This is a genomic window from Variovorax sp. PAMC26660 (genome assembly GCF_014302995.1).
Classification (GTDB): Bacteria; Pseudomonadota; Gammaproteobacteria; order Burkholderiales; family Burkholderiaceae_C; genus Variovorax.
The window spans coordinates 2657501-2714443 of the sequence record NZ_CP060295.1 but is presented as its reverse complement, the minus strand read 5'-3'; the positions used below and the strand labels follow the sequence as shown (position 1 = coordinate 2714443).

Below are 56943 nucleotides of genomic sequence, written 5' to 3'. Positions count from 1 at the left end.
GCCGTACTTGGGGCCGTTCAGCCCCAGGTCGTTGCGCAGCAGGTGCAGCAGCGTCGCCTCGCGCGGCACACCGGCGATCGCGTGGGCCTGGCCGTTGACCCGCAGGTGCAGCGGCTCAGCGCCGCAACTGGCCGTCACGGGTGTACATCTCCAGGTCCACGAAGGTCGAGCCGTTGTGGTTCTTCGCGCTGTAGTCGACGGGGAAGTCGCCGAAGCGCGCGCTGCCGATGCTTTCGAGCCCGGCGATGAAACTGTCGCGCGTGAGCGTCTTGCCCGCGCGGCGCAGGCCCTCGACCATCACGCGCGCAACGATGTAGCCCTCGAGCGCGGTGTAGCTGTCGATCTTCTCGCCGAACTCGGCGCGGTCGCGCTGGTAGTCGGCCACGATGGGCACGCGCAGGCCCTGCGGCGGCGGCACGATGCTGGCCGTGACCAGCCCGGCGAGCTTGCCGTCGAGCCGCTTGGCGGAGCCGGCCGCGTCGGTGATGCCGACCGACAGTGTGTACAGCGGTGCAGCCACCGCATTGGCGCGGTAGTCGCGAATGAACACCTCGACCATGCGGCCCGCCATGATCATCACGACCGCACCGGGCTTGGCTTCGGCCAGGCTCGCGACGACGGACTTCGCGTCCTCCGCCGTGATGGCCAGCGGCAAGGTCTTGAGCACCTTGAGCTTGTAGTCGCCCGCCAGCTCCTCGCAGGTCGCGAGGTTCGACTTGCCGAAGGCGCTGTCCTGGTACACCACCGCAATCGACTGAATGCCCAGGGTCGAGAGGTGGCTGATGATCTTGCGCAATTCGAGGTCGTAGCCCGCGCGCACGTGGAACAGGTAGCGGTTGGTCTTGGTGCGGAACGACGTGGTGCCCACCAGCGGCGCGAACATCGGCACGCCGGCCTTTTCCGCGAGAGGCATCGCAGCCGCGAGGTTGCCGGTGGCGACATAGCCGGTGAGCGCGAAGACCTTGTCTTCATCGATCAACTTGGCCGTGTTGACGGCCGTCTTCGCGGGATCGTAGGCATCGTCGTACGTGACCAGTTCGATCTTGCGGCCGTTGACGCCGCCTGACTTGTTGACACGGTCGAAGCAGAGCTTGATGCCCGCGCGGTAGTCGACGCCGAAGTCCTTGGCCGGGCCGCTGAACACGGCCGACTGGCCGATGCGGATGGTGGTGTCGGTCACGCCGTTGTCCGCGCGTGCCTGCCGCAAAAGACCGGGGCCGAGCGCCAGCGCTGCGCCGCCCGCCACCATCGCGCGCCTGGAAATCGAAAGCTTCATGCGTCGTTTGTCTCGTTGTCTTTTGCGGTTGTTGCGGTCGCCGCAGGTTGCCGGCCCTGCGTGCCTCAGGCGGCCTGGATGTCGCCCGACTGGATGCGTTTGACGCCCTTGGCCGCCATCTGCTTCCACGCGGCGGCCAGCGAGCCGTTGAGGTCAATGCCGCGCGTGGCGTCTTCGATCACGTAGGCGTCGAAGCCAGCCTTGCGCGCATCCATCGCGGTCCAGGCCACGCAGAAGTCGGTGGCAAGACCTGTGACGAACACGGTCTTGATGCCGCGCGCCTTGAGGTAGCCAGCCAGGCCCGTCGCCGTCTTGTGATCGGCTTCCTCGAAGGCCGAGTAGCTGTCCATCTCCTTGTGGAAGCCCTTGCGGATGATGAGCTGCGCGGTCGGCACTTTCAGCTCCTTGCCGAGCGCCGCGTCTTCCGTGCCCTGCACGCAGTGGTCCGGCCACAGCACCTGCGTGCCGTAGCTGAGCTTGGTGGTCTCGAACGGCTTCTTGCCCGAGTAGGTGCTCGCGAAGGACGCATGGCCTGCGGTGTGCCAGTCTTGCGTGACGACGATGTTGTCGAACGCCGGCGCCAGTGCGTTGATGACCGGAATGACTTCGTTGCCGCCCTTGACCGCGAGCGTGCCGCCGTCGAGAAAGCAGTTCTGCACATCGACCACGATCAGCGCCGCCTTGCTGCCGGGCTTGATCTTGCCGGCCGCGAAAGCGCTGAGGCCGAAACTGCCGAGGCCGCTGACCAGACCGAGGGCGGCGGCGGATTTCACAAGGGTTCTGCGATGCATGGCGTGGACTCCGGTGGGTTGAGGAAATTCAGGTACTGAAAATCAAACGCTCAGGTAGGCACGACGCACTTCGTCGTTGGCGGCCAGCTCGGCCATCGTGGCGTGATAGCGGATCTGCCCCTTCTCCAGCACGTAGGCGCGATCGGACACGAGTTCGGCAAAGTGCATGTTCTGCTCCGACAGCAGGATGCTCACGCCCTGCGCCTTCAGCTCGAGGATCATGTTCGCCATCTGTTCGACGATCACCGGCGCCACGCCTTCGGAGGGTTCGTCGAGCAGCACGAGGTAAGGATTGCCCATGAGCGTGCGCGCCACGGTGAGCATTTGCTGCTCGCCACCGCTCATGCGACCGCCCGGACGGTTGGGCATTTCGCCGAGGTTGGGAAACAGCTTGAACAGGCGCTCGGGCGACCACAGCGGCGCGTCGGTGCCATCGGCCCAGCGGCGTGCGGGCTGCTTGCCGACTTCGAGGTTCTCCATCACCGTGAGGTCGGTGAACACGCGCCGGTCTTCCGGCACGAAGCCCAGGCCCAGGCGCGCCGCATGATGCGGCTCGCTCTTTGAAATGTCGTGGCCGAGAAAGCGCACCGCGCCGCGGCGCTTGGCGAGCATGCCGATCAGCGCTTTCAGCGTGGTGGACTTGCCTGCGCCGTTGCGGCCCATGAGCGCGACCACTTCGCCGCGGCGCACGTCAAGGTCCACGTCGTAAAGAATCTGCGCGGCGCCGTACCAGGCGCACAGGGCCTTGGCTTCCAGCAGGGGTTCGTGCGTGCTCATGCGACTGTCTCTCCAATGGCCGCAGCCTTTTCGGCGATTTTCTTCTCGAAGGTCTTGCCGGTGCCGAAGTAAACCTCCTGCACCTTGGGATGGTCGCGGATCTCCAGCGGCTTGCCCTGTGCGATGAGGCGCCCGCGCGCCAGCACGATCATGCGGTCGGCATAGGCGAACACCACGTCCATGCTGTGCTCCGTAAACAGCACGGCCATGCCGCGCTGGATTACGAGGTCCTTGGTCAAGGCCATCAGCGAGTTGCGCTCCTGGGGTGCCATGCCGGCGGTGGGCTCGTCCATCAGCAGCAGCTTGGGGCTGTTGGCCATCGCGATGGCGAGTTCGACGCGCTTCACGTCGCCGTAGGCCAGCACGCTGCAGGGCCGGTCGGCCTGCGACTTCATGCCGACCTGGTCGAGCAGCTCCAGCGCTTCGTCGCGCTTGTGGTCGGCCGCGCGGCGCCACATCGAGAACAGCTTGCCGTCGTGCGAGAGCAAGGCCATCTGCACGTTCTCGACCACGGTGAGCGAGGCAAAGGTCTCGGCGATCTGGAAGGTGCGGCCCACGCCCTTGCGCCAGATCTCGCGCGGCTTGCGGCCCACGAGTTCCTGGCCGTCGAGCGTGATCGAGCCCTGGTCCGCCTTGAGCTGGCCGTTGACCATGTTGAAAGTGGTGGACTTGCCGGCGCCGTTGGGGCCGATGAGTGCGAGCAGTTCGCCGGCCGGCAGCTCGAAACTGATGCCGTCCACGGCCTTGACGCCACCGAACGATTTACCGAGGTTGCTGACTTTGAGGAGACTCATGCCTTCACCTCCTTGAGCTTGGCTTCGGCATCCGCGTCGGGCTTGGGTGCACGCCAGCGATCGGCCAACTGCTTGATCGAACCCGCGATACCTTGCGGGAACAGCAGCACCAGGATCAGGATGATCGCACCGAGCATCGCTCGCCAGTAGTCGGTGTTGCGTGCCACGGTGTCGTGCAGCCAGGTGAAGGTGATGGCGCCGACCACCGGCCCCGCCAGCGTCTGGATGCCGCCGAGCAGCACCATCACGAGGCCGTCGACCGATTTGCCGACCGACAGGCTTTCAGGCGAGATGCTGCCCTTCGAGAAGGCATACAGCGCACCGGCCAGACCGGCCACCGTGCCCGCAATCACGAACGCGGCCCACTGCATGCGCTTGACGTCGATGCCGATGGCATCGGCGCGCAGCACCGAATCGCGGCCCGCGCGCAGCGCATAGCCGAAGGGCGAGAACAGCACGCGCCGCAACCACCACACGCCAGCGCCGACGAGCACCAGCGTGAGCCAGTAGTAGGCCTGCTTGTTGGAAAGCCACTCGGAAGGCCACACGCCGGTCAGGCCGTTGCTGCCGCCCGTGAAGCTGTCCCACTGGTAGGTGATGGCCCAGGTGATCTGCGCGAAGGCCAGCGTGAGCATCGCGAGGTACACGCCCGAGAGCCGCACCGCGAACCAGCCGTAGACCAGCGCGCCGAGCGCCGCCACGACAGGCGCGGCGATGAGCGCGACTTCCATCGGCAGGTGCAGCGCACGCACCAGCAGCGCAGCGCCGTAGGCACCGAGTCCGAAGTACGCCGCGTGGCCGAAGGAGTGCATGCCCGCCGGCCCCATGATGAAGTGCAGGCTGGTGGCGAAGAGCGCGGCGATCAGCAGGTCGATCATCAACACCAGCGTGTAGGGCGAGTTCACCGTCAGCAGCGGCAGCACGGCGAGCATCAGCGCGAGCACTGCGGCGGCGACAAGGTAGGCATTGCTCGGTCGGCGCAACGGCTCTTCCTGCATGCCCACGTAGCGGCTTGGCGCCTGCGGCCGGCCGAACAGGCCCCAGGGGCGCCACACCAGCACGATTGCCATCACCAGGAAGTCGACCATCAGCGTGAGCTTGGAGAAAGACACGTCGATGCCGAAGATCTGCACCACGCCCAGCCAGATGCACACGGCCTTGATCTCGGCAATGAGCAGCGCCGCCACGTAGGCGCCGGGCAACGAGCCCATGCCGCCCACCACGACCACCACGAAGGCGGCGCCGATGGTGTTCAGGTCCATCTCGAGCGTGGCGGGTTCGCGCGGCAACTGCAACGCGCCACCGAGGCCGGCGAGCAATGCGCCGAGCGCGAACACGGCCGTGAACAGCCAGGCCTGGTTGACGCCCAGCGCGCTGACCATTTCGCGGTCTTGCGTGGCGGCGCGCACCAGCGTGCCGAAGCGCGTGCGCGTCAGCAGCAGCCACACAAGCCCCAGCACCAGCGGGCCGACGACGATCAGGAACAGGTCGTAGGTCGGAAACTGCCGGCCCAGGATTTCGAGGGAGCCCTTGAGCCCCGGTGCACGCGGGCCGAGCAATTCGTCAGGGCCCCAGAGCCACAGCACCGCGTCCTTGATGACGAGCACGAGCGCGAAGGTTGCCAGGAGCTGGAACAACTCGGGCGCCTTGTAGATGCGGCGCAGCAGCAGCACTTCGATGAGCGCGCCGAGCACGCCGACCGACACCGCCGCGATCAGCAGCGCGGGCCAGAAGCCCAGGCTCGAACCCAGCTTGTCGACGAGCGTGTACGCGAGATAGATACCGACCATGAAGAACGAACCATGGGCGAAGTTGACGATGCGCGTCACGCCGAAGATCAACGAAAGACCGGCCGCCACGAAGAAGAGCGAGGACGCGCCGGCCAACCCGTTGAGCAACTGAACAACGAAGCCTGAAAAGCTCATGAGGGACCCTGAGGAAACTGGAGACATCCGCGCCGGCCGCCATCAATCAGCGGCGGCTGGCGCGTTGCAGGAGCCGTGCGGTCAGTCCGCAGGGCGCATCTTTTTCACTTCGTCGTCGGACGGCTGGAACTTGGCGCCGTCGAGGTAGACGTAGTCGACCATCACGCCCTTGCCGCCGTCGTTCTTGGTCTTGCCGACGTACGCGCCCATGGTGGACTGGTTGTCCTGCGCGCGGTAGTTGATCTTGCCGAAGGGCGTGTCGACCTGCAGGCCCTTGAAGGCCGCGACGAGCTTTTCGGTGTCGGTGCTGCCAGCCTTCTTGATACCGGCCGCGATCGAGTGGATGGCGCTGTAGCCCACTACCGAACCCAGGCGCGGGTAGTCCTTGAACTTGGCCTGGTAGGCATCGAGGAAGGCCTTGTGCTCGGGCGTCTTGACGCCGTTCCACGGGTAGCCGGTCACGATCCAGCCGTTGGGCGCTTCGTCCTTCAGCGGGTCGAGGTACTCGGGCTCGCCGGTCAGCACGCTGACGACTTCACGGTCCTTGAACAGGCCACGCGTGTTGCCTTCGCGCACGAACTTGGAGAGGTCGGCGCCGAACAGCACGTTGAAGATCGCGTCGGGCTTGGCATCGGCCAGGGCCTGTACCACGCTGCCGGTGTCGACCTTGCCCAGCGGCGGCGCCTGCTCGGTGACGAACTCGACGTCGGGCTGCGCGGCCTTCAGCAAGGTCTTGAAGGTGGCGGCCGACGACTGGCCGTATTCGTAGTTGGGGTACACGATGGCCCAGCGCTTTTTCTTGAGCTTGGCGGCCTCTGGCACCAGCATCGCGACCTGCATGTAGGTCGAGGGGCGCAGGCGGTAGGTGTACTTGTTGCCGTTGCTCCAGACGATCTTGTCGGTGAGCGGTTCGGCGGCCAGGTAGAAGAATTTCTTTTGCTTGGCGAAGTCGGTCAGCGCCAGGCCGGTGTTCGACAGGAAGGCGCCGGCCAGCACGTCGACTTTTTCGCGCGAGATGAGTTCTTCGGCCACGCGCACGGCGTCGCCGGGGTTGGCGTTGTCGTCGCGGCTGATGAGTTCGATCTTCTTGCCGTTGATGCCACCCTTGGCATTGATCTCGTCGACCGCCAGTTCCATGCCCTTCTTGTAGGGCTCCAGGAAGGCGGGCTGCGCCTTGTAGCTGTTGATTTCACCGATCTTGATCACGCCCTGCGCATGCGCGGGGACAAGGGCCGCTGTGGCCAGCGTGACGACGGAAGCGGCGCAGAAAACATGGCGCAATGGAATCATCGGGAAGCTCCTTGGGTTCGAACAGAAAACACGATGCTGTGATGGTGAGAAGACGGGTCAACGCAGACCGTCTTCGCCCTTGATTTCGCTGACTTGCAGGCCGCCGATGCGGGGCAGCGGACGACCGCTGTCGGTGACGGCCACGGCGACCACGATTTCGTTGGCGCGCGGTGCGTCGGACACGCGGGCTTCGATGGCGTCGAAGTGGCTGCGCACGAAGGCGGCGTCTTTGTGGCCGAGCGGCACGTCGATGGCGGTGCCCAGCGTGCCTTGCTTCTTGGCCGAGGGCACGAGCGCCGCGCCCTTCTCGACCGCCAGCCGCAGCGGCGCACCGAGCTTGGGGTGCAGGATGGCGGCCGCATGTTCGAGTTCGCCGTTCTCGCCGACGATGGCAGCCTTGCCGTAGCTCTGCGCCTGGCCGGGCTCGATGCCAAGCGCCTTCACAGCCTTCTGGCCCAGCAGCGCGCCGAGTTCTTCGCCGATGGCGATGAGTTCGTCGAGGTTCTCGTTGTAGCGGCCAGCGTAGGGGTTCTCGATCACGGCAATGGCGACGGCACGGCGCGTGGGCGGTGAAACGTCGCGGCCCATTTCCCTGCGGGTTTCATCGACCTGGATGACGAGCTTGCGGATGTTGGCGGTCATGTTCTCTTGATTCCTTGTCTCTGGTGCTGCGGCTTGTTAGCGGTGTGTGCGCGGTCAAGGTGCTTTGTGTTCGGTGGGCTTTTGTCGCGGTGCTGCTGTTCGGAGCGGGTTCGGGTTCGTTCGGGGCGAGTGCGAATGACACCGGGTGCTCCCCTCCGCGAATGTCCCCCGCTTCGCTCCTCCTTTATTTCGCTGCGGGGAGCACCCGGTGTCATTCGCACATGGACACGCTGCTGATGTACCGCTGATCAACGACTGCTCTGTCCAACGCTCGCGCCGATACGGGGCTCTTTTTCGCGAAATAAAGGAGGAGCGAAGCGGGGGACATTCGCGAAAAAGAGCACCGTGTCGGCGTGAGTGTCGCCCTGAACGACACACGCCAAACACAGCGCGACGAACAGAAAAGCAAGGCGTCATCTCAAACCATCCCACTTGCTGATGTCCTTGGCAAGCAGGCCGCCAACGCGAGCGTGCACCCGGTAACCAGTGCTCATCGCAAGGATGAAGACGATCTCGTCCGCAGCCGGCGCACCCGGTACGCGCACTTCGATGGCGTCGAACTGGCCACGCACGTAGCTGGCATTGATGTTGGTGAGCGGCACGTCGAGCGTGGCGCCGGGCGGACCGACCTTCTTGGTCGAAGGCACGATGGAAAGTGCATTGGCAGGCTGGCCGGATTTCTCTTCGGCCTTGCCCGCTGTGTAGGCCACGCGACTGCCCTTCCAGCCGAGCAGTTCGCGCATCGCATAACCGCCGGGCACATGCCAGAGCGCGCCGTGTTCCAGCTCGCCATCGGCGCCGACGATGGCGCCCTTGCCGTAGGTGGCGATCTGGTCGAGCGGCACGTCCATCGCGGCGTGCAGCTTGTGCGCCATGTCGACGCCCACGGGATCGAGCAGCGCCATCATCGGAAGGATGTCGGGCTCGTAGCGGCCGGCGAAAGGATTGGTCAGCACGACGCCGATGGCACCACGCACCAACGGGGTGTCGGCACGCGGTCCGAACTCGTGGTGGATGTGCTCGACATGGGTGAAGACGCGACGAATTTCGATCATGAAAAAGAACCTTGCTTTTCGTTAAGCAAATACTGAACCAACTGTCTTTGGCAGCTCTGCCTTGAGCGCCTTCGAGCATAAGGGCTCGACAAGTCGCCACTGCCCCTGACAAACGAGTAGAACGGCCCACACGAGCCCGCCTTTTTGCAGCACCTTCGCGCAGATCACGCCCGTATCGAGTGCGCTCTTGACCTGCGAAGGTGCAAGCGTCGGCACATCGACAGTGACGAGGGTGTCGCCCAGGTCGCTGTTGTCCTTGCATTCGCTGGCGGGGCGACGGCGGATGGCGTCGTCATCGACATCGACTGCGTTGGCGATCACGGTGGCGGCGGCGTCGGCCTGCGCCGCTGTGGCGGCCAGCACCGTCACGCTGTCGGCGATGCCCAGCGAGAAGCTGCGGCCGCGCCAGCCGCTGGTGGCCACGCCGCGCACGGGCTGCTCTTCGCGCAGCTCGAACTGGCCGTCGGTGGTCAGCAGGCCGCTGTTCTCGCGCCAGTCGAAGCGCGCGATGTCGGCGAACACACCGACGCGCGCACTCTGGCCGGGGGCGAGGTGCAGCGCAATGTCGCCGCCGTTGTTGATCCACGCGCGTTCGATGCCGGGGCGCTCGTAGAAAGGCATCAGCTCTTGCGCCACGGCACCCGCGACCGCCGCCATCGGCGTGATGAACATGGGCGAGAACGCAGCGCAGGCGTCCCACATGCGGCGCGCGACGACGCCGCGCGGACGCATCTTGTCGGTCACGGGCAGACGCAGCAGCGGCAGTTCTTGCACCAGCTCTTCGAGCACGTAAGTAAAGCGCGCCCAGGCCGCGTCGTGCGCAGCCGCGACGGCATACGGGTCGCCGTGCGCCTCGGCCACGATGTCGATCGGGCCATGGTTGAAGTGCCAACGGTCGTTGTCGAGCGCTGTGCGTTGGGCGGTCATGGCTCGCCCCCAGGCTGCGCGCATTTCTCCCTCCCCTTCCGGGGGAGGGTCGGTGTGGAGGCACGCGGCGCATCCATCAGGCGCTCTGCCCGCCCCCATCCCAGCCTTCCCCCAGCGGGGGAAGGGGCAAGAGCCACGGCGCACGTTGACGCGAGCATTTTTCAACCCAGCATCGGAGCGTGGCCGAGCGGCCACGGATTGGCCTCGTCCACGATGAGCCATTGGCGCGCGATCGGTGCGCCGTCTTCCTGCCATGCACCGCGCGCGAGCGCCTGTTCGAGCGAGAAGATGTGGCCCATGTGGCCGCCGAGCGCTTCGTAGTCGTCGCGCCGCATGCTGAACTCGATGGGCGCCACGATGGCCGGGGTGGGCACGGTGCCGAAGCTGTTGTCGGGCATGCGCATGACATCGGCCATCACGGTGATGCCGCCGCCAGGCCACACATAGGCCGGCGCACCGCCGCAGGTGACGTTGACCAGCGCGCGCTTGATGGCGCGCGTCAGCAGCACAGGGTTTTCGGTGACGCCCGCGCGCAGGCTGCCGCCGGCGCCGCCGAGGAACAGCACGGTGCACAGCGAAGGCTCGCAGTTCTCGCCGATGCGATCGACGATGCGCTTCACTTCGGCGGGCATGTCCTGCTCGATGGGCTTGAGCGCTTCGTCGAGCACGTACCACTGCGCGTGCTCACCGGTGGTCGATGTCATCAACAGGCGCAGGCCCGGGCGCGCAACGCCCTCTTCCCAGCCTTCGATGATCGACAGTGGATCGGCGATGTCGGTGCCACCCCAGCCGTTGCCTGGGTTCGCCACCTGGAAGTAGCGCCCCGGCGTCGATTTGCGGCCCAGCATCTGGATGCCCGAGGGCGCCATGTCGAGGCAGCGGCCGGCCTGGTGTTCGGTGAGCACGCCGGTGATGTGATCATCGACCACCACCACCTCGTCGGCCACGCCCGCGAACTGGCGCGCGAAGATGCCGACCGCCGCCGAGCCGCAGCCCACGCGCATGCGCTGCTCTTCGACGCCATTGACGATGGGCGCCTTGCCGGCCTGGATGACGAGGGTGGAGCCGCCGTCGATGGTGCACTCCACCGCCTTCTTGTTGCCCAGCAGCTGCATCAGCTCGGCCGTCATGCGGCCTTCCTTCTTGCTGCCGCCGGTGAGGTGGTGCACGCCGCCCAGCGAGAGCATCTGCGAGCCGTACTCGGCCGTGGTGACGTGGCCCACCACTTCGCCGCGGTAGCGCACGTTGGCCTGCTCGGAGCCGAGGAAGCGGTCGGTGTCGATCTTCACCTTGAAGCTGCAGTAGCTGAAGATGCCTTCGGTGACGACGGTGACCATGTCGACGCCACGGGCCTTGGAGGCCACGATGAAGGGGGCGGGCTTGTAGTCGGGGTAGGTGGTGGAAGAGCCCACGCCGGTGACGAAGACTTCGTCGGCGTGCAGCAGGTCGCCGTTCCAGTCGGGTGCGGCTGCTGAGTCGGCGGCTTCGGCTGCCGGGGCTTCAGTGGTGCGATTGAACGACACCAGCGCAGGCGCATCGGCTGCGATCGTGCGGCGCAGCAGCACCACGGGGTCGACACGCACCAGCACGCCCTCTTTGTTGGCATAGCGATCGCAGGCACCGGTGCGGCCATCGGAGATCTGGCACAGCACGGGGCATGCGTTGCACTCGACCTTGGCTGTGCTCATGCGCTCGTTGCGTGGCGCAGCCTTGCCGAAGGCGCTGCTGCCGGCTTCGGCGACCACCGGCATGTCCATGCCGGGCAATCCGTCTGTCTTGGTGTGTTCTGTCATCGGGGCGATCTCGTGGGCGTGTGTCGGGCAATACCGTTCGGCGAGGGTTGCAACAAACGTGCCGTCTGCCCGCTTGTGCGGCGGCTGCCGTTTGTGTAGCATTCCCTACACTTTCATGTTGCGTTCACTACATTCGAGATCAATGTAGCAAACGGGCCCGATGCTTGCAATGGTGTTTTCTCTCGGGGTTTTTGCCGACCAACGACAATTGGCGGGCTGGAGCCGGTTGACGGCCGCCGCCCTGCTGGCGAGCATTCCGGCTCCGTATTTTTCTGTTTCCAACCAACTGAGTTCCGTATGAGTGCATTCAGCGAAGAACGCGTCCTGAGCGTCCACCACTGGACCGACCGCCTGTTCACCTTCACCACCACGCGCGACCCGGCGCTGCGCTTCTCGAACGGTCATTTCACGATGATCGGCCTGAAGGTCAACAACAAGCCCCTGCTGCGCGCGTACAGCATCGTGAGCCCGAACTACGAGGAGCATCTCGAGTTCCTGAGCATCAAGGTCGAAGAAGGCCCGCTCACCTCGAAGCTGCAGCACATCCAGGTGGGCGACACCGTGATCGTGGGCCGCAAGCCCACCGGCACGCTGCTGATCGACTACACGCTGCCGGCCAAGCGCCTGTACCTGTTCGGCACGGGCACCGGTCTTGCACCGTTCATGAGCATCATCCGCGACCCGGACACCTACGAGAAGTTCGAGCAGGTCATCCTGGTGCATGGCGTGCGCCAGGTCGACGAACTGGCCTACCACGACCTCGTGACCGACCACCTGCCCAAGCACGAGATCCTGGGCGAGATGATCGAAAAGCAGTTGCTCTACTACCCCACGGTCACGCGCGAAGAGTTCCGCAACCAGGGCCGCATCACCGACCTGATCGAGACCAACAAGCTCACCGACGACCTGGGCCTGCCCCCGCTGAACGTCGAGGAAGACCGCGTCATGCTGTGCGGCAGCCCTGGCCTGCTGGTGGACCTGAAGCACATCCTGGAGGCGCGTGGCTTCAAGGAAGGCAACACGAGCACGCCGGGCGACTTCGTCGTCGAGCGCGCCTTCGCAGAGAAGTAAGACAAGAGACGCTGCGCGCACGATGGCCGAAAGCCGCTCCACAGCCAAGCCCAAGCCTCAGCGCCGCACCGGTGTGCGCGAGGCCGCGGCGCAGGCCACTCGCGACAGCATCCTGAAGTCGGCGACCAAGGTGTTCGCCAAGTACGGCTACGACGGTGGCAGCGTGGAGAAGATCTCCAAGGCCGCCAAGTCGTACGACCGGATGATTTACTACTACTTCGGCAGCAAAGAGGGGCTGTTCATCGCGGTGCTCGAAGGCATCTACCAGCGCATGGACGATGCCGAAGCCGCCATTGCGCTCGACGCTTCGCGCCCGGTGGAAGCGCTCACCGAAGTCATCCGCTTCGTGCTGGGCTACTACCGCAAGAACCCCGAGTTCGTGACGCTTTTGAACACCGAGAACCTGCACAAGGGCCGGCATATTTCCAAGTCGCTGCGGGCGCGCGAGTATTCGTCGCGGGCGGTGGCGATCATTTCCGAGATCCTTGCCAGCGGCTCGGAGCAGGGCCTGTTCCGCAAGGACTTGGTGGCGCGCGACATCTATCTGCTGATCGCATCCACCGGCTACTTCTACACCTCCAACCGGCACACGCTGACCGCCTTCCTCGGCGAGCCGCTGGAGTCGCCCGAGGCGATCACGCACTGGGAAGACTTCGTGATCGAGACCGTGCTGCGCACCGTGCGCGCGGACGACATACAAGACAACAACACCCCACCCCACGACGAGGACACCACGAAATGGCAGAAATCGCAGCCGGCGCAAAGTCGGGCAAGGTCGTCATCAAGAACATAGGGCTGCTGCTCTCGGGCGACATCGACAAGCCCATCCTCGACGCAGACACCATCGTGGTGAACGACGGCCTGATCGTCGCGGTCGGCAAGGAGAAAGACTGCGACCTCGAAGGCGCGCAGACCGTCATCGACGCGCGCAAGACCTGCGTGGCGCCCGGCCTGATCGACAGCCACGTGCACCCGGTGTTCGGCGACTGGACGCCGCGCCAGGGCCAGATCGGCTGGATCGACTCGACCATGCACGGCGGCGTGACGACGATGATTTCGGCGGGCGAAGTGCACCTGCCGGGTCGCCCCAAGGACATCGTCGGACTGAAGGCGCTGGCCATCACCGCGCAGCGCGCCTTCGACAACTTCCGGCCCGGTGGCGTGAAGGTGCTGGCCGGCGCGCCGATCATCGAGAAGGGCATGGTCGAGAGCGACTTCAAGGAACTCGCCGAAGCCGGCGTGACCTTGCTCGGCGAAGTGGGCCTGGGCTCGGTGAAGGCCGGCTACGAGGCCAAGGAGATGGTGGCCTGGGCGCGCAAGTACGGCATCCAGAGCACGATCCACACGGGCGGCCCGTCGATCCCGGGCTCGGGCCTGATCGACAAGGACGTGGTGCTCGAAGCCGACGCCGACATCATCGGCCACATCAACGGCGGCCACACCTCGCTGCCCGAGGCGCATGTGTGCGAGCTGTGCGAGAAGTCGTCGCGCGCCATCGAGATCGTGCACAACGGCAACGAGAAGGTCGCCATTGCGGCGGCCAAGGCCGCGCTGGAACTCAAGTGCCCGCACCGCGTGATCCTGGGCACCGACGGGCCTGCCGGCTCGGGCGTGCAGCCGCTGGGCATCCTGCGCATGGTGGCGATGCTGTCGTCCATCGCGAACATCCCGGCCGAGCTGGTGTTCTGCTTCGCCACCGGCAACACCGCGAAGATCCGCAAGCTCAACTGCGGTCTGATCGAAGTGGGCCGCGATGCCGACTTCGTGTTCATGGACCGCGCGCAGCATTCGCCCGCACCGGGCCTGCTCGAAAGCGTGCAGCTCGGCGACATTCCGGGCGTGGGCATGGTGATGATCGACGGCCTCGTGCGCTGCGGCCGCAGCCGCAACACGCCGCCTGCGACCGAGATTCCGGTGGTGGTGTCGGGCGCGCACTGAGCGCGCGCCACGCCTTCGTCTACTTCGAGCGGAACACAAGGAAGCGCGCCGACAGGAAGTTGGCGCCCATCCCCGCAACGCTGCCTACCGCCACCCCCAGCGCGGCGGCCCAGCGGCCTTCCACCCAGTGCAGCGTCAGCACATAGGCGCCGTAGTTCAGCACGGCCCCCACGACCATGGTCGCCAGGTAGCTGAAGTACTCGCGCCAGATCGAGCCCTCCGCCGAGACGCGCGCGGCAAAGGTGTAGCGGCGATTGAAGGCCCAGGTCGTGCTCGCGGCCGCCAGGAACGAGATCACCCGCGCCACGTACCAGCCGAGCATCGGCGCCAGCAGGTACAGCAGCACCACATCGACCACGAGGCCGATCACGCCGACCACGGCGAACGAGAGGAACTCTCGCCCGATCTTCATTGCGCGGTGCGGTCGCGCACGCCCGGAATGGACAAGTAGCATAAGCGTTTGGCCTCTTGCCGGCCGAGCGTGACGGTGTGCATCACGATGCCGCATACGAAGGACAGCATCGCGGCCAGCATCGAGCCGGTGGACAGCACCGCCGTGGGGAGCCGGGGCACCAGCCCGGTGTGCATGTAGGTCATGAGCAGCGGCACGGCCAGCGCGACCGATGCCAGCACGAGCACCGCCGCGATGATCGAGAAGAACTGCAGCGGCCGCTCGCTCACGAAGAGCTTGCAGATGGCCTTGAGGATGCGCCAGCCGTCGCGGTAGGTCGAGAGCTTGCTGTGCGAACCCTCGGGCCGCGTGCTGTAGGCGGTGCTTTCCTCGGCGTAGGGCATGCGCAGTTCGAGCGCATGCACCGTGAGTTCGGTCTCGATCTCGAAGCCCCGCGACAGCGCCGGGAACGACTTCGCATAGCGCCGCGAGAACACGCGGTAGCCCGAGAGCATGTCGGTCAGGCCGCCGCCGAAGAGCTGCACCACCGCGCCGGTGAGCAGGCGGTTGCCGAAGCGATGGCCCTTGCGGTAGGTCAGCGCGTCCTGGCCGTCGTCGACCCGGTTGCCGACCACCATGTCGAGGTTGCCTTCGACCAGCCGGTCGATCAGGCGGCGTGCGGCGCCGGTGTCGTAGGTGGCGTCGCCGTCGACCATGACGTACACGTCGGCTTCGACGTCGGCGAACATGCGCCGCACCACGTTGCCCTTGCCGGGCGAGGCCACGTGCGTGACGATGGCGCCCGCCGCGCGCGCGACGGCGGCCGTGTCATCGCTCGAGTTGTTGTCGAAGACGTGGATCTCGGCTTCGGGCAATGCCGCGCGAAAGCCCTCGATCACCTGCGCAATGGCCAGCGCTTCGTTGAAGCACGGAATGACCGCGGCAATGCGCAGTGCGGCACCGCTGCGGCTTCGGCTCACGGAAGGTTCGGCGTCGGTCATGGTGCTGCGCTCGGAAGGATGCTGTAGGCCCGGCTGCCGTCTTTGTCGAGCAGCAGGTGGAAGTGGGTGTCGAAGCCGGGTCGCGTGGTGAAGATCGGCACCATTTCCGGCGACATGACGATGGCGGCGAAGCCCTGCTGGGCCAGCTTGCGCGCCATGTCGGCGGGCGGCAGCAAAAGAAAATCGGCATAACGCCAGGGGCCGAGCGTGTCGCCCCAGACCGGATTCGGGCCGTAGTAGATCGCCTCGCTCAGCGCGATCTGGTAGACGCGGCCGGTGGCGTTGCGGCGCATGTAGTCCATGACGGCATAGCCCGGCACGTTCTTGCGCAGGAAGGCTTCGCGCGCTTCGGGCTCGGGCGAGATCATCGACACCTTGAGAGCAGTCTGACGCACCGACACGGCGGCCAGCACGGCCAGCAGCAACACGGCCACCCAGTCGCCAACACGCGCGCCGGAACGCGCGGTGTTGCGGCTCAGGGCGCCGGTCGACGCGGTGTTGGCGTCGGTGGTTGGCGTGCGCTTCGCGCCGAACACGCGGCGCACACCCGCTGCGATCCATCCGAACAGCACCTGCCAGCCCACCGCTGCCGTCATCGCGAGCAGCGGGAACGAGGCCATGAGGTAGCGCGGATAACGCGAGGTCACAGCCCAGACAACCACCGAGTAAAGGCAGAACCAGCCCGCCGCGCGCACCGCGCCGGAGCGCTTCCAGAACACGCTGAAAGGCGCCAGCACCACGAACCAGATCAGCGGGTTCGGCATGGCCGCATGGGCGCGCACGTCGTCGACCTGCCGCACGTAGTCGTCGGGCACCCACTCGGTGAAGCCGAACACCCGGGCACCGATGGGAATGAAGGGGTCGCCCGTCATGATGGCGTTGCGCGCATACCAGTACACGCACGGAATCACGAAGCACAGCAGCGCGAGCGCCCAGACCTTGGGCCTGCGCTCGTGCCGGACGACGAACAGCGCGACCAGCGGCAGGAAGACCAGTGCCTGGTACTTCGAGCCGGCCGCCAGCCCCAGGAAGAACGCAGCCAGCGCCAGCCATCGCACGCCGCTGTGCACGGGCTCGGATTCGCGCCACCACCACAGCGACACGCAGGCCGTCAGCACAAAGAGCGCCACGCCCATGTCGATCAGCGCGTTCGAGTAGTCGCCGAGCCCCAGCCAGATCGCGGCGCCGACGAGGCCGGTGAGCCGGCTGGCATGCAGCGTGCCCAGACGCAGGACCATCACCACCGACAGCGCACCCGCCAGAGCGTTCAGGAAGTGCGGCAACACGTCGTCGCCCACCTGCAGCGCGGCGGCGTAGAGCAGGTTGAAGTTGTACGGGAACCAGGGATAGCGCAGCCACGCGTGGATGCCCAGCGAGCCGTTCTGCGCGACCTCGCGCGCATAGGGCAGGTGGTACATCAGCTCGTCGAAGGCAGCGGGCGGTGCGAGCGGCGCGACGAGCGCGGGCAAGGCGACGAGTGCCAGTGCGACCATCGCGACGCGGTCGAACCATGTCCACGGTGCGACGACGGTGCCAGCGCGCAGCACGCGCCGCTCGCGCAGCCATGCGGGCAGTTGCAGCGCGGCGGCCACGACGCCGACCGCGACCAGCGCGAGCGTAGCCTCGACCTTGAAGACACCGAAGATGGCCAGCGCCTGGAATGCGCAGATGAAAAGGCCGACACCCAGGGCCACCGCCACGGCGGCTTCGAGCCACGCGTCGCGGCGCGGCGGTGGCGCCAGGCGGGCGAGCACGGTGCGACCGGCACCCCAGCAGCTGACAACGAAAACCACCAGTGCCGCGTAGTGCGCGGCTGCAAACATCAGCTTCTGAATAACAACTCCCGGTGCCGGTCGGCCGAGCCGGCCGGCAGGTTCAAAGGACGCTCAAAGATTGGGCGCCAGCAGACGCTCGAGATCGGACTCGCTCTCCTTGCGCCGCACGGCCTGGTCCTGCAACTGGTCGTGCCCGATCTTGCCGACGTTGAAGTAGGTCGAATCGGGGTGGCTCAGGTAGAAACCGCTCACGCTGGCGGCGGGCATCATAGCGAGGCTTTCCGTCAGGGTCATGCCAATGTCCGCGCAAGCCAGAAGGTCGAACATCGGACCCTTCACGCTGTGGTCGGGGCAAGCTGGGTAGCCGGGCGCGGGGCGGATACCCCGGTATTTCTCGCCGATCATGTCCTCGTTGCTCAGGCCTTCTTCGGGCGCGTAGCCCCAGAAGTCCGTGCGCGCGCGATGGTGCAGTGCCTCGGCGAAGGCCTCGGCCAGTCGGTCGGCCAGGGCCTTGAGCATGATGGCGGAGTAGTCGTCGAGGTCGTCGATGAAGTACTTCTCTTTCTTCTCGACGCCCAGGCCGGCGGTGACCGCGAACACGCCCACGTAGTCCTTCAGGCCGCTGTCCTTCGGTGCGACGAAGTCGGACAGGCAGCGGCTGGGACGCATCACGCCGTCGATCACCTGCTTCTCGGTCTGCTGGCGCATGCCATACCAGGTGAGCGCGACTTCGCTGCGCGTCTCGTCGGTGTACAGCTCGATGTCGTCGTCGTTCACCGTGTTGGCGGGCCAGAAGCCGACGATGCCGCTGGCGCTGAGCCAGCGACCTTCGATCAGCCGCTTGAGCATGCGCTGGCCGTCGGCGTACACGCGTACGGCCTCGGTGCCGACGATCTCGTCCTTCAGGATGGCGGGGAACGGGCCGGCCAGGTCCCAGGTCTGGAAGAACGGGCCCCAGTCGATGTACTTGGCCAGCTCGGTGAGGTCGAAGTTCTTGAACACGCGGCGGCCGATGAACTTGGGCACCGGCGGCGTGTAGTTCGCCCAGTCGATCGGCGTCTTGTTGGCGCGCACCTTGGCCAGCGGCCACATCGGCACCTGCTTCTTGTTGGCGTGCTGGTGGCGCACCTTCTCGTAGTCGGCGTTGATCTCGTCGATGTACGCGGTGGCCTGATCGCTCAGCAGCGACTGCGCCACGCTCACGCTGCGCGAGGCATCGGGCACGTAGACCACGGGGCCTTCGTAGTGCGGCGCGATCTTCACGGCGGTGTGCACGCGGCTGGTGGTGGCGCCGCCGATCATCAGCGGGATCTTCTTGATGCGGAAATGGTCGTCGCGCTGCATCTCGCCGGCCACGTACTGCATCTCTTCGAGGCTCGGCGTGATCAGGCCCGACAGGCCCACGATGTCCGCGCCCTCGACCTTGGCACGCGCCAGGATTTCGTGGCACGGGACCATCACGCCCATGTTCACCACCTCGAAGTTGTTGCACTGAAGCACGACGGTGACGATGTTCTTGCCGATGTCGTGCACGTCGCCCTTGACGGTGGCGATGATGATCTTGCCCTTGGTGCGCACGTCGCGGCCGGCGGCCTCGTCGCGCAGCTTTTCTTCCTCGATGTAGGGCAGCAGATGGGCCACGGCGGACTTCATCACGCGCGCCGACTTCACCACCTGCGGCAGGAACATCTTGCCGGCGCCGAACAGGTCGCCCACGATGTTCATGCCGTCCATGAGCGGGCCTTCGATCACGTGCAGCGGGCGGCCGCCCTTGGCCAGGATCTGCTGGTAGGCCTCTTCGGTGTCTTCGACGATGAAGTCGGTGATGCCGTGCACCATGGCGTGCGACAGCCGCTGGTTGACGTGCACCGGGGTCTCGGGCGTGCCGCGCCATTCGAGGCGCTTGCTTTCGTCCTTGGCGCCGCTCTTGGCGGTTTCGGCCACTTCGACCAGGCGTTCGCCGGCGTCGGGGCGGCGGTTGAGCACCACGTCTTCCACGCGCTCGCGCAGCGTGGGCTCCAGGTCGTCGTACACGCCGACCATGCCGGCGTTGACGATGCCCATGTCCATGCCCGCCTGGATCGCGTGGTACAGGAACACGGTGTGGATGGCTTCGCGCATCGGGTCGTTGCCGCGGAAGCTGAAGCTCACGTTCGACACGCCGCCCGACACCTTGGCGCCCGGCAGGTTCTGCTTGATCCAGCGCACGGCGTTGATGAAGTCGACCGCGTAGTTGTCGTGCTCCTCGATGCCCGTGGCAATGGCGAAGATGTTCGGGTCGAAGATGATGTCTTCCGGCGGGAAGCCCACCTCGTCGACCAGGATGCGGTAGGCCCGCTCGCAGATCTCGACCTTGCGCGCATAGGTGTCGGCCTGGCCCTTCTCGTCGAAGGCCATGACCACGGCGGCGGCGCCGTAGCGGCGCACCAGCTTGGCCTCGTGCTTGAACTTGTCGACGCCCTCCTTCATGGAGATGGAGTTGACGATGCCCTTGCCCTGGATGCAGCGCAGCCCGGCCTCGATCACCTCCCACTTGGAGCTGTCGACCATCACCGGCACGCGCGCGATGTCGGGCTCGCTGGCAATGAGGTTCAGGAAGCGGACCATGGCGACCTTGCTGTCGAGCATGGCCTCGTCCATGTTGATGTCGATGACCTGGGCGCCGTTCTCGACCTGCTGGCGCGCAACGGCCAGGGCCTCTTCGAACTGGCCGTTCAGGATCATCCGCGCGAAGGCCTTGGAGCCGGTGACATTGGTGCGCTCGCCGATGTTGACGAACAGCGTGCCCGCGCCGATGGCGACCGGTTCGAGACCGGACAGCTTCATGGGAGGGGGAACAAAAACGGAAGAGGGAGCGGGAATCTGGGACATGGCCTCACCTGCGGAAAAGTCAAACAGGCGAGCGTCGTTGTCGCCCCAAGCCTGACGGTTTGCCTCTGTGGCAAGCCGCTGCAACGCTCCTTGGGAAGTCGCGCATTTTAGGTCGATTCGACCAGCCCCGGGGAAAACCCCAGTTTCCATTTCGGCGTCGATCCACAGAATGCGGCCACCGTTTCCGAACGAACGTTCGTGTTTTTCAACCAACGTAAGGGAGAGCGCCGAATGGCCAAGAAGTGGAATGTCCGGCTGCAGCATGCAGCCCATCCGATGCGCGCCGTGGCGCTTTGCTGCGGCCTCATGGTCGCTGCGGCCCTGGCGCACAACGCCCACGCCGCAGCCAGCGGCACCTCGACGCTGGTGCAGGCCCGCGCGACATCCGACGAGGCGAAGACCAAGTACCCGATCGTGCTGGTCCACGGCCTGCTGGGCTTCGACAACCTGCTCGGTGTCGACTACTTCTACGGCATTCCCGGCAAGCTGGCCGGCGCAGGCGCCAAGGTCTACGTGGCCCAGGTGTCGGGCACCAACACCTCCGAAATCCGCGGCGAACAGTTGCTGCAGGAGCTCAAGACCATCCGCGTGCTGGAGAAGAACCCCACGCTCAAGTTCAACCTGATCGGCCATTCGCAGGGCGCCCCCACGGTGCGCTACGTCGCGGCGGTGGCGCCGGACATGATCGCCTCGGTCACCTCGGTGGGCGGTGCGAACGGCGGCTCGAAGGTGGCGGACCTGCTGGCCACGCTGCCCGATGGAAGCATCGCGCAAGGCCTGGCCGTGACCGCCATCGGACTGCTGACGAACGTGATCGGCTTCCTGTCGGGCAAGGACCCGAGCCAGCTGCCCGAAGTGCCGCTGAACGCCCTCGCCTCGCTGACCACCGCAGGCGGCGCGGCCTTCGACAAGAAATTCCCGCAGGGGCGGCCCGTTGCGGGCTCCTCGTGCGACGTCAAGAGCGGCGCGGCCTTGGTCAACGGCGTGCGCTACTACTCGTGGTCAGGCGTCTCGACCAGCTTGAGCCTGTTCGACCCGAGCGATGCGGCCCTGTCGGCGCTGGGCACCCTCTTCTTCTTCGGCGAAGCCAACGACGGCCTGCTCGCGACCTGCACCACCCGCCTTGGCACGCATCTGGGCGACTACCGCCAGAACCACCTGGACGAGGTCAACCAGGTGCTGGGCAACACCTACGGCAGCCAGTTCCCGTACTACGAGAAGAAGCCGCCTGATCTCTTCAAGGACCAGGCCGCGCGGTTGAAGAGCGCGGGCCTCTGAGGGCGCGGGCATGCGCAAGCAGTGGGGCTTCTGGGCGGCCGGCGGGGCGCTGCTGATCGCCGTGGGCGGCGGCTGGTTCGCCGCCGGTCCCGAAGCGATCGACGCGCCGCCAGCGCCCGGCCGCGACGCAGTGGCCGCCGCCATCACGCCAAGTCCCGAGGCTCGCTCGGCAGAGGCACCCGCAGCCCCCGACGCGTTGCTGACCAGCGACCTGATCTCCGTCTTCGACAAGGTGCTCACCGAAGCACAGGCCGACAGCAAGGCCACCCTGATGGCCAGGGCGCCCGCCCTGCTCGCCAAATACCTGCGCGAGGACTGGCGCGTGCGCGCGCTGGGCCTGCTCGAGCGCTATATCGACCTGCAGGAAGCCTTGCAGGCGATGCAGCCGCCCACGCCCGGCAACCCCGCCAACCTGCGCCGAAGCCTGCAGGCGCGCGAAGCGCTGCGCCGGCAGTACTTCGCGCCCGAGGAAATCGAAGGCCTGTTCGGCGAGCAGATCCGGCAGGACAGCTTCATGGTGGAAAAAATGGAGCTGCTCGCCAACGCCGCCCTGACGCCCGAGCAGCGGGCCGCGGCGCTCGCGCAAAGCGAGCAGGCCTGGCTGTCGCCTGAACAGCGCGAGGTGCGCAAGGAATCGGTGGCGCACGTCGACGTGATGCGCCAGACCGAAGCGCTGGACGCACGCGGCGCCAGCCCCCAGGAGCGCTTTGCCGCACGCAGCGAGGCCTACGGCTATGAAGTGGCACGCGGCCTCGCAACGCTCGACCAGGAAACCCAGGAGTGGAACGCCCGGCTCGACCGCTACGCCAGCGCGTCCGAGACCGAGCAGGCCCAGTTGCGCGAGACGCTCTTCAACGACACCGAGCGCCTTCGCCTGAGCGGGGCTCTGGCAATGCGCTCGGCTGCCGCGTCCAAGCCGGCGCGGCAGGGTGGATAAGTAAGCGCAGGCTTACGCGGGCTGCGCTTCGCCCATGGCCGAAGCCGGCAGACCGAACACGCGGTCAAAGGCCCAATTGAAGATGAAGGTGTAGACCAGGAAGAACACCACCAGGCCCAGGTCCATCACCAGCGCCTGCCAGAGCGAGACGCCCAGGCCCCACGCGAACATCGGCACCAGGAAAGCAATCAGCCCGCCTTCAAAGCCGATGGCATGGGCGATCCGGCGGCGCACGCTGCGCCCGCGCACGGCCTGGCGTGATTCCCAGCGCTCGAACATGGCGTTGAAGGCCAGGTTCCAGATCACCGCGATGACCGATGCACCCACCGCCAGCATGCCGGAATGGCCGAGGCCGGCGTCCGTCATCAGTGCGAGGCCGGCACTGGCTGCCACGATGGCGATCCCTTCGTAAAGGGAGATGTAAACGATCCGACGCTGAATGCCCTGCATGACTTTTCTCTGAGTTTGTGACTGCGATGGATGGACTTTATTTGCTATTTGCTGATATAAAAAGTTAACTTATTTCAGTTTTATTGATAGATCGGCGCCATGGCCTTCTCCAGCGACAACGTCGAAGTCTTCCTGGCCGTGATCGACCACGGCTCTTTTTCAGCCGCCGCGCGGGCCCTGCGCAGGGTACCGTCGGCCGTCAGCATGGCCATTGCCAACCTCGAGGCGGAACTCGATCTGCGGCTGTTCGACCGCAGCGGCCGCGAGCCCCAGCCGACCGCTGCCGCCCGCTCGCTCGAACCACAGGCGCGGCTGTTGGCCGCCCAGCTCAAGCAGTTGCAGGTGCAGGCGCTGGCGCTCACACAGGGGCTGGAAGACCGGCTCACGCTGGCCATCGCGCCCGAACTGCTTGCCGCCCCCTGGAGCGGTCCGCTGGCCGAACTGGCGCAGGAATACCCGCTGCTGCAGGTGGAGGTGCTGGCAGCGCCGCAGGCCGATGCGCTGGACCTGCTGCACAGCGGACGCGCACAACTGGCGCTGGTGTTCGAGCGCCCCAGCCTCGACGGCCGCGAGGGCTTTCAGGAGGTCGGCAGCGACACCATGGTCGCCGTGATGGCGCCCGACCACCCGGTGCTGCTCGCGGCCCACGGCGAGCGCCTGCGCGAAGAGCACCTGACGAACACCCGGCAGATCGTCGTCGCCGGGCGCGACCTCGCCACCAGCGACCCACGCTTTGTGTTCGCGCGCCATGTCTGGCGCACCGACAACGCACTGGCCGCGCTGAGCCTGATCACCGCCGGACTCGGCTGGGGCTGGCTGCCACGCAACTTCGCGCGGCCGCATGTGGCGGCGGGCGCGCTGGTCGAGATTCCGTTCGAGAACCTGAGCAACGGGCTCGACCTGTGGGTCGACGTCGTGTGGTCGAGGGAGCGGCCGCTGGGACTGGGCGCCCAGCGCTTCGTGGCGCTGATCGCACGCGACCGTCAGGCGAGCATCGGCGTCAAGCCCAAGGCCGAATAGCCGAACTGCCCTGCGGCCTGTTCAGGGCCGATGCCCGCCCGGCCCACCGCCACCGTGCGGATGCCCGCCCCCGCCGCCGGGCCGACCGCCTCCCGGGTGCGGATGCGGCATGCCGGGCGGCGGCCCGGGTCGAAAGCCCGGCTGCGGCCGGGGCGGCCTGAAGCCGGGGTCCACAGGCGGACGCGGGCCCGGCCCCGGACGAAAGCCCGGCCCCGGTGGACGGAACCCAGGGCCCGGCTGCCACGGGCGTGGCTGCCACCCCGGCCGCACGGGCGGCGGTGGCCGCCAGCCCGCCATTGGCGGCGGCGGTCGGTTGCCCCACCAGCGCCTGTCGCCGTACCAGGGCCGGTCACGGTAGTAGTTCGCCCAATAGTTGCCGATCACGAAGCTGACGATGGGCACGCCGATCACCGCGCCATAGGCGGCCAGCGGCACGCGCTGCTCCTGGTAGGCGTAGTCGAGGCTCTTCGCCCAGACCCAGCCGCGCCCGCCATCGGGCAGCACCACGTCGCACCAGCCGTAGCCGCTGGTGCAGCCGACGACATCGAGCGACTGCCCCGGCGCGAGCCGCGCCACCAACGGGTAATCGCCAGACGGGCCAGCCCTCAGATTGACCGTGCCGCGCGTGAAGGCTTGTTGCGCCGAGGCCGCGAGCGGCAGGACCAGGGCAAGCGCGCCGATGCCGATCCAGCGCGGGACGAGTGTGGGGTTCATGGCTGACTCCTGTGCAGGCCAGCGTAGGCCGCAGGCCAAGAGCATGTCAATCAGCCGCCAACCCAACTGCGCAGCTTTACGGGCGGCCATCCCCTTCGTGAAGCACCGAGGAACCGGCTTCGCCGGGCCCCGGGTGTTGCCCCCGGCAGGGGGAAGGCGCGCGCAACACGAAGTGCGCGCAGCCTGGGGGCGAGCTCAGCTACGCGGCTTCGCGGTAGAAGCCGGCGTTGTTGCTGCCCAATGCCCGGCCCGCAACCGGCGCCACCGCACGGCCGATGGCCGCGATGTGGTCGGGCGTGGTGCCACAGCAGCCGCCCACGATGTTCACCAGCCCCTCGGCCGCGAACTCGTGCAGCAGGCGCGAGGTGACGTCGGGCGTCTCGTCGAAGCCGGTGTCGCTCATCGGGTTGGGCAGGCCGGCGTTCGGGTAGCAACTGATGAAGGTGTCGCCGGCCACGCGCGCCAGTTCCTGGATGTACGGGCGCATCAGCGCCGCGCCCAGCGCGCAGTTCAGGCCGATGGCCAGCGGCTGTGCATGGCGCACGCTATGCCAGAAGGCGGTGACGGTCTGGCCGCTCAGGATGCGGCCCGAAGCGTCGGTCACGGTGCCGCTGATGATCAGCGGCAGGCGCTGGCCGCTGTTGTCGAAATACTCGTCGACCGCGAACAACGCGGCCTTGGCATTGAGCGTGTCGAAGATGGTTTCGACCAGGATCACGTCGGCGCCGCCTTCGACCAGCGCTTCAGTCTGATCGTAGTAAGCCGCGCGCAGCGATTCGAAATCGACATTGCGCGCGCCCGGATCGTTCACGTCGGGGCTGATGCTCGCGGTCTTGGGCGTCGGGCCGAGGGCGCCGGCCACGAAGCGGGGCTTGTCGGGCGTGCTGAACTTGTCGCAGGCTGCGCGCGCGAGCTTGGCGGACTGCACGTTCATCTCGCGCGCCAGGTGCGCCATCTTGTAGTCCTCCTGCGCGATGGTGGTCGCGCCGAAGGTGTTGGTCTCGATCAGGTCGGCGCCGGCCGCGAGGTAGGCCTCGTGGATGTCGGAGATCACGTCGGGCCGCGTGAGCGACAGCAGCTCGTTGTTGCCCTTCACGTCGCGCTCGAAGTCCTTGAAGCGCTCGCCGCGGTACTGCTCTTCGGTGAGCTTGAAGCGCTGGATCATCGTGCCCATGGCGCCGTCGAGGATGGCGATGCGCTGCGCGAGGATGCCGGGCAGCGCCTGGCCGCGGGTGTAGATGAGTGGCTTGGTCATGTCCGCGATTGTAAAAACCCCGGCCTGGCCCGGCCCGCAGGCGGGTCTTGACGCGGCCCCGGCCGCAGCGTCAGTCCGGTGCGCCGGCGATCTCGGCCAGCGCCCGCACGAAACGCGCGTTCTCCTCTTCGGTGCCCACCGACACCCGGATGAAGGTCTCGAAGCCCGGCTCCTTCCAGGGCTTGACGATGATCCCGCGCGCCAGCAGCGCCTCGTTGACCGGCCCGTTCGGCCGCGCGAGATCGACAAACAGGAAGTTGGCCGCCGAAGGCGCCACGCGCAGGCCCGGCAGAACGGACCCGGCCAGGGCGCGAAGCTGCGCCGCCAGCACCTCGCGCTGCTGCACGGTGCGCGCCACCGCCTGCGCCATGAAAGCCTCGTCGCCCCAGGCTGCGAGGGCCGCGGCCTGCGCGGCCAGGTTCACGTTGAAGGGCGTGCGCACGCGATCGAGCAATTGCACCAGCGCCTCGTCGGACGCGATGCCGTAGCCCACGCGCAGGCCGGCCAGGCCCCAGGCCTTGGAGAAAGTGCGCAGCACGATCCACGGGGAGCGGCCTTCGTCGGCAACCTGCCGCGCGCGCAGCATGGCGAGCACGTCGGGGTAGCCGGGCGCCAGCCGCGCATATTCGTAGTAGGCCTCGTCCACCACTAGCAAGGTGCCCGCGGGCACCGCCGCGAGCAGGCGCGCGAAGTCGCCGGCATCGAACATGCAGCCGACCGGGTTCGAGGGGTTGGCCAGCATCACCACCTTGGGCGCGCGCGCGAGCGCCGCACACCAGGCGTCGAGATCGAAGCCGAGTTCCGGCGTGAGCGCCAGCAGCTCGACCTGCGCGCCCATCATCCGCGGGTAGATCTCGTGCAGGCCGAAGGCCGGGCGCTGCGTCAGCACCCGGTCGCCCGGCGACAGCAGCGCCTGGCACAGCATCTGGAGGATGTCCTCGGAGCCGTTGCCGATCACCACCTCGCCGGGCTGGGCACAGGTGCGTTCGGCAATGGCGGCACGCAGCGCCGTGCAGTTGGCATCGGGATAGGTGCCCACGCGTGCCGCCAGGTCGACCAGCGCGCGCGCCACCGCGGGGCTGGGACCGTACGGGTTCTCGTTGCTCGCGAGCCGCGCGATCTCTGTGACGCCGTAGCGCGCGCGCACGGCGTCCGAGGACAGGCCCGCGTTGTAGGCCGGCAGCGGCGTCACTTCGGGGCGCGCGAGCGCGTGGATGGTGCTTGTGTTCACGGGTCGAATACCTTGTTGGGATTGCGCAGATGAAGCGGGTCAGGGCGCGGCAAATGCGCCGGTGGTGCTCACCTCACCGGTTGCGGCCTTCGACGAAATCGAGCACCGCCTCCAGCATGCGACGCACGTGCGGCTGCACGCCGGCCGCCACGGCCGGCAGGTAGTCGAAGGGCAGCGCCTCCTGCATGTAGCTCGACTGCGTCATCTCCAACTGCACCGCATGCACGCCGCCGGCCGGGTTGCCGTACTGGCGCGTGATGTGGCCACCCTTGAAGCGGCCGTTGAGCACGCCGGTGTAGCCCGTGGCCGATTCCGCGATGCCCAGCAGCGTGGCGGCCAGCGCCGGGTCGCAGCTCGCGCCGTTGGCGGTGCCCAGGTTCAGGTCGGGCAGCTTGCCCTCGAAGAAGCGCGGCAGCACCGAGCGGATCGAGTGCGCGTCCCACAGCGCGATGGTGCCGTGCGCGGCCTTCAGGCGGTCGAGCTCGGCCTGCAGTTGCTGGTGATAGGGCTGCCAGATGGCGTCGCGGCGCGCGGCGATTTCGTCGTCGCCGGGCACATCGGCGGCGTTCGCGTAGACCGGCGTGTCGTCGAAGGTGTCGACCGGGCACAGGCCGGTGACGCTCTGGCCCGGGTAGAGGCTGGCGCCGTCCGGCGGACGGTTCAGGTCCACCACATAGCGCGAATGCGTGGCCACCAGCACCGAGGCGCCGAGCGCATCGGCAAAGCCGTAGAGCTGTTCGAGGTGCCAGTCGGTATCGGGTACATGGCGCGCTTCGTCGGTGAAGCGGGCGGCCAGCGCGGGCGGCACATGGGTGCCGACGTGCGGCATCGAGATCAGCAGCGGGCGCGTGCCCTGGCGAAAGCGGAATGCCGGCTCGGCGGTGGTGAAGGCCATGGAAATCAGTCCTTGAGAAGTTGGGTGCGCGCGGCCACGAAGGCGGCCGCGGCTTCGTCGTGCAGCGTGTGGCGCCCGGCCACGACGCGCGCGCGGCCTGCGGACCAGACGCTGTCGATGGCGGAGGTGCGGTGGCTCGCGAAGACGTGGGCCGAGAGCATATCGGGCGCCGACAACCCCTGCAGCGCGAGGTGCGCGGCATCGAGCACGACGAAATCAGCCTGCTGACCCACGGCCAGCCCGCCGACGGCGCGGCCCGAGGCCTGCGCGCCGCCCTGCACCGCTTCGAGCGTGAACGCGGTCGCTACATGCGGCTGCGCCGCGCTCGCGCCGACGTTGCGCTGTCTCCGGGCCAGGCGCTGGCTGTATTCGAGCATCAGCAGTTCTTCGGCCGCGTTGACGCTGGCGTGGCTGTCGGAACCCACGCCCCACGCGCCGCCATGGCTGCGCCATTGAGGAAAGTCGAAGATGCCGTCGCCCAGATTGGCCTCGGTCGTCGGGCACAGGCCCGCGACGGCACCGCTCTTGGCCGCGTACTCGTACTCGGCGGCGTTCATGTGCGTGGCGTGAACGAGGCACCAGCGCGCATCGACCGGGGCGTGATCGAGCAGCCATTCGACGGGGCGCAGCCCGCTCCACTCGACACAGTCGTCCACTTCCTTGGTCTGCTCTGCGATGTGGATGTGGATCGGCGCCGTGCGGTCGATGGCTTCGAGCCCCGCGATCGCATCGCGCAGCGCTTCGGGCGGTACGGCGCGCAGCGAGTGCGGCGCCATGCCAAGCCGCGCCCCCTGTTCGTCGCACACCGGCTTCAATGCGTCGAGCAGGCGCAGCATCGAGTCGGTCGAGCGGATGAAGCGGCGCTGCCCTTCCGTGGGCGGCACGTCGCCGAAGCCGCCGGTCTGGTAGAGCACCGGCAGCAGCGTGAAGCCGATGCCGACCTTGCGCGCGGCACGCAGCAGCGCAAGGCTCAAGGTCGCATCGTCGGCATAGGGACGGCCATCCGCGTCGTGGTGCACGTACTGGAACTCGCACACGCTGGTGTAGCCGGCTTCGAGCATCTCGGCATAGAGCCAGGTCGCGATGGCTTCCATGTGCTGCGGGCCGAGGCGCGCGGCAAAGCGGTACATCAGCGTGCGCCAGCTCCAGAAGCTGTCGTGCTGCTCGGCGCGGTGCTCGGTCAGGCCTGCGAAGGCGCGCTGGAAGGCGTGCGAATGCAGGTTGGGCATGCCGGGGATCACCGGGCCGGTCGCCACCTGCGCGCCAGCGGGCGGCTGCGTGGCGGACTGCACCTGCGTGAGCTGGCCGGCGTCGTTCCACGACAGCAGGACGTTCTTCGTCCACCCTGCGGGGAGCAGCGCATCGGCCGCGAAAAGTGTGCGCGTCATGCGGCGTTCTCCAGGGCGATACAACCTTGCCGCACGACGGTGCGCACGGGCTTCTGACCGAACCAGTAGGCCAGCTCGGCCGCCTCGCGCACGTTCCACAGCACGAAGTTCGCAGGCATGCCGGGCGCGATGGCGCCATGCGTGTCCTGCAGGCCCAGCGCGCGCGCCGCATGCACGGTGACACCGGCCAGCGCCTCGGGCACCGTCAGGCGAAACAGCGTGCAGGCCATGTTGACCATCAGCAGCAGGCTCAGCGCCGGCGAGGTGCCGGGGTTGTGATCCGTCGACACCGCCATCGGCACACCCGCGGCGCGCAGCGCGTCGATGGGCGGCAGGTACGTGTCGCGCAGCGTGTAGTAGGCGCCGGGCAGCAGCACGGCCACCGTGCCCGACTGGCGCATCGCCTCGATGCCCGCGGCCGACAGGTGCTCGATGTGGTCGCACGACAGCGCGCCGTAGCGCGCGGCCAGCGCGGCGCCGCCCATGTCCGACAACTGCTCGGCATGCAGCTTGACCGGCAGGCCCAGCGCTTTCGCGGCCTGGAAGACCTGCTCTGTTTCGGCGAGCGAGAAGGCGATGCGTTCGCAGAACACATCGACCGCATCGACCAGCCCTTCGGCGGCGAGTGCGGGCAGCATCTCGCGGCACACGAGGTCGATGTAGTCCTGGCTGCGGCCGGCGTATTCGGGTGGCAGCGCATGCGCGCCGAGGAAGGTGGTGCGCACGGTCACGCCGTAGGCTTGGCCCAGGCGACGCGCCACGCACAACTGCTTGCGCTCGTGTTCGAGCGACAGGCCGTAGCCCGACTTGATCTCGATGGCGCAGACGCCATCGGCCAGCAGTTGTTCGAGCCGCGTTGCCGCCTGCGCGAAGAGCGTGTCTTCGTCGGCTTCGCGCGTGGCACGCACCGACGAGACGATGCCGCCACCGGCCTTCGCGACTTCTTCATACGTGGCGCCCGCGAGCCGCATCGCGAATTCGTTGGCGCGCTGGCCGCCGTAGACCAGATGGGTATGGCAATCGACCAGCCCCGGCGTGACGAGTGCACCGCCGCCATCGCGCGGCGCGAGGCCCGCGAATTCGGCGGGCAGTGCATCGCGTGCGCCGACCCAGCGGATCGCGCCTTGCGCGACCACGATGGCTGCTTCGGCATCTACCGCCAATGCCACGCCGGGCGCCGCACCGGGCGCGAGGCGCAGGCCGGTCCAGAGGCCATCGGCCGAGGGAATTTCGCTTGCGGGTTTCATCATCTGTTTTTCTTCCTGCAGGTCAGGCCGGCACGATACGAACCACCAACAGCCGCGCGTCTTCATGCGCCGGCGCGGCCTGCCAGGCCTGCGCCGTGTCGGCCCAATGCATGCCCGCGCCTTCGCGACAGGCCTCGTCGTTCAGGCGCCATTCGCCACGCAGCGCGAGCAGCACACCATGCGGTGCGGGCTCGATGGTCGAGGCGCGGGCCAGCACGCGCACGTCGGCGCGCCACTGTCCGCGCCGCGTCATCACATTGAAGTCATTCGATGCGCCGCCGAGCAGCGTGCAATCGATCACGTCGTCGCCGCTGAAGGCGAAGGGCTGCTGTGGCACATCGAGCCGATGGTCGATGCGCCCGTCGTGCGTGAAGAGCCGCACGCCGTCGCCTTCCAGCAGCATGATGCTGCGGTCGACGCCCGCGAACACCGAGAAGGGCCCGGCAGCCGCGATGGTCGCGATGCTCACGCGCCAGCCGAAGCTGTCGAGTCCCGCACCTTGGGGCCAGCTTGCGATTTCCTGCGTGGTGCCACCGCCATTCTTCCAGGGCATGGCGGGGAGAGCGGTGCGCGAGAAGCGCTGCACGCCGTTCATGACCGGCCCTCTTGCCCCTTCCCCTTCCGGGGGGAGGCTGGGATGGGGGCAGCGCCCAACGGGCGTTGTGAATGGGTCGAGGCCGTCGTGCCCCCACCCCAACCCTCCCCCGGAAGGGGAGGGAGAAATGCGAATACGGAACACACGCTCATCGCATCAACCCGCCCTGGCGCAGCTTCTGCTCGAAGTGCCGCAGCACCAACGTCATCGTCCCCGTGAGCACGAAGTACACCAGCGCGATCGCCAGGTACACCTCCAGCGAGCGGTACGACACGCTGATGATCTTCTGCCCCTCGTGCATCACGTCGTGGATGGTCAGCAGCGACACCAGCGCAGAGTTCTTGATCAGTGCAATGAACTCGTTGCCCAGCGGCGGAATCATGCGCACCACCGCCTGCGGCAGCACGATCTGGCGCATGGCCACGCCGGGCGTCATGCCCAGCGATTGCGCCGCCATGGTCTGGCCCTTGTCGATCGACTGGATCGCGCCGCGCACGATCTCCGACACATAGGCGCCCGAGTACACGCCGAGCCCCAGCACGCCGCACAGGAATGCCGGCAGCAGGATGCCGAAGTGCGGCAGGCCGAAGAACAGAATGAACAACTGCACCAGCAGCGGCGTGCCACGAATGACCGCCACATAGGCCGTGCACACGCCGTAGATCCAGCGCCGCTTCGGGTTCAGCCGGCCGATGCCGACCAGCAGGCCCAGCACGCAACCCAGGGCCAGCGCGCAGGCGGTGATTTCCACCGTGACGAGCGCGCCGCGCAGCAGGTCGGGCCAGCCCTGCCAGACGGGCGAGAAATCGAGATCCATGGTGCTGCTTCGCGCTTACTTGGCGTTGGCGCTGAACCACTTCTTGACGATCTGCTCGTAGGTGCCGTCGGCCTTGAGCTTCTCGATGGCGCCGTTCACGGCCTTGGTCAGCTCCGGCGTGTCCTTGCGAATCGCCATGCCGTATTCCTCGGTGGTGATCTGTTCCGGCAGCACCTTCAGGCCCGGGCGCGTACGCACGTACTGGTAGGCGGCGGGCTTGCCGGTGACGGCAGCTTCAGCGCGGCCGATGTCGACGAGGTTGAACATCTCCTGGTTCTTCTCGACTTCCATCAGTTGCACCTGCGGGTACTTTTCCTTGGTGAAGGCCACCGACTTGGTACCCACCTGCACGCTGACCTTCTTGCCGTTGATGTCGGCCGGGGTCTTGATGGTCGTGTTGCCGTCTTTCACCATGACGACCAGGCCGCCCGCGTAGTACGGCACGGTGAAGTCGACGACCTTCTTGCGCTCGTCGGTGATGTAGATGCCCGAGACGGCCATGTCGAAGCGCTTGGAAATGAGGCCCGGCACGAGGCCCTTGAAGTCGATGTCGATCCATTCGATCTTGCGGCCCAGCGTCTTGCCGATGGCCTCGACCAGTTCCACGTCGAAGCCGGTGCGCTTGCCGTTTTCCACGAACTCCATCGGCGGGAAGGTGGCGTCGGTGGCAACGCGCAGCGGTTCGCCCTGGGCTTGCGCCAGGCCGGCGAGGCCGAAGAAGGCAAAGCCGGACAGTGCGGCGGCGACGAGGGAGCGGCGGGTGTTCATGGTGAGGGCTTTCGTGGGTTTGAAGAAGAGAAAAAGATGCAGCAGGGGCTACTGCAGGGCGCGCGAGATGCGGGCCGCCGTGACGACGGTCATGTGGAGCAATGCAGCTTCCATGCCCTCGACGCGCGTGAGCGGCGCCATGAGCGTGATGGCGCCACGCAGGCGACGGCCCGAGGCCAGCACCGGTGCGCTCGCGCCCCAGACGCCGGCATCGACCTCGCCGTGGGTCACGGCGTGGCCGGCCTGGCGGATCGCATCGAGTTCGGCGGCGCGCGCGGCGCGGCGCTCGGGGCTTTCGTCCAGCCCGTCGAGCAAGGCATCGCGCTGGTCCAGCGGCAGATGGGCCAGCAGGCATTTGGCGCTGGCGCCGTCGCTGGCCGGCACGCTGCGGCCCCGGTCAAACGAGCAGCGCAGGGAATGCTCGCTGTCGATCATTTCGAGGCACACCACGCGGTCGTTGACGGCCGTGACCAGTGCCACGCTTTCATGGCTCTGCTGGGCCAGCGTGCGCATGTCGGCGCGGGCCGCCATGACAAGGTCGGAGTTGCCGTCGAAGCCGCTGGCCAGTTGCACGCTCACCGGGCCCGGCGAGTAGCGGCCATCGGACTCCATCACGAAGCCCCAGCGCCGCAGCATGGCGATCTGCCGGTACAGCGTGCTCTGCGACAGGCCCGTGGCCTGCACCAGCTCGGCCGCTGTCATCGCCACCTTGCTTTGCGCCAGCACCGACAGCACGAAGAGCGCGCGGTCGTTGTGGGCGGGGGTGTCGGTCGAGGGCGTCATCTGGAGCAATCGCGGGATGTCGGAAGTGGAACCGGCGTGCAGTATCTTGCTCGCCGTTCTCACTTCCAAGCCTTGATTCCCACTCGCTGGGAATGGACGCGCTTTTTCTTTCTACCTTCGTCTTACCTTCTTGCCGCCGCGCTCACAAGGCGTGAAGAAACCGTAGCGAGCGCCCCGAGCTTGCACCGAGGACCGGAGCCGTACTCCGTACGGTGAGGACCACAGGTGCGAGATCGGGGCGCGCAGCAGGTTTATTCACACCTTGTCAGCCAACCAGCAGCGGAAAGCGCGCATCGTCCATAGGCGCACCGGCCGGCAGCACCTCGGCCAGACCGGGGAAATCGGGCGATGTTCTCCAGCTTCGCGGCGCATGGCGGATGTCGTCGCCCATGAACCGCACCGAAAACACGCGGCGCCGGTTCGGCCCCTCGACGCCAGCGGCCGCATGCAGCGTGAGCATGTGGAAGCAGACGAAGTCGCCGGGCTCGATGTCCCAGCCCACGATGGGAAAGCGCTCGCGCGCGCCCTCGATGTCGGGCAGGTCCTGCAGGCTGCCTTCGGGGAACCACTTGGCGTGGTTGTCCATGAAGGTGCGCGGCATCAGCCACGGCCCCTTGTGGGAGCCGGCCACGAATTCCAGCGTGGCGGCGCGCGACACCGGATCGACCGGAATCCACATGCTGATGTTCTGCTCGCCCTCGATGTTGTAGTAGGGCTGGTCCTGGTGCCATGGCGTGCGCTGGCGCGTGCCGGGCTCCTTCACGAGCAGGTGGTCGTGATACAGGCGCACGGTCTGCGAGCCCATGAGGCGCTGCGCCAGGTGTGCAAGCGGCGCCTCGAAGATGAAGCGGCGGAAGGCGTCGATGTCCTGCCAGTTGCAAAAATCCTCGAAAAAGCGGCCCGGGTCGTCGGGCCGGCTCGCCACCTTGGCGCGCGGGCTGGGCGCGGCGAGGTTGGCCTCGATGCCATCGCGCAGCAGCGCGAGTTCGTCTTGCGTAAGCAACTGGCGGATGCAGACCGCGCCGTCGCGCTGGAACTGCGCGACCAGCGCGTCGTCCACGCGCGCCTGCACGCGGCGCTGCAGGTCGAGGGCATCAAAGGTCATCGTCGGGTCTCCTTGTTTTCGGGGCTGTCGGTGACCCGCTTTTTTACTTCACTCGCCGGGCCTACTTGATCATCGGCAGCTTCAGGCCCTGCTTCTTCGCGGTGGCGACGGCGATGTCGTAGCCCGCGTCCGCATGGCGCATCACGCCGGTGGCCGGGTCGTTGAAGAGCACGCGCTCGATGCGCTTGGCGGCCGCGTCGGTGCCGTCGCACACGATCACCACGCCCGAGTGCTGCGAGTAGCCCATGCCCACGCCGCCGCCGTGGTGCAGGCTGACCCAGGTGGCGCCGCCCGCGGTGTTGAGCAGCGCGTTGAGCAACGGCCAGTCGGACACGGCATCGGTGCCGTCCTTCATGGCCTCGGTCTCGCGGTTCGGGCTGGCGACCGAGCCGGTGTCCAGGTGGTCGCGGCCGATGACGATGGGCGCCTTCAGCTCGCCGTTCCTCACCATCTCGTTGAAGGCCAGGCCGGCGATGTGGCGCTCGCCCAGGCCCAGCCAGCAGATGCGCGCAGGCAGGCCCTGGAAGGCGATGCGCTCGCGCGCCATGTCGAGCCAGCGGTGCGTGTGGGTGTTCTCGGGGAACAGCTCCTTGATCTTGGCGTCGGTCTTGTAGATGTCTTCCGGGTCGCCCGAAAGCGCCACCCAGCGGAACGGGCCCTTGCCTTCGCAGAACAGCGGACGGATGTAGGCCGGCACGAAGCCCGGGAAGTCGAAGGCGTTCTTCACGCCTTCGTCGAACGCGACCTGGCGGATGTTGTTGCCGTAGTCGACCGTCGGGATGCCCATGGCCTGGAAGTCGAGCATGGCCTGCACGTGCACGGCGCAGGACTTGGCTGCTGCCTTCTTCAGCGCGTCGTGCTGCGACACGTCCTTCATCGCGGCCTGCCATTGCGGCACGGTCCAGCCCGAAGGCAGGTAGCCGTTGATCAGGTCGTGCGCGGAGGTCTGGTCGGTCACGAGGTCGGGCTTGTGGCCACCGGCCTTCGCGCGCTTCACGAGTTCGGGAAGGATATCGGCCGCATTGCCCAGCAGTGCGATCGACACGGCTTCCTTCGCGTCGGTGTGCTGCTTGATCAGCTCGAACGCATGGTCGATGTCGCGCGCCTGCTTGTCGACGTAGCGCGTGCGCAGGCGAAAGTCGATGCTGCTCTGCTGGCATTCGATGTTGAGCGACACCGCACCGGCCAGCGTGGCTGCGAGCGGCTGCGCACCGCCCATGCCGCCCAGGCCGGCCGTGAGAATCCACTTGCCCGCGAGGCTGTTGTTGTAGTGCTGGCGGCCGGCTTCGACGAAAGTCTCGAAGGTGCCCTGCACGATGCCCTGGCTGCCGATGTAGATCCAGCTTCCGGCCGTCATCTGGCCGTACATGAAGAGGCCCTGGCGGTCGAGCTCGTTGAAGTGCTCCCAGTTGGCCCACTTCGGCACGAGGTTCGAGTTGGCGAGCAGCACGCGCGGTGCGTTCTCATGCGTCTTGAACACGCCGACCGGCTTGCCCGATTGAATGAGCAGCGTCTCGTCGTCGTTCAGTTCCTTCAGCGACGCGAGGATCTGGTCGTAGCACTCCCAGTTGCGCGCGGCACGGCCGATGCCGCCGTACACCACGAGGTCTTGCGGACGCTCGGCCACCTCGGCGTCGAGGTTGTTCTGCAGCATGCGGAACGGCGCTTCGGTGAGCCAGCTCTTGCAGTTCAGCGTGCTGCCGCGCGGCGCACGGATCACACGCGTGGGGTCATGGCGCGGGTCGGCGGCGTCGGGATTGTTCAGGGCGAATTTGTCGGGAGCGTTCATGGCGTGGTTCTCCTATCTGTCGATCTGTTGGGTGATGTTTTACGAGTGGCTGGGCAGGATGTCGAGCAGCGCGGCCGGCAGCTCGGCCTTCAGCGCCCACTGGCGCATGGCTTCGATGTCGGGTGCGAGGTAGCGGTCGCGTTCGAGGAAAGCGACCTTCTGGCGGATGGCGGCAAACTCCGCTTCCACCAGCGGCGAACTCTTCAACTTGCGTTTGAGTTCGATGCCTTGGGCGGCGGCCATGGCTTCGATGCCGACGACCACTGCGGTGTTGTTGACCATGTCGCCCAGGCGGCGCGCCGCGAAGGTGGCCATCGAGACGTGGTCTTCTTGGTTGGCCGAGGTCGGCAGGCTGTCGACGCTGGCGGGATGCGCGAGCGACTTGTTCTCCGACGCGAGCGCTGCGGCCGTGACCTGCGCGATCATGAAACCGGAGTTGAGGCCGCCGTCGCGCACCAGGAACGGTGGCAGGCCCGACAGGCCGGTGTCGAGCAGCAGCGCGATGCGGCGCTCGGAGATGGCACCGACCTCGCTCACGGCCAGCGCAATGATGTCGGCCGCGAAGGCGACGGGCTCGGCGTGGAAGTTGCCGCCCGAGATCACTTCGCCGGTGTCGCAGAACACCAGCGGGTTGTCCGATGCTGCATTGGCTTCGATCACCAGCACGCGCGCGGCGTGTGCGAGGTTGTCGAGGCAGGCGCCCATCACCTGCGGAATGCAGCGCACCGAGTACGGGTCCTGCACACGGCCGCAGTCGGCGTGCGACGGCACGATCTCGCTGCCTTCGAGCAGCGTGCGCACGGCGCCCGCCACGGCGATCTGGCCCGGCTGGCCGCGCGCGGCGTGGATGCGTGCGTCGAAGGGCTTGATCGAACCCTGGATCGCTTCGAGCGACAGGGCGCCCGACATCAGCGCGGCGGCGAACACGTCTTCTGCGCCGAACAGGCCGGCCAGCGCCAGCGCGGTCGACACCTGCGTGCCGTTGAGCAGCGCCAGGCCTTCCTTGGGGCCGAGCACGAAGGGTTCGAGGCCGATGCTGCGCATCGCTTCGGCACCGCTGACCTTCTTGCCGTCAGCCAGCGTCGCTTCGCCTTCGCCGATCAGCACGCAGGCCATGTGCGCCAGCGGCGCCAAGTCGCCCGAGGCGCCGACCGAACCCTTGCACGGAATGCTCGGCGTGACGCCCGCGTTGAACAGCGCCAGCAGCGCGTCGACCAGCGCGGGCCGCACGCCCGAGTGTCCACGCGCCAGGCTCACCGCCTTGGTCGCGAGGATCATCCGAACGACAGGCGCAGCCAGCGGCTCGCCCGTGCCCACGCTGTGCGACAGCACGAGGTTGCGTTGCAATTCGGCCAGGTGGTCGTTGCCGATGCGCGTGCTCGCGAGCTTGCCGAAGCCGGTGTTGATGCCGTAGACCACCTGATCGTTCTCGACGATGTGGCGCACCGCCGCTTGCGAGAGCGCCATGCCGTCGCGCACCGACGGATCGAGCACAAGTTGCACGCCGCCGGCCTGGATGCGTCGCAGCATCGCAAGATCGACCTTGCCGGGCGTGAGGGTCAGGGTGGCATTGGAAGTGGCGGTGTGGTTGCTTGGCATGTGAACCTGTCTATACAAGTGGTTGCGAGAGAAAACGTAGGTCTCTGGGGACGAAAAAAACTAACCCGAGCTGGGGTTGCCGTCGGCTCGGAAGCGGCTGCCCAGGCTGTAGCGCGAAGCGGGATGCAGGCAGCGCACCCATGTCACGGGCGTGGTGCGTATCCACGTGCGGCGCGTCAGCAGCAGGCAGGGGTCGGTGGGCGTCATCGCGAGCCGGGCAGCCTGTTCAGCGCTGGGCAGCACGGCGTCGACGACGTGTTCGATCTGGTCGAAGGGCACGTTGCGCAGCAGGTATTCGCTGGGCGGCATGCTGCTGAAGTCTTGTTCGAGGTAGTCGGGCACGACCTGCGGATTGACGTAGCGCTCTTCGAGCTGCACGGGCGTGTCGTTTTCCAGGTGCAGGCAGGCGCTGTGGAACACCGAGTCGCCGGGGCGCAGGTCGAGCCATGCAGCCACATCGGGCGATGCGGCGATGCGTTCGACGGCGATCATTTCGCAGCGGTAGTCGTGGCCGCGCTGGCGGATTTCGCTGGCGATGTTGGCGATCTGCAGCAGCGTCGATTGCGGCTTGTTCTCAGCCACGAAGCTGCCAACGCCGGCCACGCGCACGATGCGGCCCTGTTCCACCAGCTCGCGCAGCGCGCGGTTGACTGTCATGCGCGCCATGCCGAACTGCGCGACCAGCTCGTGCTCCGAGGGCAGGCGGTGGCCGGGCGCCCACGTGCCGTCCTGAATCTTTCGGGAGATGTGATCCTTGACTTGCGCGTAGAGCGCGAGGGTGGGCAGGTCGCGCTTCATGTCGATCTGTGCGGGCGTTCTGGGTGCTGTTGTTCTTCAGGGCGAGTGCGCATGACACGCTGCTGGTGATCGCCGATCAACGACTGCTCCGCATAACGCTCACGCTGGCGGTGTGCTCTGCGCAGCGAAATAAAGGAGGAGGGGCGCGCAGCGCCCCGGGGGACATTCGCGGAGCAGAGCACGCCGTCGGCGTGGGCGCGCCCTGAACAGCAAACGCCAAGCACAACGCGACGAAGAGAAGACCAAGGCTTCATTCCTAGTGCTCCGCAGCAGCCATCGACTCCGCGCGAATCTCTTCAGTCAGCCGCGCCTTGATCTCCATGAACTCCGGCGAGGTCTTGATCGTGTAGCTGCGCGGATGCGGAAAGTCGACCGCGATCTCTGTCTTGATGCGGCCCGGCCGCGCGCTGAACACCGCCACGCGGTTGGCCATGAAGATCGCTTCGTCGATGTCGTGCGTGACGAACAACACCGTCTTCTGCGCCGACTCCCAGATGCCCAGCAGCAGCTCCTGCATCAGCACGCGGGTCTGGTTGTCGAGTGCGCCGAACGGCTCGTCCAGCAGCAGCATCTTGGGGTCGTTGGCGAGCGCGCGTGCAATGGCCGTGCGCTGCTGCATGCCGCCCGAGAGCTGCTTCGGAAAGTGATGCTCGAAGCCGCGCAGGCCGACCTTGGCGATGAAGAACTCGCTGCGCTCCTTCTGGTCGGCTTCGCTCATGCCGCGCTCGCGCAGGCCGAAGCGGATGTTCTGCGCCACGGTGAGCCACGGAAAGAGCGTGTAGCTCTGGAACACCACGCCGCGATCGGCGCCGGGGCCGTCGATGCGCTCGCCGTCGAGCATCACCTGGCCGGTGGTCGGAAAGTCGAGCCCCGCCACGATGCGCAACAACGTCGACTTGCCGCAGCCCGAGGGGCCGAGGATGGTGACGAAGTCGTTCTCGCGCACCTCGAAGTCGATGGGCAGCAGCGCCTGCGTGCTCTGGCCCCTGTTGCCGGTGAAGACGCGCGAGACGCCCTGGATGGAGAGTTGGTTCTTCACAGTGCGGCCCATGCAAACAGACGGCGATTCATTGCCTTGAAAGCGAAGTCGGACAGCAAGCCGATGACGCCGATCACGATGATCCCGAAGATGATCTGCCCGGTGTTCAGCAACGCCTGGCTGTCGGTGATCATGTGGCCGATGCCCGACGACGAGCCGATCAGCTCGGCCACGATCACATACGTCCACGCCCAACCGAGCACGAGGCGCAGCGTTTCGGCGATGCCCGGTGCGGCGCCCGGAATGAGCACCCGCGCCACGATGCCGCGGCTGTTGGCGCCCAGCGTGTAGGCCGCTTCGACGAGGTCGCGGCGCGCACCGCCCACGGTGACGGCCACCATCAGCACGATCTGGAAGAAGGAGCCGATGAAGATCACCAGCAGCTTCTGCATTTCGCCCAGGCCCGCCCACAGGATGAGCAGCGGAATGAAGGCCGAGGCCGGCAGGTAGCGGCAGAACGAGACAAAAGGCTCGAAGAAGGCCTCGACGGTCTTCCAGGTGCCCATCGCGATGCCCAGCGGCACCGCGAACACGGCCGCCAGCAGGAAGCCGCCGAACACACGCCACACGGTCATGCCGATGTCGCCGATGAAGCCGTACTCGGTGAAGAGCAGCCAGCCCTCCTTGACCATGGTCGGCGGGCTCGCCAGGAAGGTCGGCGACACGAAGCCGCCGAGCGTGGCGAGCGACCACACCAGCACGAACACGACGAAGAAGCCGAGCCCCAGCAGCACGCGGGCACGCGCGCCGATGGGTTCGAGCGGCGCGAACGCGCGGCGCCGCACGGGGGCCACGGGTGTTGATGAGGCGGCAGACGCAGATGCCGCACGGGGCGCCATCTGCGGCATCGCCTTACTTGACGAAGCTTGCATCGAAGGTCACGGCGTAGTCTTCAGGCGCCTTGCGGATCACGCCGGCTTCCAGCAGGATCGTTGCGGCTTCCTTCATGAAAGTGGTGATCTCGCCCGCAAAGAATTTCTGGTTGGCGGCCTTGTCCTGCCAGCGCAGGTAGGCCGACGACTTGGCGAACTGCTCGCCGCTTTGCTTGACGGCCGAGCCCATGAGTTCGTTGGCCTTGGCCGGGTCGGCCTTGATCAGGTCGAGCGCGTCGAAGTACGACTTGGTGAGCGCGGCGGCGGCCTTGGCGTTGGCCTTGAGCCAGGTGGGCGCGCAGCCGACGGTGTCCATCACCATCGGGTAGTCGAGCGTTGTGGCCAGGATCTTGCCGGCGGCGGGGTTGGCGCGCACGGTCGAGAGGTACGGCTCGTAGGTCATAGCGGCGTCGTTCTGGCCGGCCACGAAAGCCTGCGCGGCGGGTTGCGGTTCGAGCGAGACCACCTTCACGTCTTTCAGCGTCATGCCGTTCTTGCTGAGCATCCAGGCCAGGCCGAAGTACGGCGCGGTGCCGGGAGCGCTCACGCCGATGCTCTTGCCCTTGAGGTCGGCGAAGGTCTTGACGTCGTTGCGCACCGCGAGGCCGTCGGCGCCGTAGGACTTGTCCATCTGGAAGATCTGCACGATGGGCACGCCGTTGGCGTTCCAGGCCACGTGCGTCTCGACCGTGGTGGCCGCGCACTGGATCGCGCCGGAGGCCAGGGCCAGGTGGCGGTCTTTCTGCGGAATCATCTTGAGTTCGACGTCCAGGCCGTTCTTCTTGAAGATGCCGGCCTTGTCGGCCAGCGAGAGCGGCGCGAAGCCGGTCCAGCCGGACATGCCGAGCGAAATCTTCGTTTCCTGGGCGGCGGCCGTTCCGGCCATGCCCGCTGCACATGCACCTGCTGCCAGCAGCGAAGCGACTTTCACAACTACCGTCTTGACCATGGGGACTCCTGGTTCCATTTTTTGAGAGAGATGGCTCGGCGATGCGCTCCCGAAACATCGGACAGCGCGCGCCTCGCATTGTTGCCAAGCGCCCCAGCTTGTATATACAGGATAACCCGGAAGGTCTTTTTCGGTGCATGCCTGAGTGAAATGCACCAGATTGCTGTCTATACAGGAGGGGCGACGGGACGGAGGCCACTGTTGCAAACCTCATGCCACAGTCATATCGGTGTCGCTGGGGGACAATCGGCGCCTTCCCCTTTTTCGCCCTCGCGCCCTGTCGCGTTCGCTGCCTGTGTCCTCTCTTGCCCCCCATCCCCTCGACGACGCCCCCGGCAGCGCAGCACCCGCCGACATCCTTCACGAAGTCTTCGGCTACTCGCAGTTCCGGGGTGCCCAGCAGGACATCGTCGACCACGTGGTGGCAGGCGGCGACGCGCTGGTGCTGATGCCCACGGGCGGCGGCAAGTCGCTGTGCTACCAGATCCCGGCCATCGCGCGGCAGCGCGCGGGGCATGGCGTGTCGGTGGTGGTGTCGCCGCTGATCGCGCTGATGCACGATCAGGTGGGCGCGCTGCACGAAGCCGGCGTGAACGCCGCTTTCTTGAATTCCACGCTCGACTGGGAACAGACCCAGGACGTGGAGCGCCGCATGCTGCGCGGCGAGATCACGCTGCTGTACGCGGCGCCCGAGCGCGTGAACACGCCGCGCTTTCTGTCGCAGCTCGATTCGCTGAAGGAGCGCGGCAAGCTGTCGCTGTTCGCGATCGACGAGGCGCATTGCGTGAGCCAGTGGGGCCACGACTTCCGCCCCGAGTACCGCGCGCTCACGGTGCTGCACGAGCGCTATGCGGGCGTGCCGCGCATCGCGCTCACGGCCACGGCCGACGACCTGACGCGCGCCGACATCGTCGAGCGGCTGCAGCTCGAAGAGGCGCGCCAGTTCGTCTCCAGCTTCGACCGGCCGAACATCCGCTACACCATCGTCGAGAAGAAGGACGCCACCACGCAGTTGCTGCGCTTCATCGAGCGCGAGCACGAAGGCGATGCGGGCGTGGTCTATTGCCAGTCGCGCAAGCGCGTGGAAGAGCTGGCGGTGACGCTGCGCGACGCGGGCATCAACGCGCTGCCGTACCACGCGGGGCTCGATGCAGCCGTGCGCCAGAAGCACCAGGACCGCTTCCTGCGCGAAGAAGGCGTGGTGATGGTCGCGACCATCGCTTTCGGCATGGGCATCGACAAGCCCGACGTGCGTTTCGTCGGCCACATCGACATGCCGAAGAACATCGAGGGCTACTACCAGGAAACCGGTCGCGCGGGCCGCGACGGCGGCCCCGCCGACGCCTGGATGACCTACGGCCTGAACGACGTGGTGAACCAGCGCCGCATGATCGACGAGAGCCCAGCCGGCGAAGAGTTCAAGCAGGTGATGCGCGGCAAGCTCGATGCGCTGCTCTCGCTCGCCGAGGCGAGCGACTGCCGGCGCGTGCGCCTGCTGGGCTACTTCGGCGAAAAGAGCACGCCTTGCGGCAACTGCGACAACTGCCTGAACCCGCCGCAGGTGTGGGACGGCACCGATGCCGCGCGCAAGCTGCTCAGCACCATCTACCGCGTGCAGCAGCTCAGCGGCATCAGCTTCGGCGCGGGGCATGTCATGGACATCCTGCGCGGCAAGTCGACCGAGAAGGTCAAGCAGTTCGGCCACGAGCGCATCAGCACCTTCGGGCTGGGCGCGGAGTTCAGCGAAGTGCAGTTGCGCGGCGTGCTGCGGCAACTGATCGCCACGGGCGCGCTGGCGGTGGATGCGGAAGCGTTCAACACGCTGAAGCTCACCGAAGGGTCGCGCGCGGTGCTCAAGGGCGAGGCGGCGGTGACGCTGCGCGAGTCGGTCTCGTCACCGACGGAGCGCAAGTCCCGGCGCGAGAAAGTCGCCAAGGGCGCGCCTTCGCCGGCGGCGGCCAAGCTGGACGACGTCGGCAAAAAGCGCTTCGAGGCGCTCAAGGCCTGGCGCGCCGAGGTCGCGAAAGAGCACAACCTGCCGGCTTACGTGATCTTCCACGACGCGACGCTGGCCTCGATTGCCGAGCGCGCACCCGCCACGCTCGAAGACCTGCAGGGCATCAGCGGCATCGGCACCAAGAAGCTCGAGGCTTACGGCACCGAAGTGCTGCGGGTCTGCGAGGCGTTCTAGCTCGGGCTCACTTCCGACGGCTCCCGGCAGGACTCAGTTCGTGGCCGGCAGCACGACGGGCACCGGGCGCGTGAGCAGGTCGACATACAGCTCGAAGAAACGCGCGTTGTCGAACTTCTTCACCACCGTCAGCTTCTGCAGCGCCGGGCCGGGCGGCTGCGAGACATAGCCGATGGAGCGGCCGTTGTCGGGCGCGCCGGGCTTGGCCACCACGTCGACATAGCGGTCTTCCGTCTGGGTGGCGTAGGTCGGATCGAGCAGGTAGGCCAGGGTCAGCGTGTCCCAGATGTTCTGGGTGTAGTTGGGGTTGGTCTCGAAGCCGTTCTTGCCGTCGAAGCCGTAGCCGTTGAGCTTCTGGAACACATCGGTCACGGCGGTGGGCTTGGCCGGGTGTGCGATGCGGTCGTAGATCGTCTTGGTCAGGAACACGGTGTCGGTCACGTCCAGCGGCACCACCACCTGCGGGATGGGCAGGCGCACCACGAACTGCGCGGCGTCGGGGTCGAACCACCAGTTGAACTCGGCGGCCTTGGTGGTGTTGCCTGCCACGTCGATGGCGCCGCCCATGTAGATGATCTTCTTGATCAACGGCACGATCTCGGGGTTCTGCTTCACGGCCAGCGCGATGTTGGTGAGCGGACCGATGGCGAGGATGGTGATTTCGTTCGGATTGGCCTTCACGGTGTCGACGATGAAGTCGACCGCGCTCTTGCGCTGCAGCGTGGTGTGGGTGGCGAAACCATCGGGCGAGGGCTTGAGGTCGACGTCGGCCTTGGGCTCGGGGCCGCCCCAGGCGCCCAGGTAGCCGTCACCACCCGCGCCCGCGGCCAGTTCGGCCTGGACGTCGGCATAGGTGTGGTTGAGCGCGTAGTTCGCGCCCGAATAGATGCCGATGCGGTTGCCCACGCCGAGCCGTTCGACCGACATCAGCGCATCGGCCACGCCCTGCTTGAGCCACTGGTTGCCCGAGACCACGCTGATGCCCATGACCTGGACCTTGCCCGTGGCCTGCAGCTGCGCGGCCATGACGCCAAGCTGGCCGTCGTCGCTCATGGTGTTGTAGTCGCTGTCGATGAGGATCTTCTGCGCGACAGCGGCCGGGGGGGCACCAGAGCCCGAGCCAGAACCGGGACCCAAGCCAAAACCACCACCATCGCCTCCGCCCCCACAACCGGCCAGCACCGCGATGACGACGACGAACATCGTCCCGATCCATTTGCGCATCTTCTGCTCCTAAGAATTTGGTTTTCAGTCGAGGAAGACTGAAATACAAACGTTTGCGCAAAGCTTTGCGCAAACGTTTGCGAAACTCTAAGGCGCAAGCCACGGGCGTGGCAAGCACCGTGGCCTAGGGGTTTTCCGCGAGAGTGCGGCGGGGGTCAGCCCGGGTTGGGCAAGGCTTCGAGCAGGCGGTTGCGGCGCAACGGCGATTGGTCGATCAGGAAGGGCGTCTCGGCCTCGGCAGGCTGGGCCTTCCCAAGGCCTTGCGCCATCGCCTTGGCCACCGGCGCAGGGCAGGTGCCTGCGCTGCGCAATGCGAGAGCCGCGGCCAGCCGGGCTTCGTTCGGGTCGCCGAGCTGGTGGTCGTAGTCGTCGCCGGACACGGCACAGGTGGGCGGGAAGCCGTCGCCGTAGTCGCCGAAGCCCAGCTGGTTCACGCCCTTGACCTGGATCGCGAAGTAGGTGGTGCCGCAGTTGTCCTGCGGATAGAAGCCGTAGGGCTTGCCGCAGGTGGTGCCACCGACGAGGTTGACCGTGACACCCACGCCGCGCAGGCTGTTGATGACTGATTCGCTGGCCGAACAGGTGCTGGGGCTTGTCAGCACGGTCACCCGCGACAGGCCGAGCGTGGGCAAGGCCGTGCTGGTGCGGCTGCTGGTGCTGTAGAACGGCATCTGGCTCTGCGCCAGCGAGAAGCGGAACGGGTTCTTGTCATTGAAGGTCAGTTGCTCGAAGGTCTTGCCCGCCGTGGCCGATGGCCCGGCGATCATGTAGGCCAGCCGGCTGGCGATGGCGAGCTGGCCGCCGCCGTTGTAGCGCATGTCGAGCACGAGATCCTGGATGCCACCCGGGCTGGCGTTGAAGGTGTTCACCGCATCGATGAGCTGCTGTTCGGCGGTCGTGATGTGGTCGTTGAACAGCATGTAGCCCACATGTTTGCCGCCGCCCCCGTCGAGAACCGTGACGTTCTGCACCGGCTTGCTCGTGACATTGGTGGCCGCCAGGGAATAGGACACAGCTGGCGCGCTGCCCAGCTGGAACGTGAAGGTGTGCGACTCGCCCACGGCCTTCGGCGAGAGCGCGCCATTGATCGTGGCAGCGTTGGCTGCGCCGGTCGCGTTGACGAAATCGACGCCGTCGACGGTCAGCAGCCTGGCGCCGCGTTTCAGCCCGGCGAGGTCGGCGGGCGACCCGGGCTGGACGAGGACAACGCGCAGTTCGCGCGGAGGTTTGGTGGCGATGGACACGAACTCCGCGCCGTAGCTGACCGACACGCCGCCCTGCGAGAGCTGGCGGTACACCTCGGTGTCGTAGATGAAGTGGAAGCGGTCCTTGGCCTTGCCCGACGCCGTGGTAGCCGTCGTCTTGAGCACATTGAACCAATCGACCGGCGTCGCGTAGTCGGCGGCTTTGAGGGTGGTCGGCACCTCGCCGTACCAGAGGTAGGTTTCGTCGATCCAGCCGCGCACCCAGCTTTTTTCTTTGTCGAGCGAGCCCAGGCGGTCGGGGTAGCCCGCGCCGGTGTCGGGGTTGGTGCCGTTGCGCGGCGCGGCGCACAAGCCGGCCACCGAGGACGAAGGAACGATACCGGTATCGCCGCCGGCGGGCGGCGGGGTGCCGCCGCCGGGGAGCAGGCCGAGCGGCACGCCACCGCCGCCCCCACCTCCGCCGCCTCCACAACTCGCCAGCAGGCTGGCCACGGCCAGCGTGGCGGCCGCAGCCCACGCCCCAGGACGCGGCAACTGCCGCAGGTCTATCTTGCGAATGCCCATGTGTTCCTCCTCGTGCCCGTGGTGCCGGGCGGATGTTTCGCATCGGGCGACCTGTCTGCCCCAATGCGCTCCCCGGGTTTCACACCCGTTGTTCTGTCGCTGTCTGCTGCTACTGTTACTGCACGAAGCCCATGCCGCGCGACTCGCGCACTTCGGGCTTGATGCGATGCTCGGCTTCGAGCTGGTCGAGAAATTCGGCGGCCGAGAATTCGACCGCGAGGATATCGGTCTGCCGTTTCACAGCGGCGAAATCTCCGGGGCAAAGCTGCGGCAATTGCGCCAGCCGCGCTTGCAGGGTTCCGGTCATGAGCGCGGCATCGCCCGCGAGCGCCTCGACCACGAACATGCGCTCGCGCTGCTCCTTGGTGAGCGGCTTGAACTTGATCTTGAAGGTGAAGCGCCGCAGCGCCGCCTGGTCGAGCCGCTCGAGCAGGTTGGTGGTGCATATGAAAACGCCGTTGAAGCGCTCCATGCCCTGCAGCATCTCGTTGACCTCGGTGACCTCGTAGGTGCGCTGCGCGCCGCGCCGGTCCTGCAGGAAGGAGTCGGCTTCGTCGAGCAGCAGCACGGCCTTTTCGTTTTCGGCGTCCTTGAACATGGCGGCCATGTTCTGCTCGGTCTCGCCGACGTATTTGCTCATGAGGTCGCTGGCCTGCTTGACGATCAGCGGGCGGCCGACGGCCTTGGCGATGTGTTCGGCCAGCGCGGTCTTGCCGGTGCCGGGCGCGCCATAGAAGCACAACGTGCCGTGCCCGCGTGCCTTCAGCGCCTCGACGATGCGCGGGATCTCGAAGCGCGTTTCGACATGCAGCATGTCGAGGTCGTAGGTGGTGACGCTGCGGCGCTCGCCGCGGCCGGTGTCGAGCGTGCCCAGGGCGAGGTCGGCATTGCGCAATTGCCGCTCGATCAGCCCTTCCATCGAGGCATCGTCGGTGCGAGCCAGCCCCGCGAAACGCACCGCCGTGCGGATCTGTGCGGGCGTGAGGCCCTTGCGTCCGGCCAGCTTGGCGGTGAAGGCTTCGGACACGACGACGCCTTCGAGCGTCTTCTTCACGAGCTGCTCGCGCGCGCCGGGCGGCGGCGACTTGAGTTCGAGGTGGTACGCGAAGCGGCGCCGGAAGGCCGGGTCGATCTGCTCGATGCGGTTGGTGACCCACAGCGTGGGCACCGGGTTGGCTTCGAGGATCTGGTTGACCCAGGCCTTGCCGCTCACGCTGCCGCTGGTGGGCGCGGGAATCTGCTCGGCGCGGGCCATGAACTGCGCGGCCTCGGTGCTGATGGGTGGGAACACATCCTCGACTTCATCGAACAACAAGGCGGCCTGCGCACTGCCCTTGAGGAACACCTGCGCGATCTGCAGCGAGCGATAGCGGTCGCGGCCGCTCAACGAATTGCCGTCGCGGTCGGCGTATTCGACCTCGAAGAGTTCAAGGCCGGCCGCCTGCGCGACGACCTTGGCGAGTTCGGTCTTGCCAGTGCCAGGCGGTCCGTAGAGGAGCACGTTGACGCCGGGCTCCTTGCGCGCGACGGCGGCACGCAGCAGCGTGACGAGCATCTGCGCATCTTCCTCTACGAAAGAAAAGTCGTGCGGCGTGAGCGCGCTCTTGGCCGAGGGCCGCGTGAACACCGCCATCAGCTCGTTCTGGTCGCGGTACTCGCGCATCAGCACCGGCGGCAGCTTCTCGCTGACCTTCATGAGGTCGGCAAGGTCGGTGATGTTGTGCTCGGAGATCAGGTTTTCGACCAGGCCAATGCGTTCGAGCCGCGAGCCCGCGCGCAAGGCTTCACCCACTTCGCTGGCATTCACGCCTGCGATGTCGGCAATGGCGGCATAGGCCTCGGGCGCGTTGTTGACCTTGAACTCGACCAGCAGCGAGCGCAGGTCGCGCTGGTAGCGCGCGAGCGTGCCGTAGAGCAGCAGCGCGCGCTCGGCCTTGTTGAGCTGCAGCAGGCCCGCGAGCGCATCGATGTTCTTCTCGACCAGCGTCGATTGCTTGCGCAGTGCATGCGTGAGCCAATCGCGTGTGACGGCGAGTACCGAGAGCAGGTCCTTGGGCTGGTCCTTCGCGTATTCGTCGAGATAGAAGAAGAGCGTGCCTTCCTCATACGGACCGCGCCACACACCGTGGCGTTCGAGCAGCGTGCGTCCGTCGAAATTCTCGACGCCCTTCCACGCTTCGTTGCCTGCGCAGCGGCGGCCGAGGAACTCGCGCAATCGCTGCAACACCGCGGCGGGCCACACCAGATGCCGGCCCGTGAGCGACAGCAGCCCGTTGATATCGCGCCGCACATTGAAGCGCGGCCCTTGCTTGGCGGCGAGCGTGAGCACGAAGTGCGAGCACATGAGCTCGAGCACCGGCGCCTCCTTGAGACCGGGCGAAGGCAATGCCTGCCCGCGTACCGCAGCAGCCACCACATCGACACCCGCACGCTTGACCATCAGGCAACCTCCGATTAGGAAATTCGTGGAGAGACCATAACGCAGACTTTTGGCTTCGGGAAGACCGCCAGACGGTAAAAACCCTCACGGTGCGATTCCAGCCACAATGCCGGCCATGGTCGGAATCGAAGAAATCCAGCGCGCTGCGGTGCGCCTGCAAGGTCAGGTACTCAATACGCCCTGCGTCGAGTCACGCACGCTGTCGGAAATCGTCGGCGCCCAGGTGTTCCTGAAGTTCGAGAACCTGCAGTTCACATCCTCGTTCAAGGAGCGTGGTGCGTGCAACAAGCTGGTCGATCTTTCTCAGAACGGTACACGCGGCGTGATCGCCATGTCGGCCGGCAACCATGCGCAGGGTGTGGCCTATCACGCGCAGCGGCTGGGCCTGCGCGCGCTGATCGTGATGCCGCGCTTCACGCCCAGCGTGAAGATCGAGCGCACGCGCGGTTTCGGCGCAGAGGTGGTGCTGCATGGCGACACGCTCGACGCGGCGCGCGCGCATGCGCTGGAGCTGGCGCAGCGCGAGGGGCTGACCTTCGTGCATCCCTATGACGACGAGGCCATCATTGCGGGGCAAGGCACGGTGGCGCTCGAAATGCTCGATGCGGTGCCCGACCTCGACACGCTGGTGGTGGCGGTCGGTGGCGGCGGGCTGATCGCGGGCATGGCGGTCGCGGCGCGCGAGCGCAGGCCGGGCATCGAGATCGTCGGGGTGCAGACCACGCGCTTTCCGGCCATGGTCAACGCCATCAAGGGCACGCACCATGTGCAGGGCAAAAGCACCATCGCCGAAGGTATTGCCGTGGGCACGCCTGGCGTGCTGACGCAGGAAATCATCGCCAGCAAGGTCGACGACCTGCTGCTGGTGGACGAAGGTGATATCGAGCAGGGCGTGCTCATGCTGCTCGAAATCGAGAAAACGCTGGTTGAAGGCGCCGGCGCGGCGGGCCTGGCGGCGCTGATCCGGCACCCGGAACGCTTCAAGGGCAAGCGCGTCGGGCTGGTTCTGTCGGGTGGCAACATCGATCCGCTGCTGCTCGCGGCCATCATCGAGCGCGGCATGGTGCGGGCGGGCCGGCTGGCGCGGGTGCGCGTGAGTGCGCGCGACGTGCCTGGCTCGCTGGCCGAGATCACGGCCACTGTCGCCGAAGCAGGCGCTAACGTCGACGAGGTTCATCACCAGCGCGCCTTCACCATGCTGGCGGCACAGAACGTCGACATCGAGCTGGTGCTGCAGACCCGCGGACGGGCTCACTTGGCCAGCGTGCTGGCGGCACTGAAGGACGCCGGCTTCGAGGCCGAAGAACAACATTGAGAGCCACTTGACACTCACGGTCTGGGGGCTCGCAACCCCCTAGACCGGTCAAGGGCTACCCGCCGGTAAAATGCCGACAGTCTGTCTATTGCGTATTCGAGGTACTTCCCGATGTCCAACCCCACCCCCGTCGATCCGAGCCATGGCGCAGCCGTCGAAAAAGACGCCGTCGAATCGGTCGTTCACCTGATGCCCCTGGTGCTCCCGCTGGCCGGTGGCGTGCTCATGCTGCTGCTGGCGTCGATCGCCGTTTTCCTGGCCTGATGGCCTGACTGACTGACAGGCTTTCGCGGCTTTGTCCGCGGGCCGTGCGGCCCGCGCTGACGCACTCTCCCAAAGCGAAACGTTTTCTCAAACGGACCTCCACGCCTTTGCAGGCACGGCGCCCCGTTCGGAAAGACGATTTTTCAACTTAGGAGATTTCCGATGAACGCACCCACGATGAAGGGCCTCACCATTCAGGCGCCCTCATACGTCAAGAACGCCAAGCTGATTGCCTGGGTGGCCGACATGGCCGCGCTGTGCAAACCCGAAACCATCCACTGGTGCGATGGCAGCAAGGAAGAGTACGACCGCCTGTGCCAGCAACTGGTCGACGCCGGTACCTTCAAGAAGCTCAACCCGGCCAAGCGCCCCAATTCCTTCCTCGCGGTGTCCGACCCGAGCGACGTTGCGCGTGTCGAAGACCGTACCTTCATCTGCTCCGCAGAGAAGGAAAATGCTGGCCCCACCAACAACTGGATGGCCCCGACCGAGATGCGTGCTACTTTGCAACCCCTTTTTGACGGCTGCATGAAGGGCCGCACGATGTACGTCGTGCCGTTCAGCATGGGCCCGCTGGGGTCGCCGATTGCGCACATCGGCATCGAGCTTTCCGACTCGCCCTACGTGGCGGTCAACATGCGCATCATGACCCGCATGGGCAAGGCCGTGTACGAGGTGCTGGGCGCCAACGGCGACTTCGTGCCCTGTGTGCATACCGTGGGCGCGCCGCTCGAAGCCGGCCAGAAGGATGTGTCCTGGCCCTGCAACAAGACCAAGTACATCGTTCATTACCCGGAAACGCGCGAGATCTGGAGCTACGGCTCAGGCTACGGCGGCAATGCGCTGTTGGGCAAGAAGTGCTTTGCGCTGCGCATTGCCTCGAACATGGGCCGCGACGAAGGTTGGCTGGCCGAGCACATGCTCATCCTGGGCGTGACCAATCCCGAAGGCAAGAAGTACCACGTGGCGGCGGCCTTCCCCAGCGCCTGCGGCAAGACCAACTTCTCGATGCTGGTGCCACCTGCCGGCTTCGCAGGCTGGAAGGTCACGACCATCGGCGACGACATCGCCTGGATCAAGCCGCAGGCCGACGGTTCGCTGCGCGCCATCAATCCGGAAGCCGGCTACTTTGGCGTGGCACCAGGCACCAACATGCTGACGAACCCGAACTGCATGCGCAGCCTGAACGACAGCGTGATCTTCACCAACGTTGCGCTGACGGACGACGGCGACGTGTGGTGGGAAGGCATGGAGCAAGACGCGCCAGGCAAGGCACTGCCGGCGCATCTGATCGACTGGCAGGGCAAGGACTGGACGCCGCAGATCGCCAAGGAAACCGGTGCCAAGGCCGCGCATCCCAACGCCCGTTTCACCGTGGCCGCGATCAACAATCCGGCGCTCGATGACGCCTGGGACGATCCAAAGGGCGTGTCGATTGACGCCTTCATCTTCGGCGGCCGCCGCTCGACGACCGTGCCGCTGGTGACCGAAGCCCGGAACTGGGTTGAAGGTGTGTACATGGCGGCGACCATGGGTTCGGAAACCACTGCTGCCGCCGCTGGGCAACAAGGCGTGGTGCGCCGCGACCCGTTCGCGATGCTGCCGTTCATGGGCTACAACATGAGCGACTATTTCCAGCACTGGCTCGACCTGGGCAAGAAGCTTGAAGCCTCGGGTGCCAAGCTGCCCAAGATCTACACGACCAACTGGTTCCGCAAGGGTGCCGACGGCAAGTTCGTCTGGCCTGGCTACGGCGAAAACATGCGCGTGCTGAAGTGGATGATCGACCGTATCGAAGGCGGGAAGACAGAGGGTGTCGAACACATCACTGGCGTGAGCCCGCGTTATGAAGATTTGAACTGGACCGGCCTGGACTTCAGCGCCGAACAGTTCGCTACGGTGACCAGCATCGACAAGGCGGCCTGGGAAGCCGAGCTGAAGCTGCACGCCGAATTGTTCAAGCAGCTGGAACACCATCTGCCTAAGGAGCTGCCGGAAACCAAGGCTGCGATCGAGCAACGCTTGGCGGCTTGATCTTCGTATACATGTGAGGTCAGCCAGCCCTGTCATGGGTGGCATCGATCTGCAAAGTCATAGAAAAAGCCCGGCGAATTGAATTCACCGGGCTTTTTATTTGGGCTCAAGAGATATTGGCAATCTCATCGATTGGCTTATGACCGGATCTGCGGCCCTGGCCGGATTGGTTCTCCGCAATCTCTGAGTTTCCGGGTCTTTGGGGTGTTTTGGCCGTTAAAAGCGCTGGATCTTTGGATGAGGCGCTTTTGTTTTTGTTTTCCCCAATGCAAAAATCCCCAGTCATTGCTGACTGGGGATTTCTGGGCTGTAAGAGCCTGACGATGACCTACTTTCACACGGGAACCCGCACTATCATCGGCGCTGACGCGTTTCACTGTCCTGTTCGGGATGGGAAGGAGTGGTACCACGTCGCTATGGTCATCAGGCATAAAGGGTTGTTTGATTGATCACACGATCAATCAAACGAATTCATAGAGTTTGGATCAGCTTTTGGCGAATTATTTTGAATGCGTCAACTTGGCATAACACCTTGATCAGATTGATCAAAGTTATAGGGTCAAGCCTCACGAGCAATTAGTATCAGTTAGCTTAACGCATTACTGCGCTTCCACACCTGACCTATCAACGTCCTGGTCTTGAACGACTCTTTAGGGGGCTCAAGGCCCCGGCAGATCTCATCTTGAAACGAGTTTCCCGCTTAGATGCTTTCAGCGGTTATCTCTTCCACACTTAGCTACTCGGCAATGCCACTGGCGTGACAACCGATACACCAGAGGTGTGTCCACTCCGGTCCTCTCGTACTAGGAGCAGGCTTCCTCAAATCTGCAGCGCCCACGGAAGATAGGGACCAAACTGTCTCACGACGTTTTAAACCCAGCTCACGTACCTCTTTAAATGGCGAACAGCCATACCCTTGGGACCGGCTACAGCCCCAGGATGAGATGAGCCGACATCGAGGTGCCAAACACCGCCGTCGATATGAACTCTTGGGCGGTATCAGCCTGTTATCCCCAGAGTACCTTTTATCCGTTGAGCGATGGCCCTTCCATACAGAACCACCGGATCACTATGTCCTGCTTTCGCATCTGCTCGACTTGTCAGTCTCGCAGTTAAGCACGCTTATGCCATTGCACTATCGTCACGATGTCCGACCGTAACTAGCGTACCTTCGAACTCCTCCGTTACGCTTTGGGAGGAGACCGCCCCAGTCAAACTGCCTACCATGCACTGTCCCCGATCCAGATAATGGACCTAGGTTAGAACCTCAAACACACCAGGGTGGTATTTCAACGTTGGCTCCACAAGATCTAGCGACCCTGCTTCAAAGCCTCCCACCTATCCTACACAGATCTGTTCAAAGTCCAATACAAAGCTACAGTAAAGGTTCATGGGGTCTTTCCGTCTTTCCGCGGGGAGATTGCATCATCACAAACATTTCAACTTCGCTGAGTCTCAGGAGGAGACAGTGTGGCCATCGTTACGCCATTCGTGCAGGTCGGAACTTACCCGACAAGGAATTTCGCTACCTTAGGACCGTTATAGTTACGGCCGCCGTTTACTGGGACTTCAATCAAGAGCTTGCACCCCATCATTTAATCTTCCAGCACCGGGCAGGCGTCACACCCTATACGTCCACTTTCGTGTTTGCAGAGTGCTGTGTTTTTAATAAACAGTCGCAGCCACCGATTTTTTGCAACCCATTCATGCTTCGTTGTTCACTACACACTAATAGGGCACACCTTCTTCCGAAGTTACGGTGTCAATTTGCCGAGTTCCTTCTCCTGAGTTCTCTCAAGCGCCTTAGAATACTCATCTCGCGCACCAGTGTCGGTTTGCGGTACGGTCGTATATAGCTGAAGCTTAGTGGCTTTTCCTGGAACCTCGTTCAGTCACTTCACGGACAAGTCCGCTCGATCGTTGGCCTCGGTATATGTGCACCGGATTTGCCTAGTGCACGCCTACATCCAACTAAACCAGAATAATCCAATAACTGGATGACCTATTAAGATCCGTCCCCACATCGCACTATATAACGGTACAGGAATATTGACCTGTTTCCCATCAGCTACGCATCTCTGCCTCGCCTTAGGGGCCGACTCACTCTACGCCGATGAACGTTGCGTAGAAAACCTTGCGCTTACGGCGAGGGGGCTTTTCACCCCCTTTAACGCTACTCATGTCAGCATTCGCACTTCTGATACCTCCAGCACGCTTTACAACGCACCTTCACAGGCTTACAGAACGCTCTCCTACCACTTGCAATAAATTGCAAATCCGCAGCTTCGGTAACTGGCTTAGCCCCGTTACATCTTCCGCGCAGGACGACTCGATCAGTGAGCTATTACGCTTTCTTTAAATGATGGCTGCTTCTAAGCCAACATCCTGACTGTTTTAGCCTTCCCACTTCGTTTCCCACTTAGCCAATTTTAGGGACCTTAGCTGGCGGTCTGGGTTGTTTCCCTCTTGAGTCCGGACGTTAGCACCCGGTGCTCTGTCTCCCAAGCTGTACTCATCGGTATTCGGAGTTTGCCTTGGTTTGGTAAGTCGCCATGACCCCCTAGCCAAAACAGTGCTCTACCCCCGATGGTAATACTTGAGGCACTACCTAAATAGTTTTCGGAGAGAACCAGCTATTTCCAAGTTTGTTTAGCCTTTCACCCCTATCCACAGCTCATCCGCTAGTTTTGCAACACTAGTCGGTTCGGACCTCCAGTACCTGTTACGGCACCTTCATCCTGGCCATGGATAGATCACTTGGTTTCGGGTCTACACCCAGCGACTGATCGCCCTATTCGGACTCGATTTCTCTACGGCTTCCCTATTCGGTTAACCTTGCCACTGAATGTAAGTCGCTGACCCATTATACAAAAGGTACGCAGTCACCCCTTACGAGGCTCCTACTTTTTGTAAGCACGCGGTTTCAGGATCTATTTCACTCCCCTCCCGGGGTTCTTTTCGCCTTTCCCTCACGGTACTAGTTCACTATCGGTCAATGATGAGTATTTAGCCTTGGAGGATGGTCCCCCCATGTTCAGACAGGATTTCTCGTGTCCCGCCCTACTTGTCGTTAACTTAGTACCACACAGGTCATTTCACGTACGGGGCTATCACCCGCTATGGCCAGCCTTTCCAAGCTGTTCCGTTATGTCTTGTGCTATCACTAACAGGCTTTTCCGATTTCGCTCGCCACTACTTTCGGAATCTCGGTTGATGTCTTTTCCTCGAGCTACTGAGATGTTTCAGTTCACCCGGTTCGCCTCGCATAGCTATGTATTCACTATGCGATACCTTTCGGTGGGTTTCCCCATTCGGAAATCTCCGGATCAAAGCTAATTTGCCAGCTCCCCGAAGCTTATCGCAGGCTATCACGTCCTTCGTCGCCTATCATTGCCAAGGCATCCACCACGTGCTCTTATTCACTTGACCCTATAACTTTGACGTTTCTTGCGAAACTACAAAATCATTTCAAGGAATATGTCAGGTCTTTCACCTGACGCGTTATGCCGTTACATTCAAAATTCGATTTGACTCGAAATTGAAGTTTCTTTTGACGCAATCAAAAATTCTATGTTGCTGATGGCACGGTCTGCACTAAACCTTTACGAATGTGCAGTTTCCATCAGCAACGCTGATTTAACTCTATGAATTTTTAAAGAACAGCCGATTGATCAAGAGATCCTGATCAACAACAAAGAAGCCTCTTGCTTTCGCAGGAAGCTGCTTTGGTGTTGAGTATAAGTATCGAATTATTGGTGGAGGATGACGGGATCGAACCGACGACCCCCTGCTTGCAAAGCAGGTGCTCTCCCAGCTGAGCTAATCCCCCAAAACTCTCACACGAGAAATCAGAAGATTTG

46 protein-coding genes, 2 tRNA genes, 2 rRNA genes and 1 riboswitch (2 of these 51 only partly in view) are annotated in these 56943 nt (G+C 65.5%); of the genes, 10 read left to right on the top strand and 40 right to left on the bottom strand.

The genetic code is table 11. The features are described 5' to 3' along the window. The 11 genes from H7F35_RS13105 to H7F35_RS13055 all read right to left on the bottom strand — a co-directional run. Positions 1–138: the 5' end (the start) of a (2Fe-2S)-binding protein gene (locus H7F35_RS13105; protein ID WP_187113273.1), read on the bottom strand. It extends 363 nt beyond the left edge of the window; only the first 138 of its 501 coding nucleotides appear in the window; the start codon lies at positions 136–138; its stop codon lies off the left edge, out of view. Continuing rightward, positions 116–1276: an ABC transporter substrate-binding protein gene (locus H7F35_RS13100; RefSeq protein ID WP_261803616.1), complete on the bottom strand. Its 1161-nt coding sequence runs from the start codon at positions 1274–1276 to the stop codon at positions 116–118. The genes H7F35_RS13105 and H7F35_RS13100 overlap by 23 nt, the downstream gene beginning before the upstream one ends. A gap of 65 nt (positions 1277–1341) precedes the next feature. After that, entirely contained in the window at positions 1342–2067 is a 726-nt protein-coding gene (gene pncA / locus H7F35_RS13095) for a bifunctional nicotinamidase/pyrazinamidase (protein WP_187113272.1), read from the bottom strand. Positions 2068–2109: 42 nt separating this feature from the next. Next, entirely contained in the window at positions 2110–2844 is a 735-nt protein-coding gene (locus tag H7F35_RS13090) for an ABC transporter ATP-binding protein (protein ID WP_093247116.1), read from the bottom strand. Continuing rightward, positions 2841–3638 (bottom strand): ABC transporter ATP-binding protein, encoded by a 798-nt coding sequence (locus tag H7F35_RS13085; RefSeq protein ID WP_187113271.1) that lies wholly within the window; start codon positions 3636–3638, stop codon positions 2841–2843. The genes H7F35_RS13090 and H7F35_RS13085 overlap by 4 nt, the downstream gene beginning before the upstream one ends. Next, a complete protein-coding gene (locus H7F35_RS13080) occupies positions 3635–5563 on the bottom strand; it encodes an ABC transporter permease (protein ID WP_187113270.1) in 1929 nt (642 codons plus the stop codon). The genes H7F35_RS13085 and H7F35_RS13080 overlap by 4 nt, the downstream gene beginning before the upstream one ends. An 81-nt stretch (positions 5564–5644) precedes the next feature. Further along, on the bottom strand, positions 5645–6853 hold the full coding sequence (locus tag H7F35_RS13075) for an ABC transporter substrate-binding protein (protein ID WP_187113269.1): 1209 nt from the start codon (positions 6851–6853) through the stop codon (positions 5645–5647). A 57-nt stretch (positions 6854–6910) separates the two neighbouring features. Continuing rightward, positions 6911–7495, bottom strand: coding sequence for an amino acid synthesis family protein (locus tag H7F35_RS13070; RefSeq protein WP_187113268.1), 585 nt, complete (start codon positions 7493–7495; stop codon positions 6911–6913). 413 nt (positions 7496–7908) lie between these two features. Then, a complete protein-coding gene (locus H7F35_RS13065; protein ID WP_187113267.1) occupies positions 7909–8550 on the bottom strand; it encodes an amino acid synthesis family protein in 642 nt (213 codons plus the stop codon). 21 nt (positions 8551–8571) lie between these two features. Next, positions 8572–9477, bottom strand: coding sequence for a UPF0280 family protein (locus tag H7F35_RS13060; protein WP_187113266.1), 906 nt, complete (start codon positions 9475–9477; stop codon positions 8572–8574). Positions 9478–9638: 161 nt separating this feature from the next. Then, positions 9639–11270: a 6-hydroxynicotinate reductase gene (locus H7F35_RS13055; protein ID WP_187113265.1), complete on the bottom strand. Its 1632-nt coding sequence runs from the start codon at positions 11268–11270 to the stop codon at positions 9639–9641. Positions 11271–11567: 297 nt separating this feature from the next. Between H7F35_RS13055 and H7F35_RS13050 the strand changes: the two genes are divergently transcribed. The 3 genes from H7F35_RS13050 to H7F35_RS13040 are packed head-to-tail and all read left to right on the top strand — an operon-like array spanning position 11568 to position 14279. Then, positions 11568–12341, top strand: coding sequence for a ferredoxin--NADP reductase (locus H7F35_RS13050; protein WP_187113264.1), 774 nt, complete (start codon positions 11568–11570; stop codon positions 12339–12341). A 22-nt stretch (positions 12342–12363) separates the two neighbouring features. Continuing rightward, the gene (locus H7F35_RS13045; RefSeq protein WP_187113263.1) at positions 12364–13134 is read left to right on the top strand and encodes a TetR family transcriptional regulator; all 771 of its coding nucleotides are present in this window, start codon (positions 12364–12366) and stop codon (positions 13132–13134) included. Beyond that, the gene (locus H7F35_RS13040) at positions 13080–14279 is read left to right on the top strand and encodes an amidohydrolase family protein (RefSeq protein ID WP_187113262.1); all 1200 of its coding nucleotides are present in this window, start codon (positions 13080–13082) and stop codon (positions 14277–14279) included. The genes H7F35_RS13045 and H7F35_RS13040 overlap by 55 nt, the downstream gene beginning before the upstream one ends. Before the next feature lie 19 nt (positions 14280–14298). On the opposite strand, the gene H7F35_RS13035 is transcribed toward H7F35_RS13040, so the two are convergent. The 4 genes from H7F35_RS13035 to metH form a co-directional block, all read right to left on the bottom strand. After that, entirely contained in the window at positions 14299–14691 is a 393-nt protein-coding gene (locus H7F35_RS13035; protein ID WP_187113261.1) for a GtrA family protein, read from the bottom strand. Continuing rightward, entirely contained in the window at positions 14688–15671 is a 984-nt protein-coding gene (locus tag H7F35_RS13030; RefSeq protein ID WP_187113260.1) for a glycosyltransferase, read from the bottom strand. Before H7F35_RS13030 ends, H7F35_RS13035 begins: the two co-directional genes overlap by 4 nt. Continuing rightward, positions 15668–17494: an ArnT family glycosyltransferase gene (locus tag H7F35_RS13025; RefSeq protein ID WP_187113259.1), complete on the bottom strand. Its 1827-nt coding sequence runs from the start codon at positions 17492–17494 to the stop codon at positions 15668–15670. The genes H7F35_RS13030 and H7F35_RS13025 overlap by 4 nt, the downstream gene beginning before the upstream one ends. A 63-nt stretch (positions 17495–17557) precedes the next feature. Next, entirely contained in the window at positions 17558–20272 is a 2715-nt protein-coding gene (gene metH / locus H7F35_RS13020; protein ID WP_261803615.1) for a methionine synthase, read from the bottom strand. 67 nt (positions 20273–20339) lie between these two features. Continuing rightward, positions 20340–20415: riboswitch (S-adenosyl-L-homocysteine riboswitch) on the bottom strand. Positions 20416–20548: 133 nt separating this feature from the next. Here metH and H7F35_RS13015 point away from each other — a divergent pair. Next, positions 20549–21595, top strand: coding sequence for an esterase/lipase family protein (locus H7F35_RS13015; protein ID WP_187113257.1), 1047 nt, complete (start codon positions 20549–20551; stop codon positions 21593–21595). Between the two features lie 10 nt (positions 21596–21605). Then, positions 21606–22532, top strand: coding sequence for a lipase secretion chaperone (locus tag H7F35_RS13010; protein WP_187113256.1), 927 nt, complete (start codon positions 21606–21608; stop codon positions 22530–22532). 12 nt (positions 22533–22544) lie between these two features. Here H7F35_RS13010 and H7F35_RS13005 read toward each other — a convergent pair whose 3' ends face one another. Then, positions 22545–22982, bottom strand: a complete 438-nt coding sequence (locus H7F35_RS13005) for a PACE efflux transporter (RefSeq protein ID WP_187113255.1) — start codon at positions 22980–22982, stop codon at positions 22545–22547. Positions 22983–23081: 99 nt separating this feature from the next. Here H7F35_RS13005 and H7F35_RS13000 point away from each other — a divergent pair, with 99 nt between their 5' ends. Continuing rightward, a complete protein-coding gene (locus H7F35_RS13000; protein WP_187113254.1) occupies positions 23082–24002 on the top strand; it encodes a LysR family transcriptional regulator in 921 nt (306 codons plus the stop codon). A gap of 21 nt (positions 24003–24023) precedes the next feature. Here the strand turns inward: H7F35_RS13000 and H7F35_RS12995 are convergent, their stop codons facing one another. From H7F35_RS12995 to H7F35_RS12915, 17 genes are all read right to left on the bottom strand, one after another. Further along, positions 24024–24716: an SH3 domain-containing protein gene (locus tag H7F35_RS12995; RefSeq protein WP_187113253.1), complete on the bottom strand. Its 693-nt coding sequence runs from the start codon at positions 24714–24716 to the stop codon at positions 24024–24026. Positions 24717–24915: 199 nt separating this feature from the next. Continuing rightward, positions 24916–25971 (bottom strand): homocysteine S-methyltransferase family protein, encoded by a 1056-nt coding sequence (locus tag H7F35_RS12990; RefSeq protein WP_187113252.1) that lies wholly within the window; start codon positions 25969–25971, stop codon positions 24916–24918. A gap of 70 nt (positions 25972–26041) precedes the next feature. Then, complete coding sequence (locus tag H7F35_RS12985; protein ID WP_187113251.1) at positions 26042–27202, bottom strand: histidinol-phosphate transaminase; 1161 nt, start codon at positions 27200–27202, stop codon at positions 26042–26044. Positions 27203–27275: 73 nt separating this feature from the next. Continuing rightward, on the bottom strand, positions 27276–28097 hold the full coding sequence (gene hutG / locus H7F35_RS12980; protein ID WP_187113250.1) for an N-formylglutamate deformylase: 822 nt from the start codon (positions 28095–28097) through the stop codon (positions 27276–27278). A 5-nt stretch (positions 28098–28102) separates the two neighbouring features. Continuing rightward, positions 28103–29485, bottom strand: coding sequence for a formimidoylglutamate deiminase (locus H7F35_RS12975; RefSeq protein WP_187113249.1), 1383 nt, complete (start codon positions 29483–29485; stop codon positions 28103–28105). Then, positions 29482–30732: an imidazolonepropionase gene (gene hutI, locus H7F35_RS12970; RefSeq protein WP_187114259.1), complete on the bottom strand. Its 1251-nt coding sequence runs from the start codon at positions 30730–30732 to the stop codon at positions 29482–29484. Before hutI ends, H7F35_RS12975 begins: the two co-directional genes overlap by 4 nt. 22 nt (positions 30733–30754) lie before the next feature. After that, positions 30755–31327 (bottom strand): HutD family protein, encoded by a 573-nt coding sequence (locus H7F35_RS12965; RefSeq protein WP_187113248.1) that lies wholly within the window; start codon positions 31325–31327, stop codon positions 30755–30757. 148 nt (positions 31328–31475) lie between these two features. Next, positions 31476–32144, bottom strand: coding sequence for an amino acid ABC transporter permease (locus H7F35_RS12960; protein ID WP_187113247.1), 669 nt, complete (start codon positions 32142–32144; stop codon positions 31476–31478). Between the two features lie 15 nt (positions 32145–32159). After that, positions 32160–32912: a transporter substrate-binding domain-containing protein gene (locus tag H7F35_RS12955; RefSeq protein WP_187113246.1), complete on the bottom strand. Its 753-nt coding sequence runs from the start codon at positions 32910–32912 to the stop codon at positions 32160–32162. Between the two features lie 48 nt (positions 32913–32960). Next, entirely contained in the window at positions 32961–33695 is a 735-nt protein-coding gene (locus H7F35_RS12950) for an IclR family transcriptional regulator (RefSeq protein ID WP_187113245.1), read from the bottom strand. A 265-nt stretch (positions 33696–33960) separates the two neighbouring features. After that, positions 33961–34800, bottom strand: a complete 840-nt coding sequence (locus tag H7F35_RS12945; RefSeq protein WP_187113244.1) for a phytanoyl-CoA dioxygenase family protein — start codon at positions 34798–34800, stop codon at positions 33961–33963. 61 nt (positions 34801–34861) lie between these two features. Then, entirely contained in the window at positions 34862–36589 is a 1728-nt protein-coding gene (hutU, locus tag H7F35_RS12940; RefSeq protein ID WP_187113243.1) for a urocanate hydratase, read from the bottom strand. A gap of 39 nt (positions 36590–36628) precedes the next feature. Further along, the gene (hutH, locus tag H7F35_RS12935) at positions 36629–38188 is read right to left on the bottom strand and encodes a histidine ammonia-lyase (protein WP_187113242.1); all 1560 of its coding nucleotides are present in this window, start codon (positions 38186–38188) and stop codon (positions 36629–36631) included. 60 nt (positions 38189–38248) lie between these two features. Beyond that, a complete protein-coding gene (gene hutC / locus H7F35_RS12930; RefSeq protein WP_187113241.1) occupies positions 38249–38986 on the bottom strand; it encodes a histidine utilization repressor in 738 nt (245 codons plus the stop codon). Between the two features lie 256 nt (positions 38987–39242). Beyond that, positions 39243–40037, bottom strand: a complete 795-nt coding sequence (locus H7F35_RS12925; protein ID WP_187113240.1) for an ABC transporter ATP-binding protein — start codon at positions 40035–40037, stop codon at positions 39243–39245. Next, positions 40022–40897 carry an ABC transporter permease gene (locus tag H7F35_RS12920; RefSeq protein ID WP_187113239.1) on the bottom strand — a complete coding sequence of 292 codons (876 nt, stop codon included), beginning with the start codon at positions 40895–40897 and terminating at the stop codon, positions 40022–40024. The genes H7F35_RS12925 and H7F35_RS12920 overlap by 16 nt, the downstream gene beginning before the upstream one ends. Next, positions 40878–41846: an ABC transporter substrate-binding protein gene (locus H7F35_RS12915; protein WP_187113238.1), complete on the bottom strand. Its 969-nt coding sequence runs from the start codon at positions 41844–41846 to the stop codon at positions 40878–40880. The genes H7F35_RS12920 and H7F35_RS12915 overlap by 20 nt, the downstream gene beginning before the upstream one ends. Positions 41847–42141: 295 nt before the next feature. Here H7F35_RS12915 and recQ point away from each other — a divergent pair, with 295 nt between their 5' ends. Next, positions 42142–44037 (top strand): DNA helicase RecQ, encoded by a 1896-nt coding sequence (gene recQ / locus H7F35_RS12910; protein WP_187113237.1) that lies wholly within the window; start codon positions 42142–42144, stop codon positions 44035–44037. Positions 44038–44070: 33 nt separating this feature from the next. Here recQ and H7F35_RS12905 read toward each other — a convergent pair whose 3' ends face one another. The 3 genes from H7F35_RS12905 to H7F35_RS12895 all read right to left on the bottom strand — a co-directional run bounded on the left by H7F35_RS12905 (position 44071) and on the right by H7F35_RS12895 (position 49470). Further along, entirely contained in the window at positions 44071–45261 is a 1191-nt protein-coding gene (locus H7F35_RS12905) for a nucleoside hydrolase (protein WP_187113236.1), read from the bottom strand. Positions 45262–45416: 155 nt separating this feature from the next. Next, positions 45417–47030, bottom strand: a complete 1614-nt coding sequence (locus H7F35_RS12900; RefSeq protein WP_187113235.1) for a S41 family peptidase — start codon at positions 47028–47030, stop codon at positions 45417–45419. Positions 47031–47145: 115 nt separating this feature from the next. Next, positions 47146–49470 carry an ATP-binding protein gene (locus tag H7F35_RS12895; protein WP_187113234.1) on the bottom strand — a complete coding sequence of 775 codons (2325 nt, stop codon included), beginning with the start codon at positions 49468–49470 and terminating at the stop codon, positions 47146–47148. Positions 49471–49585: 115 nt separating this feature from the next. Between H7F35_RS12895 and H7F35_RS12890 the strand changes: the two genes are divergently transcribed. From H7F35_RS12890 to H7F35_RS12880, 3 genes are all read left to right on the top strand, one after another. After that, a complete protein-coding gene (locus tag H7F35_RS12890) occupies positions 49586–50785 on the top strand; it encodes a threonine ammonia-lyase (RefSeq protein ID WP_187113233.1) in 1200 nt (399 codons plus the stop codon). A 111-nt stretch (positions 50786–50896) separates the two neighbouring features. Then, a complete protein-coding gene (locus tag H7F35_RS12885) occupies positions 50897–51049 on the top strand; it encodes a hypothetical protein (protein WP_185546130.1) in 153 nt (50 codons plus the stop codon). A 162-nt stretch (positions 51050–51211) separates the two neighbouring features. After that, positions 51212–53083 (top strand): phosphoenolpyruvate carboxykinase (GTP), encoded by a 1872-nt coding sequence (locus H7F35_RS12880; RefSeq protein WP_187113232.1) that lies wholly within the window; start codon positions 51212–51214, stop codon positions 53081–53083. 315 nt (positions 53084–53398) lie between these two features. Here the strand turns inward: H7F35_RS12880 and rrf are convergent. The 4 genes from rrf to H7F35_RS12860 all read right to left on the bottom strand — a co-directional run. Continuing rightward, positions 53399–53511: ribosomal RNA gene (gene rrf, locus H7F35_RS12875) — 5S ribosomal RNA — on the bottom strand. A 127-nt stretch (positions 53512–53638) separates the two neighbouring features. Continuing rightward, a 23S ribosomal RNA gene (locus tag H7F35_RS12870) occupies positions 53639–56512 on the bottom strand. Between the two features lie 324 nt (positions 56513–56836). Beyond that, positions 56837–56912 (bottom strand) — tRNA-Ala (locus H7F35_RS12865). 29 nt (positions 56913–56941) lie between these two features. Continuing rightward, positions 56942–56943: transfer RNA gene (locus tag H7F35_RS12860), tRNA-Ile, on the bottom strand (it continues 75 nt past the right edge of the window).

Excerpts from the sequence above, each read along its gene's own strand:
- H7F35_RS12975 (WP_187113249.1), bottom strand. The coding sequence starts at position 29,485 with ATGACGCGCACACTTTTCGCGGCCGATGCGCTGCTCCCCGCAGGGTGG.
- H7F35_RS13030 (WP_187113260.1), bottom strand. The coding sequence starts at position 15,671 with ATGACCGACGCCGAACCTTCCGTGAGCCGAAGCCGCAGCGGTGCCGCA.
- H7F35_RS12905 (WP_187113236.1), bottom strand. The coding sequence starts at position 45,261 with ATGCGCAAATGGATCGGGACGATGTTCGTCGTCGTCATCGCGGTGCTG.
- H7F35_RS13015 (WP_187113257.1), top strand. The coding sequence starts at position 20,549 with ATGGCCAAGAAGTGGAATGTCCGGCTGCAGCATGCAGCCCATCCGATG.
- pncA (WP_187113272.1), bottom strand. The coding sequence starts at position 2,067 with ATGCATCGCAGAACCCTTGTGAAATCCGCCGCCGCCCTCGGTCTGGTC.
- H7F35_RS12915 (WP_187113238.1), bottom strand. The coding sequence starts at position 41,846 with ATGGTCAAGACGGTAGTTGTGAAAGTCGCTTCGCTGCTGGCAGCAGGT.
- H7F35_RS12890 (WP_187113233.1), top strand. The coding sequence starts at position 49,586 with ATGGTCGGAATCGAAGAAATCCAGCGCGCTGCGGTGCGCCTGCAAGGT.
- hutH (WP_187113242.1), bottom strand. The coding sequence starts at position 38,188 with ATGCCAAGCAACCACACCGCCACTTCCAATGCCACCCTGACCCTCACG.
- H7F35_RS13065 (WP_187113267.1), bottom strand. The coding sequence starts at position 8,550 with ATGATCGAAATTCGTCGCGTCTTCACCCATGTCGAGCACATCCACCAC.
- H7F35_RS13070 (WP_187113268.1), bottom strand. The coding sequence starts at position 7,495 with ATGACCGCCAACATCCGCAAGCTCGTCATCCAGGTCGATGAAACCCGC.
- metH (WP_261803615.1), bottom strand. The coding sequence starts at position 20,272 with ATGAAGCTGTCCGGTCTCGAACCGGTCGCCATCGGCGCGGGCACGCTG.
- H7F35_RS13025 (WP_187113259.1), bottom strand. The coding sequence starts at position 17,494 with ATGTTTGCAGCCGCGCACTACGCGGCACTGGTGGTTTTCGTTGTCAGC.
- H7F35_RS12920 (WP_187113239.1), bottom strand. The coding sequence starts at position 40,897 with ATGCAAGCTTCGTCAAGTAAGGCGATGCCGCAGATGGCGCCCCGTGCG.
- H7F35_RS13040 (WP_187113262.1), top strand. The coding sequence starts at position 13,080 with ATGGCAGAAATCGCAGCCGGCGCAAAGTCGGGCAAGGTCGTCATCAAG.
- H7F35_RS12900 (WP_187113235.1), bottom strand. The coding sequence starts at position 47,030 with ATGGGCATTCGCAAGATAGACCTGCGGCAGTTGCCGCGTCCTGGGGCG.
- H7F35_RS12945 (WP_187113244.1), bottom strand. The coding sequence starts at position 34,800 with ATGACCTTTGATGCCCTCGACCTGCAGCGCCGCGTGCAGGCGCGCGTG.
- H7F35_RS12960 (WP_187113247.1), bottom strand. The coding sequence starts at position 32,144 with ATGGATCTCGATTTCTCGCCCGTCTGGCAGGGCTGGCCCGACCTGCTG.
- H7F35_RS13055 (WP_187113265.1), bottom strand. The coding sequence starts at position 11,270 with ATGACAGAACACACCAAGACAGACGGATTGCCCGGCATGGACATGCCG.
- H7F35_RS13075 (WP_187113269.1), bottom strand. The coding sequence starts at position 6,853 with ATGATTCCATTGCGCCATGTTTTCTGCGCCGCTTCCGTCGTCACGCTG.
- H7F35_RS12880 (WP_187113232.1), top strand. The coding sequence starts at position 51,212 with ATGAACGCACCCACGATGAAGGGCCTCACCATTCAGGCGCCCTCATAC.
- hutI (WP_187114259.1), bottom strand. The coding sequence starts at position 30,732 with ATGAAACCCGCAAGCGAAATTCCCTCGGCCGATGGCCTCTGGACCGGC.
- H7F35_RS12950 (WP_187113245.1), bottom strand. The coding sequence starts at position 33,695 with ATGACGCCCTCGACCGACACCCCCGCCCACAACGACCGCGCGCTCTTC.
- H7F35_RS12895 (WP_187113234.1), bottom strand. The coding sequence starts at position 49,470 with ATGGTCAAGCGTGCGGGTGTCGATGTGGTGGCTGCTGCGGTACGCGGG.
- H7F35_RS12990 (WP_187113252.1), bottom strand. The coding sequence starts at position 25,971 with ATGACCAAGCCACTCATCTACACCCGCGGCCAGGCGCTGCCCGGCATC.
- H7F35_RS13100 (WP_261803616.1), bottom strand. The coding sequence starts at position 1,276 with ATGAAGCTTTCGATTTCCAGGCGCGCGATGGTGGCGGGCGGCGCAGCG.
- H7F35_RS13060 (WP_187113266.1), bottom strand. The coding sequence starts at position 9,477 with ATGACCGCCCAACGCACAGCGCTCGACAACGACCGTTGGCACTTCAAC.
- H7F35_RS12965 (WP_187113248.1), bottom strand. The coding sequence starts at position 31,327 with ATGAACGGCGTGCAGCGCTTCTCGCGCACCGCTCTCCCCGCCATGCCC.
- H7F35_RS13085 (WP_187113271.1), bottom strand. The coding sequence starts at position 3,638 with ATGAGTCTCCTCAAAGTCAGCAACCTCGGTAAATCGTTCGGTGGCGTC.
- H7F35_RS12885 (WP_185546130.1), top strand. The coding sequence starts at position 50,897 with ATGTCCAACCCCACCCCCGTCGATCCGAGCCATGGCGCAGCCGTCGAA.
- H7F35_RS13050 (WP_187113264.1), top strand. The coding sequence starts at position 11,568 with ATGAGTGCATTCAGCGAAGAACGCGTCCTGAGCGTCCACCACTGGACC.
- H7F35_RS13045 (WP_187113263.1), top strand. The coding sequence starts at position 12,364 with ATGGCCGAAAGCCGCTCCACAGCCAAGCCCAAGCCTCAGCGCCGCACC.
- H7F35_RS13090 (WP_093247116.1), bottom strand. The coding sequence starts at position 2,844 with ATGAGCACGCACGAACCCCTGCTGGAAGCCAAGGCCCTGTGCGCCTGG.
- hutU (WP_187113243.1), bottom strand. The coding sequence starts at position 36,589 with ATGAACGCTCCCGACAAATTCGCCCTGAACAATCCCGACGCCGCCGAC.
- H7F35_RS13080 (WP_187113270.1), bottom strand. The coding sequence starts at position 5,563 with ATGAGCTTTTCAGGCTTCGTTGTTCAGTTGCTCAACGGGTTGGCCGGC.
- hutC (WP_187113241.1), bottom strand. The coding sequence starts at position 38,986 with ATGAAGCGCGACCTGCCCACCCTCGCGCTCTACGCGCAAGTCAAGGAT.
- H7F35_RS12925 (WP_187113240.1), bottom strand. The coding sequence starts at position 40,037 with ATGGGCCGCACTGTGAAGAACCAACTCTCCATCCAGGGCGTCTCGCGC.
- H7F35_RS12995 (WP_187113253.1), bottom strand. The coding sequence starts at position 24,716 with ATGAACCCCACACTCGTCCCGCGCTGGATCGGCATCGGCGCGCTTGCC.
- H7F35_RS12955 (WP_187113246.1), bottom strand. The coding sequence starts at position 32,912 with ATGAACACCCGCCGCTCCCTCGTCGCCGCCGCACTGTCCGGCTTTGCC.
- hutG (WP_187113250.1), bottom strand. The coding sequence starts at position 28,097 with ATGGCCTTCACCACCGCCGAGCCGGCATTCCGCTTTCGCCAGGGCACG.
- H7F35_RS13000 (WP_187113254.1), top strand. The coding sequence starts at position 23,082 with ATGGCCTTCTCCAGCGACAACGTCGAAGTCTTCCTGGCCGTGATCGAC.
- H7F35_RS13010 (WP_187113256.1), top strand. The coding sequence starts at position 21,606 with ATGCGCAAGCAGTGGGGCTTCTGGGCGGCCGGCGGGGCGCTGCTGATC.
- H7F35_RS13035 (WP_187113261.1), bottom strand. The coding sequence starts at position 14,691 with ATGAAGATCGGGCGAGAGTTCCTCTCGTTCGCCGTGGTCGGCGTGATC.
- H7F35_RS13005 (WP_187113255.1), bottom strand. The coding sequence starts at position 22,982 with ATGCAGGGCATTCAGCGTCGGATCGTTTACATCTCCCTTTACGAAGGG.